The organism is Chryseobacterium sp. JK1, assembly GCF_050632815.1.
GTDB lineage: Bacteria > Bacteroidota > Bacteroidia > Flavobacteriales > Weeksellaceae > Chryseobacterium.
The window spans coordinates 173,015-230,685 of sequence record NZ_JBODRU010000002.1 but is presented as its reverse complement, the minus strand read 5'-3'; the positions used below and the strand labels follow the sequence as shown (position 1 = coordinate 230,685).

At 35.6% G+C, this 57,671-nt stretch carries 56 protein-coding genes and 2 tRNA genes (2 of these 58 running past the window's edge); 24 read left to right on the top strand and 34 right to left on the bottom strand.

Annotated features, from left to right (window positions below):
• From ACQ76T_RS14050 to ACQ76T_RS14035, 4 genes are all read right to left on the bottom strand, one after another.
• Positions 1 to 623, bottom strand: partial view of a ferric siderophore ABC transporter substrate-binding protein gene (locus tag ACQ76T_RS14050; protein ID WP_431343929.1) — the 5' portion only. The gene continues 262 nt to the left of window position 1, outside the view; only the first 623 of its 885 coding nucleotides appear in the window; the start codon lies at positions 621 to 623; its stop codon lies off the left edge, out of view.
• 36 nt (positions 624 to 659) lie between these two features.
• Positions 660 to 1,058, bottom strand: a complete 399-nt coding sequence (locus ACQ76T_RS14045; protein WP_431343928.1) for an ExbD/TolR family protein — start codon at positions 1,056 to 1,058, stop codon at positions 660 to 662.
• A gap of 9 nt (positions 1,059 to 1,067) precedes the next feature.
• A complete protein-coding gene (locus tag ACQ76T_RS14040; protein ID WP_431343927.1) occupies positions 1,068 to 1,772 on the bottom strand; it encodes a MotA/TolQ/ExbB proton channel family protein in 705 nt (234 codons plus the stop codon).
• 174 nt (positions 1,773 to 1,946) lie between these two features.
• Positions 1,947 to 2,408 (bottom strand): hypothetical protein, encoded by a 462-nt coding sequence (locus ACQ76T_RS14035; RefSeq protein ID WP_431343926.1) that lies wholly within the window; start codon positions 2,406 to 2,408, stop codon positions 1,947 to 1,949.
• 169 nt (positions 2,409 to 2,577) lie between these two features.
• On the opposite strand from ACQ76T_RS14035, the gene ACQ76T_RS14030 reads away from it, so the two are divergent.
• Genes ACQ76T_RS14030 through ACQ76T_RS14010 form a run of 5 tightly spaced genes read left to right on the top strand, consistent with a single transcriptional unit; the run spans position 2,578 to position 6,306 of the window.
• The gene (locus tag ACQ76T_RS14030) at positions 2,578 to 4,374 is read left to right on the top strand and encodes a DUF885 domain-containing protein (protein ID WP_431343925.1); all 1,797 of its coding nucleotides are present in this window, start codon (positions 2,578 to 2,580) and stop codon (positions 4,372 to 4,374) included.
• A 6-nt stretch (positions 4,375 to 4,380) separates the two neighbouring features.
• Complete coding sequence (locus tag ACQ76T_RS14025; protein WP_431343924.1) at positions 4,381 to 4,944, top strand: hypothetical protein; 564 nt, start codon at positions 4,381 to 4,383, stop codon at positions 4,942 to 4,944.
• Between the two features lies 1 nt (position 4,945).
• Entirely contained in the window at positions 4,946 to 5,392 is a 447-nt protein-coding gene (locus ACQ76T_RS14020) for a DinB family protein (protein ID WP_431343923.1), read from the top strand.
• A gap of 9 nt (positions 5,393 to 5,401) precedes the next feature.
• A complete protein-coding gene (locus ACQ76T_RS14015; protein ID WP_431343922.1) occupies positions 5,402 to 5,824 on the top strand; it encodes a hypothetical protein in 423 nt (140 codons plus the stop codon).
• A gap of 38 nt (positions 5,825 to 5,862) precedes the next feature.
• A complete protein-coding gene (locus tag ACQ76T_RS14010; RefSeq protein ID WP_431343921.1) occupies positions 5,863 to 6,306 on the top strand; it encodes a DUF6438 domain-containing protein in 444 nt (147 codons plus the stop codon).
• A 70-nt stretch (positions 6,307 to 6,376) separates the two neighbouring features.
• Here ACQ76T_RS14010 and ACQ76T_RS14005 read toward each other — a convergent pair whose 3' ends face one another.
• Entirely contained in the window at positions 6,377 to 6,997 is a 621-nt protein-coding gene (locus ACQ76T_RS14005; RefSeq protein WP_431343920.1) for an endonuclease III domain-containing protein, read from the bottom strand.
• A gap of 33 nt (positions 6,998 to 7,030) precedes the next feature.
• Here ACQ76T_RS14005 and bcp point away from each other — a divergent pair, with 33 nt between their 5' ends.
• On the top strand, positions 7,031 to 7,480 hold the full coding sequence (gene bcp / locus ACQ76T_RS14000; protein WP_431343919.1) for a thioredoxin-dependent thiol peroxidase: 450 nt from the start codon (positions 7,031 to 7,033) through the stop codon (positions 7,478 to 7,480).
• 88 nt (positions 7,481 to 7,568) lie between these two features.
• Here bcp and ACQ76T_RS13995 read toward each other — a convergent pair whose 3' ends face one another.
• From ACQ76T_RS13995 to ACQ76T_RS13975, 5 genes are read right to left on the bottom strand one after another with little or no spacing between them, the layout of a single operon-like run.
• A complete protein-coding gene (locus tag ACQ76T_RS13995; RefSeq protein WP_431343918.1) occupies positions 7,569 to 8,102 on the bottom strand; it encodes a GNAT family N-acetyltransferase in 534 nt (177 codons plus the stop codon).
• The gene (locus ACQ76T_RS13990) at positions 8,071 to 8,733 is read right to left on the bottom strand and encodes a hypothetical protein (RefSeq protein ID WP_431343917.1); all 663 of its coding nucleotides are present in this window, start codon (positions 8,731 to 8,733) and stop codon (positions 8,071 to 8,073) included. Before ACQ76T_RS13990 ends, ACQ76T_RS13995 begins: the two co-directional genes overlap by 32 nt.
• Positions 8,734 to 8,768: 35 nt before the next feature.
• Entirely contained in the window at positions 8,769 to 9,851 is a 1,083-nt protein-coding gene (locus tag ACQ76T_RS13985; RefSeq protein ID WP_431343916.1) for a mannose-1-phosphate guanylyltransferase, read from the bottom strand.
• A 2-nt stretch (positions 9,852 to 9,853) separates the two neighbouring features.
• Positions 9,854 to 10,444, bottom strand: coding sequence for a SprT-like domain-containing protein (locus tag ACQ76T_RS13980; protein WP_431343915.1), 591 nt, complete (start codon positions 10,442 to 10,444; stop codon positions 9,854 to 9,856).
• Between the two features lies 1 nt (position 10,445).
• Positions 10,446 to 11,786, bottom strand: a complete 1,341-nt coding sequence (locus ACQ76T_RS13975; protein ID WP_431343914.1) for a TolC family protein — start codon at positions 11,784 to 11,786, stop codon at positions 10,446 to 10,448.
• Positions 11,787 to 11,969: 183 nt separating this feature from the next.
• Here ACQ76T_RS13975 and ACQ76T_RS13970 point away from each other — a divergent pair, with 183 nt between their 5' ends.
• The 3 genes from ACQ76T_RS13970 to ACQ76T_RS13960 all read left to right on the top strand — a co-directional run bounded on the left by ACQ76T_RS13970 (position 11,970) and on the right by ACQ76T_RS13960 (position 13,448).
• A complete protein-coding gene (locus ACQ76T_RS13970) occupies positions 11,970 to 13,214 on the top strand; it encodes a bifunctional folylpolyglutamate synthase/dihydrofolate synthase (protein ID WP_431343913.1) in 1,245 nt (414 codons plus the stop codon).
• Positions 13,215 to 13,263: 49 nt separating this feature from the next.
• A tRNA-Val gene (locus tag ACQ76T_RS13965) sits at positions 13,264 to 13,338 on the top strand.
• Between the two features lie 35 nt (positions 13,339 to 13,373).
• Positions 13,374 to 13,448 (top strand) — tRNA-Val (locus ACQ76T_RS13960).
• Between the two features lie 288 nt (positions 13,449 to 13,736).
• On the opposite strand, the gene ACQ76T_RS13955 is transcribed toward ACQ76T_RS13960, so the two are convergent.
• From ACQ76T_RS13955 to ACQ76T_RS13935, 5 genes are read right to left on the bottom strand one after another with little or no spacing between them, the layout of a single operon-like run.
• The gene (locus tag ACQ76T_RS13955; protein ID WP_431343912.1) at positions 13,737 to 14,636 is read right to left on the bottom strand and encodes a glycosyltransferase family 2 protein; all 900 of its coding nucleotides are present in this window, start codon (positions 14,634 to 14,636) and stop codon (positions 13,737 to 13,739) included.
• 4 nt (positions 14,637 to 14,640) lie between these two features.
• The gene (locus tag ACQ76T_RS13950; RefSeq protein ID WP_431343911.1) at positions 14,641 to 15,606 is read right to left on the bottom strand and encodes a glycosyltransferase family 9 protein; all 966 of its coding nucleotides are present in this window, start codon (positions 15,604 to 15,606) and stop codon (positions 14,641 to 14,643) included.
• 2 nt (positions 15,607 to 15,608) lie between these two features.
• Positions 15,609 to 16,028: a SufE family protein gene (locus ACQ76T_RS13945; protein WP_431343910.1), complete on the bottom strand. Its 420-nt coding sequence runs from the start codon at positions 16,026 to 16,028 to the stop codon at positions 15,609 to 15,611.
• A gap of 45 nt (positions 16,029 to 16,073) precedes the next feature.
• Positions 16,074 to 17,171 carry a glycosyltransferase gene (locus ACQ76T_RS13940; RefSeq protein WP_431343909.1) on the bottom strand — a complete coding sequence of 366 codons (1,098 nt, stop codon included), beginning with the start codon at positions 17,169 to 17,171 and terminating at the stop codon, positions 16,074 to 16,076.
• Positions 17,168 to 17,395 (bottom strand): uroporphyrinogen decarboxylase, encoded by a 228-nt coding sequence (locus tag ACQ76T_RS13935; RefSeq protein ID WP_431343908.1) that lies wholly within the window; start codon positions 17,393 to 17,395, stop codon positions 17,168 to 17,170. The genes ACQ76T_RS13940 and ACQ76T_RS13935 overlap by 4 nt, the downstream gene beginning before the upstream one ends.
• A 151-nt stretch (positions 17,396 to 17,546) precedes the next feature.
• Between ACQ76T_RS13935 and ACQ76T_RS13930 the strand changes: the two genes are divergently transcribed.
• Positions 17,547 to 20,084 carry an ATP-dependent Clp protease ATP-binding subunit gene (locus ACQ76T_RS13930; protein ID WP_431343907.1) on the top strand — a complete coding sequence of 846 codons (2,538 nt, stop codon included), beginning with the start codon at positions 17,547 to 17,549 and terminating at the stop codon, positions 20,082 to 20,084.
• A gap of 138 nt (positions 20,085 to 20,222) precedes the next feature.
• On the opposite strand, the gene ACQ76T_RS13925 is transcribed toward ACQ76T_RS13930, so the two are convergent.
• Positions 20,223 to 20,756 (bottom strand): hypothetical protein, encoded by a 534-nt coding sequence (locus ACQ76T_RS13925; RefSeq protein WP_431343906.1) that lies wholly within the window; start codon positions 20,754 to 20,756, stop codon positions 20,223 to 20,225.
• Positions 20,757 to 20,935: 179 nt separating this feature from the next.
• On the opposite strand from ACQ76T_RS13925, the gene mnmA reads away from it, so the two are divergent.
• Both mnmA and ACQ76T_RS13915 read left to right on the top strand, forming a co-directional pair.
• Positions 20,936 to 22,123 (top strand): tRNA 2-thiouridine(34) synthase MnmA, encoded by a 1,188-nt coding sequence (gene mnmA, locus ACQ76T_RS13920; protein WP_431343905.1) that lies wholly within the window; start codon positions 20,936 to 20,938, stop codon positions 22,121 to 22,123.
• Positions 22,124 to 22,266: 143 nt separating this feature from the next.
• The gene (locus ACQ76T_RS13915) at positions 22,267 to 22,476 is read left to right on the top strand and encodes a hypothetical protein (protein WP_431343904.1); all 210 of its coding nucleotides are present in this window, start codon (positions 22,267 to 22,269) and stop codon (positions 22,474 to 22,476) included.
• 61 nt (positions 22,477 to 22,537) lie between these two features.
• Here ACQ76T_RS13915 and ACQ76T_RS13910 read toward each other — a convergent pair whose 3' ends face one another.
• Both ACQ76T_RS13910 and ACQ76T_RS13905 read right to left on the bottom strand, forming a co-directional pair.
• On the bottom strand, positions 22,538 to 22,891 hold the full coding sequence (locus ACQ76T_RS13910) for a hypothetical protein (protein WP_431343903.1): 354 nt from the start codon (positions 22,889 to 22,891) through the stop codon (positions 22,538 to 22,540).
• 13 nt (positions 22,892 to 22,904) lie between these two features.
• Positions 22,905 to 23,624 carry a glycine-rich domain-containing protein gene (locus tag ACQ76T_RS13905; RefSeq protein WP_431343902.1) on the bottom strand — a complete coding sequence of 240 codons (720 nt, stop codon included), beginning with the start codon at positions 23,622 to 23,624 and terminating at the stop codon, positions 22,905 to 22,907.
• 115 nt (positions 23,625 to 23,739) lie between these two features.
• On the opposite strand from ACQ76T_RS13905, the gene ACQ76T_RS13900 reads away from it, so the two are divergent.
• Both ACQ76T_RS13900 and ACQ76T_RS13895 read left to right on the top strand, forming a co-directional pair.
• A complete protein-coding gene (locus ACQ76T_RS13900) occupies positions 23,740 to 24,636 on the top strand; it encodes a hypothetical protein (protein ID WP_431343901.1) in 897 nt (298 codons plus the stop codon).
• Between the two features lie 197 nt (positions 24,637 to 24,833).
• Positions 24,834 to 26,060 carry a DUF6051 family protein gene (locus tag ACQ76T_RS13895; protein ID WP_431343900.1) on the top strand — a complete coding sequence of 409 codons (1,227 nt, stop codon included), beginning with the start codon at positions 24,834 to 24,836 and terminating at the stop codon, positions 26,058 to 26,060.
• A 187-nt stretch (positions 26,061 to 26,247) separates the two neighbouring features.
• On the opposite strand, the gene ACQ76T_RS13890 is transcribed toward ACQ76T_RS13895, so the two are convergent.
• From ACQ76T_RS13890 to ACQ76T_RS13850, 9 genes are all read right to left on the bottom strand, one after another.
• The gene (locus ACQ76T_RS13890; RefSeq protein WP_431343899.1) at positions 26,248 to 26,991 is read right to left on the bottom strand and encodes a LytR/AlgR family response regulator transcription factor; all 744 of its coding nucleotides are present in this window, start codon (positions 26,989 to 26,991) and stop codon (positions 26,248 to 26,250) included.
• A 60-nt stretch (positions 26,992 to 27,051) separates the two neighbouring features.
• Positions 27,052 to 27,327, bottom strand: coding sequence for a 2TM domain-containing protein (locus ACQ76T_RS13885; RefSeq protein ID WP_431343898.1), 276 nt, complete (start codon positions 27,325 to 27,327; stop codon positions 27,052 to 27,054).
• Between the two features lie 42 nt (positions 27,328 to 27,369).
• Complete coding sequence (locus ACQ76T_RS13880; RefSeq protein ID WP_431343897.1) at positions 27,370 to 27,666, bottom strand: 2TM domain-containing protein; 297 nt, start codon at positions 27,664 to 27,666, stop codon at positions 27,370 to 27,372.
• Positions 27,667 to 27,902: 236 nt separating this feature from the next.
• On the bottom strand, positions 27,903 to 28,472 hold the full coding sequence (locus tag ACQ76T_RS13875; protein WP_431343896.1) for a methyltransferase family protein: 570 nt from the start codon (positions 28,470 to 28,472) through the stop codon (positions 27,903 to 27,905).
• A gap of 36 nt (positions 28,473 to 28,508) precedes the next feature.
• On the bottom strand, positions 28,509 to 28,814 hold the full coding sequence (locus ACQ76T_RS13870) for a 2TM domain-containing protein (protein WP_431343895.1): 306 nt from the start codon (positions 28,812 to 28,814) through the stop codon (positions 28,509 to 28,511).
• Positions 28,801 to 30,132, bottom strand: coding sequence for a 2TM domain-containing protein (locus tag ACQ76T_RS13865; RefSeq protein WP_431343894.1), 1,332 nt, complete (start codon positions 30,130 to 30,132; stop codon positions 28,801 to 28,803). Before ACQ76T_RS13865 ends, ACQ76T_RS13870 begins: the two co-directional genes overlap by 14 nt.
• Before the next feature lie 125 nt (positions 30,133 to 30,257).
• Positions 30,258 to 30,917 carry a hypothetical protein gene (locus ACQ76T_RS13860; RefSeq protein WP_431343893.1) on the bottom strand — a complete coding sequence of 220 codons (660 nt, stop codon included), beginning with the start codon at positions 30,915 to 30,917 and terminating at the stop codon, positions 30,258 to 30,260.
• Positions 30,918 to 30,966: 49 nt separating this feature from the next.
• The gene (locus tag ACQ76T_RS13855; RefSeq protein WP_431343892.1) at positions 30,967 to 33,213 is read right to left on the bottom strand and encodes a TonB-dependent receptor; all 2,247 of its coding nucleotides are present in this window, start codon (positions 33,211 to 33,213) and stop codon (positions 30,967 to 30,969) included.
• 93 nt (positions 33,214 to 33,306) lie between these two features.
• Entirely contained in the window at positions 33,307 to 34,209 is a 903-nt protein-coding gene (locus ACQ76T_RS13850; protein WP_431343891.1) for an AraC family transcriptional regulator, read from the bottom strand.
• Between the two features lie 232 nt (positions 34,210 to 34,441).
• On the opposite strand from ACQ76T_RS13850, the gene ACQ76T_RS13845 reads away from it, so the two are divergent.
• Positions 34,442 to 34,945 (top strand): superoxide dismutase family protein, encoded by a 504-nt coding sequence (locus ACQ76T_RS13845; RefSeq protein ID WP_431343890.1) that lies wholly within the window; start codon positions 34,442 to 34,444, stop codon positions 34,943 to 34,945.
• 55 nt (positions 34,946 to 35,000) lie between these two features.
• On the opposite strand, the gene ACQ76T_RS13840 is transcribed toward ACQ76T_RS13845, so the two are convergent.
• Complete coding sequence (locus ACQ76T_RS13840) at positions 35,001 to 37,130, bottom strand: carboxy terminal-processing peptidase (protein WP_431343889.1); 2,130 nt, start codon at positions 37,128 to 37,130, stop codon at positions 35,001 to 35,003.
• A gap of 333 nt (positions 37,131 to 37,463) precedes the next feature.
• Here ACQ76T_RS13840 and ACQ76T_RS13835 point away from each other — a divergent pair, with 333 nt between their 5' ends.
• From ACQ76T_RS13835 to ACQ76T_RS13825, 3 genes are all read left to right on the top strand, one after another.
• Positions 37,464 to 37,634 (top strand): lmo0937 family membrane protein, encoded by a 171-nt coding sequence (locus ACQ76T_RS13835; RefSeq protein WP_236856708.1) that lies wholly within the window; start codon positions 37,464 to 37,466, stop codon positions 37,632 to 37,634.
• Positions 37,635 to 37,898: 264 nt separating this feature from the next.
• The gene (gene surE / locus ACQ76T_RS13830; protein WP_422695412.1) at positions 37,899 to 38,669 is read left to right on the top strand and encodes a 5'/3'-nucleotidase SurE; all 771 of its coding nucleotides are present in this window, start codon (positions 37,899 to 37,901) and stop codon (positions 38,667 to 38,669) included.
• A 312-nt stretch (positions 38,670 to 38,981) separates the two neighbouring features.
• Positions 38,982 to 40,022 carry a GMP reductase gene (locus ACQ76T_RS13825; RefSeq protein ID WP_431343888.1) on the top strand — a complete coding sequence of 347 codons (1,041 nt, stop codon included), beginning with the start codon at positions 38,982 to 38,984 and terminating at the stop codon, positions 40,020 to 40,022.
• 145 nt (positions 40,023 to 40,167) lie between these two features.
• Here the strand turns inward: ACQ76T_RS13825 and ACQ76T_RS13820 are convergent, their stop codons facing one another.
• The 5 genes from ACQ76T_RS13820 to ACQ76T_RS13800 form a co-directional block, all read right to left on the bottom strand.
• Positions 40,168 to 41,484 (bottom strand): DUF6056 family protein, encoded by a 1,317-nt coding sequence (locus ACQ76T_RS13820; RefSeq protein ID WP_431343887.1) that lies wholly within the window; start codon positions 41,482 to 41,484, stop codon positions 40,168 to 40,170.
• Between the two features lie 4 nt (positions 41,485 to 41,488).
• A complete protein-coding gene (fabG, locus tag ACQ76T_RS13815; protein ID WP_431343886.1) occupies positions 41,489 to 42,232 on the bottom strand; it encodes a 3-oxoacyl-[acyl-carrier-protein] reductase in 744 nt (247 codons plus the stop codon).
• A gap of 172 nt (positions 42,233 to 42,404) precedes the next feature.
• Entirely contained in the window at positions 42,405 to 43,916 is a 1,512-nt protein-coding gene (locus tag ACQ76T_RS13810) for a WG repeat-containing protein (protein WP_431343885.1), read from the bottom strand.
• Between the two features lie 6 nt (positions 43,917 to 43,922).
• The gene (rsmI, locus tag ACQ76T_RS13805; RefSeq protein ID WP_431343884.1) at positions 43,923 to 44,597 is read right to left on the bottom strand and encodes a 16S rRNA (cytidine(1402)-2'-O)-methyltransferase; all 675 of its coding nucleotides are present in this window, start codon (positions 44,595 to 44,597) and stop codon (positions 43,923 to 43,925) included.
• A gap of 2 nt (positions 44,598 to 44,599) precedes the next feature.
• Positions 44,600 to 46,018, bottom strand: a complete 1,419-nt coding sequence (locus ACQ76T_RS13800) for a hypothetical protein (RefSeq protein WP_431343883.1) — start codon at positions 46,016 to 46,018, stop codon at positions 44,600 to 44,602.
• Between the two features lie 106 nt (positions 46,019 to 46,124).
• Between ACQ76T_RS13800 and ACQ76T_RS13795 the strand changes: the two genes are divergently transcribed.
• The 6 genes from ACQ76T_RS13795 to ACQ76T_RS13770 all read left to right on the top strand — a co-directional run bounded on the left by ACQ76T_RS13795 (position 46,125) and on the right by ACQ76T_RS13770 (position 54,880).
• On the top strand, positions 46,125 to 46,712 hold the full coding sequence (locus ACQ76T_RS13795) for a thymidine kinase (protein WP_103288737.1): 588 nt from the start codon (positions 46,125 to 46,127) through the stop codon (positions 46,710 to 46,712).
• Between the two features lie 186 nt (positions 46,713 to 46,898).
• Positions 46,899 to 49,346 carry a bifunctional UDP-N-acetylmuramoyl-tripeptide:D-alanyl-D-alanine ligase/alanine racemase gene (locus ACQ76T_RS13790; protein WP_431343882.1) on the top strand — a complete coding sequence of 816 codons (2,448 nt, stop codon included), beginning with the start codon at positions 46,899 to 46,901 and terminating at the stop codon, positions 49,344 to 49,346.
• Between the two features lie 2 nt (positions 49,347 to 49,348).
• Positions 49,349 to 51,508 (top strand): patatin-like phospholipase family protein, encoded by a 2,160-nt coding sequence (locus tag ACQ76T_RS13785; protein ID WP_431343881.1) that lies wholly within the window; start codon positions 49,349 to 49,351, stop codon positions 51,506 to 51,508.
• 4 nt (positions 51,509 to 51,512) lie between these two features.
• Positions 51,513 to 51,932, top strand: coding sequence for an rRNA maturation RNase YbeY (gene ybeY / locus ACQ76T_RS13780; protein ID WP_422695404.1), 420 nt, complete (start codon positions 51,513 to 51,515; stop codon positions 51,930 to 51,932).
• A 147-nt stretch (positions 51,933 to 52,079) separates the two neighbouring features.
• Complete coding sequence (mnmG, locus tag ACQ76T_RS13775; RefSeq protein WP_431343880.1) at positions 52,080 to 53,942, top strand: tRNA uridine-5-carboxymethylaminomethyl(34) synthesis enzyme MnmG; 1,863 nt, start codon at positions 52,080 to 52,082, stop codon at positions 53,940 to 53,942.
• 116 nt (positions 53,943 to 54,058) lie between these two features.
• Positions 54,059 to 54,880 carry a class I SAM-dependent methyltransferase gene (locus tag ACQ76T_RS13770; RefSeq protein ID WP_431343879.1) on the top strand — a complete coding sequence of 274 codons (822 nt, stop codon included), beginning with the start codon at positions 54,059 to 54,061 and terminating at the stop codon, positions 54,878 to 54,880.
• A 1,619-nt stretch (positions 54,881 to 56,499) separates the two neighbouring features.
• Here the strand turns inward: ACQ76T_RS13770 and ACQ76T_RS13765 are convergent.
• A protein-coding gene (locus ACQ76T_RS13765) for a phosphoglycerate kinase (protein WP_431343878.1) crosses the window boundary here: on the bottom strand, positions 56,500 to 57,671 show its 3' portion. Its footprint extends 19 nt past the window's final position; only the last 1,172 of its 1,191 coding nucleotides appear in the window; its start codon lies beyond the right edge, outside the window — the gene reads right to left on this strand; its stop codon occupies positions 56,500 to 56,502.

Sequence of the window (57,671 nt, the reverse complement as noted above, 5' to 3'; positions counted from 1 at the left end):
ACTTTGCTGTCTCCATTTCCATCACCGCCTAAAGGATCTCCAGCATTTCCAATGCCCTCTCCAGTTCCCTGACTTCCTGCTTTGGTTCCTCTTCCTTTGATCAGGTTTCCTATGGCTGCGTTTCCTTTTCCGTCACCATTTCCTGTTTTAGAATTGGCTGTGGCAGCTCCTGATTTTTTAGTGTTTTTTGAAGCACTAGTGCTCGTTGCTTCCTTTTTTTCAGCTTTTTTTGCTTCCTCTTTTTTAGGAACCGTAGTTTTGGAATTGTTCCCTGTAATCACTTTTTCCTTCACTTCAGCTTTCTTAGGTTCAGGAGCAGGTTCTGGCTTTACTACTGTTTTTGTTTCAGGAACAGGAGTCTCCGCAGGCTCCGGGGTAACGTCCTCAGTGGCAGCGGCCAAACTTCCCGGCTGTTCAGCAGGTTCTTCAATTCCGTTTCCGTTTCTGTTATCTCCGAAGTTGACAAGCATTGTTGTTACTACTTCAGGCTCCTTATCCAGTTCGGGCTTCAATTTATATAGAAAAACAAAAAGCAAAACGGCGGCCCAGATCAGAATAGAAAGCAGAGCACTTTTTATTCTGTCTTTATTTTCTTCGTTTTTATTTGCTGTATAGCTTCTCATCTTAAAAAAGTAATTCTCTCCGGGAATCCGGAGATGTTATTTATCTTTAACGGTTGCAATAGCAATGTTAAATTTATGTTTTTCAGCAATTTCCATGACAAAAACAACATCTTTATGTAGTGTATTTTCATCTGCTCGGATGGTGAAAGACTTATTTGCCTGCCCCGTAAGTTTATTGACAATCACTTGTTCCAGTTCTCCTTTGTTTACAGGGTTGTCATCCACAAAAAAAGAACCGTCGGGTTTAATGCTTACTGTTACAGGATTTGGAATATTATCATCCGCAGCACCGGCTTTCGGTAAATTTACATCTATAGCACTCTGGTTGGCTGCCGACGAGGTGATCATAAAGAAAATCAGCATCAACAGGATAACGTCTGTCATCGCTGCTAAACTGAATTCCGGATTCGCTTTATTTCTTCTCTGAATTTTCATAAGAAAAAATTATAAAGGTTTGTTGATAAGGTCTAAAAATTCTCCGGACATATTCTGAGCCTTCAATACAAACTTATCGATCCTTGTTAAAAGGATATTGTAGCAGAAGTTCGCAGGAATAGCCACCGCCAAACCTACCGCCGTCTGTCCCAACGCTGTATAAATACCTTCTGAAAGCGTTTTAGGAGAAAAAGAGCCTGTTGCATGAGATAAGTTGAAGAAAGCAATAATCATCCCGATTACCGTTCCCAAAAGTCCCAACATAGGCGCAATACTGGGTACAACAGCCAAAAGGTTAAGATTTTTTTCCATATTGGCTACTTCTACCTGAGCCTGAGATTCCATAGCGCTTACAATATCAGAAACAGGTCGTCCCAATCTTGAAATTCCTTTTTCAAGAATCCTTCCTTCAGGAGAGTTCTGCGTTTTACAGTAATCTGTAGCCGCTTCTATCTTTCCTGCTTTAATAAAGTCTTCAATATTGTTCATAAAATTGGAATCTGTTTTTGAAGACAGTCTTTTGATAAAGAAAAATCTTTCGAAGAACAGATATAAAGAAAATATTCCTAACAACAATACAGTTACCATCACTATTTTAGCGAAAGCTCCTCCGTGGAACATAATCTTCCAAAATGAAAATTCTAAATCGTCTGTAGCAATTGCGGGTGTAGCGATTTGCGCAAATAAAATCTGGGAAAGTTCCGTTAACAGCATTAAATATGAATTTTATTAAAGTTTCAACGACAAATGTAGTGGAATATTATGAATTGATATCTTAAAAATTGCTTAAAAACCACTTAAATTTTGTTAGCAATTATACAAATAGCAAATTTCTTTCCAAAAGAAATTTTGAAAAGAAATTCACTATAAAAAAGTTGAGAGACTTTGTTAATCTTCGTCTACCTCAATATCATCCTGGCTGAATTCACATTTTAATCTAAATGGAATCGGCGTGTCTGATCCGGTATAGAAATCGTCAATGGTTCCTTTCCAGATTACCTGAAGCTCTCCTTCTTCATTTTTTTCAAAGAGAAGCTCGTTATCATACAGATAAGCCTCTTCATCATCGAAAAGATCTACTTCTGTATAGGTATCTTCATCAGAATCACTGATTGTAATAGTTTTGCCTTCTATTTCCGCAGATTCGATAGGGAAATCGAAAATTTCTAGTGAAAGCTGCGGAAAGTTGTACTGTAATGAATCATCATCTACGTGATCCAAACTGTCATCCGTTATAATTTCAACCTCTAAAAAATGTTGCTGGTTGCTGTAGACTGCTTTACAATAAGTATTTCTGATATTGTATTTTAGCGTTTCGTCCGGATGGTAAATTTTTAAAATCCCTTTCATTTTTTCTTAAAAAAGAACTGTAATAATATGATTGTTAAACCGTTTAGACAAAGATAAAAAATTGATTCAAAGTTAAAAGGATTTTGAAAATTATTTTTTTAAAATCAATTAAGACAATGGATAGGAATCTCCCAATATTACTTACTTTTGTTCTATAAAGATTCTGAAAATGAAAAAAATTTTATCAAAAGCTATTTTAGGAATAGGATTGATGATCGGTCTTGCTTCTTGTAAAAAAACGGATTCTCCGCTTACCAAAGTGACTCCCAGCAATCTGGATTCAATTGCGGCTAATTATTACGAGCAGTATCTTAAACTATACCCTTTAGATGCTACAGCACAGGGAGATACAAGATACAACGACCAACTTCCTATTAATATTGATAAAGATTTTATCTCAGGAGAAGTGGCCTTCTACAACTCTGTGCAGAAACAATTGGAACGAGTAGATTATAAAACTCTGTCTGATGAGGATAAAGTGGTGTATGACGTTCTGGATTACACTTTAAAAGATAAAATTGAAGCCTACGCCTATCATCCGGAATATATTCCTTTCACTCAATTTGGAGGCCTTCCTCTTACCTTTCCTCTTTATGGAAGTGCGCAGGGAAACCAGCCTTTCAAAACAGAAAAAGATTATAATGACTGGCTGAAAAGAATGGAAAAATTCCCGGAATGGATGGATGCTGCAACGGATAATTTCCGAGAAGGAATCAATAACAAAATTGTTCTTCCTAAAAAACTGGTAGTAAAAATGATTCCTCAAATGAAAGCTGAGGAGATTATCACCCCAGAAATGGAAAAGAATATCTTCTATGGCCCGATTAAAAATTTCCCGAAAAGTTTCACACAGGCTCAGAAGGATAAGTTTTCTGCTCTTTACAAGGACGCTATTACTAAGAAAATCATTCCTGCCTATACCAAAATGGGTGTGTTTTTAGAAAAAGAATATCTTCCAAAAGCAAGAGACACGGATGGGTATAACAGCCTTCCCAACGGAAATGAAATTTATGGATATTACGTAAAAAGTTGGACCACCACTAAAAAATCACCTGAAGAGATCAACAAAATAGGGCTTCAGCAAGTGGCAATGCTTCGCGCAGAAATGGAAAAGGTAAAACAGCAGGTAGGTTTCACCGGAACACTGGAGGAATTTATCACTTTTGTAAAAACTGATCCTAAAGCCATGCCTTATAAAACGTCTAAAGATGTTTTGAATGGCTTCAATAGTATTCTGACGAAAATTACTCCAAAGCTGAAAACGATGTTCAATGTAACCCCAAAAACAAAGTTTGAGATCAGACAGACGGAAAAGTTCAGAGAAGCCAGTGCGAGTGCAGAATATATGCCGGGAACTCCTGATGGAAAAAGACCGGGTATTTTTTATGTTCCGCTTCCGGACCCTACCAAGTTCAATGTTACTTCAGGAATGGAGTCATTATTCCTTCATGAAGCGATCCCAGGACACCATTATCAGGTTTCTCTTCAACAGGAAAATACAAAACTTCCTAAATTCATGAGATTTGGATGGTTTGGAGCTTATGGTGAAGGATGGGCACATTACTGTGAAACATTAGGCCCTGAGTTTGGCTTATATACAGATCCTTATCAGAAGATGGGGTATTTAAGCGATCAGATGCTGAGAGCGGTAAGATTGGTTGTAGATACAGGCATTCATACAGGAAAAATGTCGAGAGAAGAAGCTATTAAATATTTCCTAAGCAACATTTCCTATGACGAAGCATCTGCCACTGCAGAAGTAGAAAGATATATGGCGATGCCGGGACAAGCCTTAGGATACAAAATAGGTTCCTTAAGAATCCGAGAATTAAGAGAAAAATACCAAAAAGAGCTTGGAACAAAATTTAGTCTGGCAAGTTTCCATGACGAAGTCTTAAGCCAGGGATGTCTTCCTTTGGATGTTCTGAACAGAAAGATGGAGCTTTGGGCAAAAAAACAAAAATAGTTTCTTATGAGACTATTTTTGCTTTTCATGACTATTATACTGGCCTCCACAAGCTGCCAAAAACAACAGAAGTATGAAAAGTTTATCATAGACCAGAGCTTACCCACGAACGACACCATACAGCTTCTTTCAAAACTTCCTGAACTAAAGTTATTTAACAGCGAAGTGATGGAAAGTAGTACAAGAACAGCTTATATCGTCCAACACGCATTTTATTATGACGGTCCTCGTAAAGGTTCGTTTCTGTTTAATGATTATAAGTGCAAGGCTCAATCTCAGAATGACACTTTAAATATCCTACTGAACAATGATAACGGATATTTTGGAAATGGAGTTCTGGTAAAGGTATTCAACAGCCAATTTTATATAAAGGATATTGATCCTAGTACCTTAAAAAGAGAAAAAAAATTCATAAAATCAAAAGTTTTGGAACAGAAACTGGTTTTAAACACTAATAAATTCAATAAAAATGATAGTATTTATGGCTTCATAGATTATAAATGCAAGATTGACAGTTTAGTTTATAAACACTTTAGAGGATATTTTAAAACAACGATACAAAAAAATTGATATGATCACAGAAAGCCTTAGATCTCTTTTCAACAGAGATTTAAACCAATTAAAAAAAGAGATAGAAGCTTATCAAAATGAAAAAAACCTTTGGATAATAGATCAAAACATTGCCAATTCTGCGGGTAATCTTTGCCTTCATTTAGTTGGAAATATCAATCATTTTATAGGAGCACAACTGGGAAATACGGGATATGAAAGACACCGTGACCTGGAATTTTCACTCAAAAACATTCCGAAAGCAGAACTTATTGAAAAAGTTGAAGCCACTGCTGCCATGATAGATGAAGTACTTCCTCAATTGTCCGAGGAAGATCTTAAAAAAGAATATCCATTGGTTGTTTTTGAAAGTACAATGACTACAGATTACTTCCTGATCCACCTTATAGCCCATCTGGATTATCATTTAGGGCAGATTAATTATCATAGAAGGTTACTTGATATTTAAATTAAAATAATGTTCTCAAAAATACCTCTCATTTTATTATTGATGTGGGCAACCACTCTTTATTCACAAAACCAGAAAAAAAATAATAGGATTGATTCTCTGCAGACTACGGAAGAAATCCAAAAGTTTATTGATGAAAAAGAATTGGATTATACCATCACAATCAATGAAAAAATCCAATATGATTCGTATTGCAGTGCCATTGCCGACAGTTTGAATATAAAACCTTGGGGAAAAGGTGATTTTGACAACAATGGATTAACTGATCTCCTGATTACCGGAAATAGTAAAGAAGGAGTAAAAACGATTTGTATTTTGGATCAGGGAGATCATTTTGAAAAAGTGAATATAAGTCTGGGAAACCTCTATGAAGCGTGTGCTTTTGCCACTGCCCGAGATAATAAAGTCGTGTATCACAAGATTAAATTCTAGACAGATCCGGTCAGCTAAGCAACTTATTAACCGAAAATTTGATTTATAAGTTTGATAGTTTTATAGAAGAAAATGTACTTCCTAAAAGACATCATATTTTAGAACTTGAATTTAATGCCTCTCCATGCTATGGACGCTGCCCCTCATTTTCATTGAAAATCGTATCCAACCGTGATGTGGAATGGATTGCCAAAAATGACAATAGGGTCAACTTTCAGGAATATACGGGAGCATACGAATCTAAAGTCCCCCCGGAACAATATAAAGAGCTCATAAACCTGATCAATTATATTGATTTCGAAAACCTAGATGACGACTATGAAGTAAGTTATACCGATTCTGCGACAGGAACATTAAAAATAGTTTATGACAATCTGAAAGTAAAAACCATTAGTGATTATGGAATGATGGGAAGCAGAGGTCTTCGAAAGCTTTACAATATTCTTTTCAACTTAAGAGGCAAGCTTGAATGGAAAAAATAATTTCTAATAATACCATGTCAAGGTTTAAAACTTTGACATGGTAAATTTTCTCTTATTCTCAGCGAATAATTTACTTCTCAAACATCATTTTCGTAATAAAATCTTTCTCTCCTTTTCCTCTTGCCGGAGAATATTCTCTTCCATAGAAAATAATCTGAAGGTGCAGCTTATTCCAAACTTCTTCAGGGAATAGTTTCTTTGCATCGCGCTCGGTTTCCACTACATTTTTTCCTGAAGTAAGCTTCCACAGTGTCATTAGGCGGTGAATATGGGTATCTACAGGAAATGCAGGAAATCCAAATCCCTGGCTCATTACTACAGAAGCCGTTTTATGCCCTACTCCGGGCAAAGCTTCCAGTTCTTCGTAAGTTTGAGGGACAATACCATCGTGTCTTTCCAACAGCAATTCTGCCATTCTCTTCAAATTCTTAGCTTTTGTATTGGAAAGTCCTATTTCTTTAATCAGTTCTTTGATTTGATATTCTTCCAACCTGGCCATTCTTTGAGGAGTTCCAGCTACCGCGAAAAGCTCGGGCGTAACCTGGTTTACTTTTTTATCTGTGGTTTGTGCAGAAAGTGCCACGGCAACCATCAATGTATACGGATCGGTATGATCCAGCGGAATAGGTGTTGTAGGATATAATTTATCCAATTCTATCTGAACGAGCTCAGCTCTTTGCTTTTTTGTCATGTAACCCTTAAATTTGAACAAAATTAAATCATTATGCTGAAAGTTGGAGACAAATTACCTGAATTTGAAGGTATAAATCAAGATGGAGGAACTATAACCTCATCGCAGTTGATCGGAAAAAAGCTTGTTGTTTTCTTCTACCCGCAAGCCAGTACACCAACATGTACCGTAGAAGCCTGCAACCTAAGCGATAATTATTCTAAGTTAGAAGAAGCCGGATTTCAGTTATTGGGAATAAGCGGGGATTCTATAAAAAAGCAAAAGAATTTTCACAGCAAGTTTGCTTTTCCTTATGATCTTATTGCTGACGAGAGCCGCGATATCATAGAAAAATTTGGAGTTTGGCAGGAGAAAAAAACGTTTGGCAAAACGTATATGGGAATTGTAAGAACAACCTTTATTTTTGATGAAAATGGAATTTGCACGAGAGTTATTGAAAAAGTAACTTCAAAAACAGCCGCAGAACAGATTCTGGAAGGATAATTTTTTTAGAACACAAAAATCACAAATGCTTCCACAAATAACATGATTTAAAATCAAAAGGGTATTTGTGAAAGCATTTTTATCTATTTTACTCGGTTTCGTAATAATTCAACTCCTCGGTTTCACCGGGAAGAGTCACATAATTTTTGAATTTCAGTCCCAATTTTTCAATCAGTTTTTGGGAAGACCAATTATCTTTTGAAATAATAGCAGAAATTTTTGATAAGCCAAAATCATCCATCCCTATAGATTTTACCTTCTGAGCCGCTTCAAAAGCATATCCTTTGCCTTCAAACTCTTCCAATAAAGAATATCCGATATCTACAACATCAAGTCCTTCCCTTTGGAAGATTCCAACAGCTCCTATTTTTTCGTTTCCCTCTTTTGTAATTAAAAGATAGTTACCAAATCCCAGCCTTTCAATTTGGGGGGCAAATCTGTTGAGGATATAGTTTTCCGCATCTTCAGGGGTATTTACATTACGGTTACCGATATGTTGAATAAATTTGGGTCTGTTATACAGTTCGAAAACAAAATCTCTGTCTTCGCGAGACATGGGACGAAGTATCAATCGTTCTGTCTCATAGGTATTATCTGCGCTTGGGTGTTTTTTTGAGCTCATCTTTTTTCGGTTCTTCCTTTTTTTCGATTTTTAAAAGTCTCGGATTATTAGCACATTTCTTATTATAAAGCTCAATATAGGTACCATTGTCTTTTACATGACTTACAGCGCCGGTAGCTTTATTTACAGTCACAGTATAATGTGTTTTCTGATAAGGACATTCCCTTGATGTTACTTTACCAAGATCAAGGTAATAATTTGATTTATCTTCATGATAATTTCCTGCAAGATCTTTGAATTCCTCATCCACCATATAACCATCTGCAGAGAGTACTACAGCGACTTCCTGCGCATTATTAATCTTTCCGACAAATTTCTTCAGACCTTCTACATCAAGCACATAGTTTATCTTTCCTCCTTCTGAATAAGCGATATAGTAAAAACTGTCTTCACTGGGAAATAAGTTGAAACCTGAAAACTGAGGGATATAATTTACTTTTCCCGAAGTCTTTATTTCCTGTCCTTTTCCGTAGTTATTATAGACCAATACCCACGAATCAACCTTACTGTCAGGATCAATCTGCTGCAAAATACCTGAAATACTGGTGAATTTCTTTTTCTCCTGAGCATATCCAAGGGTTGCAAAAAATAAAGCGGTAAGCAGGGTAAGTCGGGTGGCCGTTTTAATCATAATTTTAAAAATCAGCAGAAAATATACCAAAATTTTTACATAAACTTCTCTCCTTTCTTGAAACTTTTCAGATCAAGAACATAATCTTTGATCAGTTGATCATTGTCGCGGGGGCAAATAAGAAGTGCTTTATCCGTATCTACAACAATATAATTTTCAAGCCCGTCGATGATAACTGCTTTATTACTGTTTTTCAGGCGGATAATATTGCCTTTTGAGTTGTATGCCAACAGATGTTTCAATTTTACGGCATTGCCATCTTCATCTTTTTCGGTGTTTTCATAGACGGAAGTCCATGTTCCAAGATCGCTCCATCCAAGATCGGAAGGAATTACATATACATTTTTGGCTTTTTCTAAAATTCCGTTATCGATAGAAATTTTCTGAACTTTAGGATAAATGGTTTCAATACAGCTGTTTTCTTTCTCTGAATTGTATTCGCAAGCCATAAAGTGTTGCATCATTTCAGGAAGATACATATCAAAAGCATGGTGAATGCTTTTCACATTCCATACAAATATACCGGCATTCCAAAGGAAATCTCCACTTTCTAAAAAGCTTTGTGCAATTTCAAGAATAGGTTTTTCGGTAAATGTTTTTACTTTAAAATATTCTGATCCCTTTTTTTCTACAAACTGAATATAGCCATAGCCCGTATCAGGTCTTGTAGGAGTAATCCCAAGGGTTACCAGATAGTCATGCTTAGAAGCGACATCAAAGGCCAGTTCTACTTTCTCCAAAAACACGTCTTCTTTAAGAATAAGATGGTCGGCCGGCAGCACGATCATCGTAGCATCCGGATTTATTTCAGCAATTTTGTTAGCCATGTAAAGGTTACAAGCTGCCGTATTTTTCATAAGAGGCTCTCCCACAATATTTTCTTCAGGAATTTCCGGAAGCTGCTGATGGGAAAGAGTAACATATTCCTTATTCGTAATGACGAATATATGCTCTTTAGGAATTACCTTGCTGATTCTGTCATAAGTTTGCTGAATCATGGTGCGCCCGGTTCCTAAAATATCCTGAAACTGTTTTGGAAATTTCTGCGTACTCATTGGCCAGAATCGGCTCCCGATTCCTCCTGCCATTATTACACAGTATCTATCTGATTTTGACATTCTTAGCTGCATTTTTCTACCCTAGCCAATGGTTTGAAAGAATACTTCCTTCCAGTAGCCAGGTTCTGACAAAGATAGTTTTTTTTAACCAGACCTTCGAATAAATACTTTTCGTTGCGATATATAAAAAATTCACCCTTTTGAAGTTCTTCTATAAACTGCAGTCTATCGTCTTGTTTCTCAGTATGAAAATATCTTACCAGATCGGGGCTCGCCATAAAATTGGCCTTTGGTGATTTTGAAAATCTGATGATAATAGGTTTCAGATCTTCGTCATACACTTCAAGGCTTTCAAGAAGCATATTTCTAAAGGTTTCTTTCCACTCATTACCATGGGGGGAAATTCTGCGTCCATATTTTTCAAAGGCAATCAGATGAGCCAGTTCGTGGGTAAGAACAAAGAAAAAGAGCTGAGGAGTGAGTGTAGAATTAACGGTAATTTCGTGAGAATTATCCGGAAGTTTTCTGTAATCTCCCAGTTTGGAATTTCTGTTTCGTGTAACTTTTATATGGATATAGTAATCTGAAAACCATATCCTTAAGTATTTAAGTGTATTTTGAGGTAAATATTTTTCTAAAGATTGAATAGACATTTTATAAACTTAATGGAATTCCTGCATAGAAATTCAATAGTTTAAGACTGAATAGATAATTATATTTCGCCTGCGCTACTGATCCCTGTGCATTTGCATAATTATTTCTTGCTACATTCACATCATAAATTGTAGTTCTCCCTGCTGCATAACTTTTGTCTGCAAAATCAAGAGCCAGCTTTGAGCTTTTTTCAGCTTCTACGGCTGCCAGATAATTTTCATAATTAGCATCAGCATCAAACTGAGCTTTCTGTACATTCTGTCTTACCGTCTGCTTTTGCTGTTCCAAGGTGTTTTTAGCAAGACTTTCGTTTATTCTGGACTGTTCTACCTGCAATTTAGTGATTCCTTTATTAAAAATAGGAATATTTACAGAAAGACTCGCCTGCTGTCCGAAGTTATCTTTATACTGTTGGAAAAAACCTTTTTCTTTAATATAAATAAGTTCATTTCCAATATTATCCGTATTTAAAAGGTTGTTATAGAATGTCCCAACACCAGCACTTGCCGTAACAGTAGGCCAAAAAGCCGTTTTGGAAACCTCTGTTTGAGCTTCTGCGGAATTGATTCTACTTTGTGCGGCTTTTATCTGTGGTTGAGACTGATACGCGATTGTTAAAACCTCATCTACAGATTTAAGTTCTGGAGACAACTGATCGGAAACATACACATCTTCCACATCAAAATCTTTATACTCCGATAGTTGTAAAAGCTGAACCAAAGCGAATAAGCTACGTCCTACATTTACCTCAGCTGTTTTCAGATTCTGCTTTTCTCTAGCCAAAGCTGCTTCTGCTTCTGCCAAAACAGTTTGAGCTGTTGTTCCCACATTTGTAGTTATTTTAGCTCTGTCAAACTGCTTTTGAGCATTGCTTACCGCACTTTCAGAGATTTTTACAATTTCTTTATTCAGCAAAGTCGTGAGATATTGCTGTGCAATCTGTAAAGAGATATCATTTTTGATGGTTTCCACATCATAAAGGCTTGCTTCCAGATCATACTGGCTTTTTCTCACTGTTTTTTCCAGTCTGCCATTATTATACACCAAGATATCTGCCCCAAGGCTTGCATTATTACTGAATCGGTCATTTCTTAAACTTCCCGTACCGAAAGACGTCTGTCCAAAGCTGACCGTATTTCCCAGGCTTCCTGAAACGGTAGGTAAATACCCTTTTTTGGCAACTTTAAGGCTGGCATCCTGTGATTGTTTGTTATATTGATTTTGGATAACCTGAAGATTATGCTCCACTGCATAGCTTACACATTCTCTTAAGGACCACTTCTTCTGAGCACTTACACCCAGATATCCCAATCCAAAAACGATAATCCAAACTTTTTTCATATGTATATGTTTATTTGATTTTTAATGGTCATATGGAATCACTTCATCTTCGTCTATATTTGTCCTTACAAATCAGAGCGATTTCATATTAAGATTTTTCCATATTAGACGAATTAAATATAAAAAAGTTACAGATTGAAAAATTATATTTTATTTTAAAAAAACTTTTGTGAATTTTGTACTATGACAAACGAACAATATCAGGAAGCTATCGACTGGCTTTTCGTGCAGATGCCCAACTATCAGATTGATGGGCAAAAGGCTTATAAACCTGGATTAGATAATATAACCAAGCTATGTGCTTTCTTTGGAAATCCACAGGATAAGATCAAATGTATTCATATTGGCGGTACCAACGGAAAAGGTTCTTCAAGCAATATGCTGGCCTCAGTTCTTCAGGAAGAGGGCTATAAAGTAGGATTATACAATTCCCCACATCTTATTGATTTTACAGAACGTATTAAAGTAAACGGCAAAAACTGCAATAAGGAGTTTGTATATGACTTTATTCAAAAGCTGAAAAGTATTCCGGAAGAGATCCATCCTTCGTTTTTTGAATTTACGACCATTATGGCTTTTGAATACTTTTATCAGCAGCAGGTAGATTTTGCCATTATTGAAGTCGGATTGGGCGGAAGATTGGATTCCACCAATATTATCAACCCGTTAATTTCTGCAATTACCAATGTTCAGCTGGATCATCAGAATATATTAGGAGACACGATTGAAGAGATTGCAACAGAAAAAGCAGGGATCATAAAAAATAATATTCCTATTATTTCCGGAGACGATAATGAGGCTGTAAAAAATATTATCCGAGCAAAAGCAGCTAAAGAAAATGCGCCTTTTATAGACGCTACTCTACTCCAAAGTGATCTTGAGTCTGATCTTAAAGGGAATTATCAGAAGAAAAACATCCGTGTTGTATTGGCTATCATTGAAGAGATGAAAAAATTACAGATATCCGTTTCCAACCAAAGTCTGGAAAAAGGGTTATTGAATGTTCATCAGAATACAGGATTCATTGGCCGTTGGTTTGAATTTTCAAAAGAGCCCCTTACCATTTGTGATACGGGACATAACCAAGCAGGTTTGGAGTATGTTTTTTCACAATTAAATTCTATTGATCGTCACAAGCACATCATTTTGGGATTTGTTAATGACAAAAAAATAGATGAAGTGATGAGTTTACTTCCTGATAATTCTGAGTTCTATTTTGCAAAACCATCCATCAACAGGGGAAGACACCCGGAAGATTATGAAAATCTACTTCAGGAGGCGAAAATTTTTTATAAAATTTTTAATTCTGTACAGGAAGCGTATCTGGCTGCAAAAGAACGATGTACAAACAAAGAAATGATTTTTATTGGCGGAAGCAACTTTGTAGTGGGAGATTTTTTAGAAAAAAATTTGGAGTGTAAAGAATAAGTTGTATATTTGCACCACTCTAAACGAGGAAACAATAACAAAGTCTAGAGGGTTCTTAGCTCAGTTGGTTCAGAGCATCTGGTTTACACCCAGAGGGTCGGGGGTTCGAATCCCTCAGGACCCACTAAAAAGGATACTGAAGCCTTTAAAAAAATTTCAGGGCTCTTAGCTCAGTTGGTTCAGAGCATCTGGTTTACACCCAGAGGGTCGGGGGTTCGAATCCCTCAGGGCCCACAAAATCTCTCTTTTTTAAGGGAGATTTTTTTTATGTATTAAAACTACTATAAATTAATCGGATCAGGTTCAAAAATTGGGGGAAAAATATTGTATTTACGGAATTTGATTTAACGCAAAGTTTTTAGCCTCTTATCTCATATTTTCAAAGGAGCAAAGGATTGAATCATTGAATTTGATTTTTTCCAAGCAAATAAACATCCACTAAGCTCCTTCAGCGAAAAAGCCGCACTTCTTTACTTCTTAAAATTTAAGATTTTTATGACTACAACTTATAAATCTATTTCATCATTTCATCTTCCTAATGAGAAGCCCAAGCTTATAAAGATCAAGATAGCGAAGGCTGCAATTTCCTTTTAAAAGTTTTTTTCTGATAGAATGTTCTACTATCATAAAAAGAAGTCCTAAAAACAGATTAAAAGGAGCTACACTCACTTTGTGATAAACTCTCACAAGCTTTACCTCCGAGAGTTTTGAATACAAGGTTTTATCCTTCAGCATTTCTGCCAGACTTTCTACCGACTCTTCTACTTTTTCAAGATAAACACTGTTTGCTTCAAGATCATTATTAAGGATTGGGTCATCAATATGATGAATTTTCACTCCTGCAGACTTTAAATCCATAGCGAAAAGAAGGTCTTCATAACCATACTTTTGAAACTGAGGATTAAAAATAATCTTTTCTAGTATTTCTCTTTTTATAATAAAATTGTTGGTCTGAAAGCTCAAGTAAGGTTTTTCCCGCCTCAATGATGTAGAAAGATTTTCTCTTTCAACCGCAAATTTCCATCTTAATAGATGATTTTCATCCGGGGCAGATGCTAGAACTTTTCTACCACCATATATAATTTGAGTCTCCGGATTTTCCTGTATGAAGCTGAGATACTTCTGTAAGAAATCCTGATTTACGATTTTTCCGTCACAATCCAGGAATAAGAGATATTCTCCTGTAGAATACTGTAGAAAAAGATTACGGATCTGAGACCTTCCAATATTTTTTTCAAGAAACACAAATTTCTTTACCGTATCTTCAAGTTCTTTATTAATCTTTTTGAAAGTGCTATTTGAAGCATCATCAATCAAAATAATTTCAGCCTCTACTCTACTGGTTTCGACTTCTTTTTGTAAAGTAAAAACCAATTCTCTAACATCAAAATTATAAACAGGAATACAGATTGAGATTTTCATGCGGTTAAATTCTGGATACTACATCTTGGATATTGAATTCCTCCAGACACGCCCAATCTCCTCTATAACATTCTTTATCTCCAAATACGGAACAAGGTCTACACGTAAGATCTTTTACCTGAACTACATCCTCCTCGCTTTGCCCAAATCCTAAAAATCCGGCATAAGGATGGGTTGCTCCCCAAATAGAAACACACCTTGTTCCCATAAGGCTTGCTAAATGCATGTTGGCAGAATCCATAGAGACCATTACTTCCAGTTCTGCAATTTTACTGAGTTCTTCAGAAAGACTTAATTTTCCGGAAAGGCTTTTGGTATTGGGAATCTGCTGCTCCCATTTTTCAAGGGTTTCGGTTTCTTTTTTACCTCCTCCAAAGAAGTATACAGTATGTTTTTGAGCAAGAATTTTAGCCAGTTCAAAGGATTTCTCCAAAGGAAGCATCTTTCCTGTATGTTGGGCAAAAGGGGCAAAGCCAATTCCTGACTTATGATCTGAAATAGGTCTCAGCTTTTGGGAAAGTTCTATGGTAAATCCCATTTTTCTGAAAACGTCGGCATAGCGCTCTACGGTCTTCTTTAACTGAAATTTATCAAGGTTCCATACATCGGTAAGGTGCTCCTTTTCCTCTTTTCCTTTGTCTATTTTAAAAACTTTAAGGCCTTTTCTTCTATATATTTTGTCCAGAATCTTCGTACGGATCACATCGTGAAGGTTGGCAATACAGTCCGGATTAAATTCGCGGATCAATTCATTGCTCAGTCTTCTCAGTCCAAAAAAACCTTTATAATCATCCAGATCTATTCCTTTAAAGATAACATTAGGTACTCCTGCAAAAAGAGCTTCGAAATTTTTTCTGGAAACCATAACAATTTCCACATCAGGATTCTGTTCCAGAAATTCTCTGAAAACAGGTACCGTCATGGCAACATCTCCAAATGCGGAAAAACGATATGCTAAAATTCTGGTCACGATTATGATTTCAGTTGATAAGCAACTGCGTAAAATTTGATCTGCTTGGTCATTGCCATCAACCCATTGGCTCGGGATGGCGAAAGAAACTCCTGTAATCCGATCTCTGCAATAAAGTCAAAATCAGAATCCAGAATCTCCTGAGTGGAATGTCCACTATAAATACTTACTAAAAGAGATACGATACCCTTTGGTAAAATTCCGTCAGAATCTGCATTGAAGAAAAGTTTTCCATCTTTGAATTCGGCATCAATCCAAACTTTACTCTGGCAGCCTTTAATAAGGTTATCCTCTGTTTTTCTGTCATCCGGTAAGCCTTTCAGTTCTTTTCCAAGATCAATGATGTACTCATACTTTTGCTCCCAGTCTTCAAGAAATGCAAATTCGTCGATTATTTCATGCTGTTTTTCTTTAATGGTCATTTTTAATCAAATTTCTTTATGCAAAGATAACCAATTTTGTAAAAATTATTTGCAAGATGCTTTTTCAAAAAGTTTCAGGATGTTTGCCTCTTCATTCTCCCAACAGAAAACCTCTGCAGCTTTATCCAGTTCGGAGCGGTAATACTGTCTCCCTCTTTCGAGAATGCTCTCGATTGCTTTTTCAATGGTTTCCGGCTGGTGATCAGTAACCATCTCTCCCACATTAAACTGATTTTTTATCCTTTTCATTTCAGGAAAATTGATCATGATAAGTGGCACTCTGGATTGAATATAATCACAAACTTTATTAGGTAAGGAATAGTAATAGCTTACCCCGTTATTTTCTTCAAGACTGAATCCTACATCCGCAGTTCTGGTAACTTCCCGAAGATTCTCAGGCTTAAGCTTCCCCAGGAAAAATACTTTGTCCTGAAGCTTTTCACGGGCTACCAGTTCTTCATATTCTTTTTTCTTTGGACCATCACCTGCAATTTTTAGAACAGCATTCTTTATATGATGCATTGCTATGATCATCTTTTCAATTCCTCTGGACTGGTTGATCGCACCCTGATAGAGAATTATTTTAGGATTGTTCTCCGGCATTTCCGGCACAGAAAGAATCTTCCTTGGAATATTTCTTACCACAACAGCTTTTACCTTGTATTTTTCATAGAACCATTCTGCATAACTTTCGCTTTCCGTCATCATCAACTCTACTTTAGGAACCAGACTTCCTTCTATCCATCTCCAGAATTTTTGTGAAAGTCGGTTTTGGATGGCGGGCATTTCAGTAAAAATTTCATGACTGTCGAAGACCAGCGGAATGTTCAATTTTTTGGAAATGAGATAATTTGGCAGAAGCGCGTCAATGTCGTTGGCCAAAAGAATGGTCTCTTTGTCAGCCTTTTTCTTCAGCTCATGGTAAAGTTTCCAGTTGAATTCAAAATAAGCAGTTTTTAAACTTTTAGAGCGTAAACGAATTCTTGAAAAGGGATATGGACGTTCCATTTTTTCACTTCCACCCCAGTCATTTCCTATTAAATTAATAGGATAACCGTTATCAAAAAGGGTTTTGCATACTTTTTCTATTCTTTGGTCGGTATACAGATTACTAAAAGCAGAAACTAGTATTTTTTTCTTCATGAATCTTTCTTGTCTGTTATTAAATAGTAGATCTGGATGAAACAAATAAGCCCGTTTGGGATGATAACAGGCCAAAGCCATCCATTGAAGATACCATAAATGACAAAACAAATACAGCCAATCATATTGACAACTCTGATTTTTCTTACATCTTTCAGTATGAAACTCAATACGATAAAAACGGAAGCTGAGTAACCGATATAAGTGGTAAGTGCAGAATTCATGAGAAAATTTTAAGAATAACAAACTTAGTCATTTTCAATAAGATAATAAAATTTTTTCTGCCATAAAGTCATTAATTGATTTTTGGTAAAATATTTGTAATTTAGATAATGAATAAAAGGTAATGTTGCCTTTGTTCTAATGAGATATATTATGGATTATAAGTTTTCACAAGGTTTGAGCCAGGTGTTCAAACAAAGCAAAAGCGAAGCTAAGAGGCTGAAAAGTGAATTTCTTAATACAGAACATCTACTTTTAGGTATTATAAAAACGGAAAACTCTGCTAAAGAAATCCTTCAGAACCTTAATGCGGATTTAACACAAATCAGAAGAAAAATTGAAACTTTAAATACATCAAGTCTAAATCCAATTTCTGAGGAGGTTACCAATATTTCTTTCACTAAGATGGCAGATCATGCCATTAAACGTGCAGAGTTAGAATGTCGTCAATATAAAAGCAATGAGATTAATACCGTTCACCTGCTTTTAGGCATTCTTTATAAATATGAGGACCCTACTTCAAATATTCTGGGAGCTTACGACATCGACTATGAAGGAGTTTCAAGAGAATACCAGACTATGCTTAAAAATTCCGGGCAGTCACCACAAATGAGTGCTTATGATGATGATGATGAAAGAGAAGAATTTGAGCAAATGAGAAAGCCTACAGGAAATCTAGGTTCTGCAAAAAGTAAAACGCCAACATTGGATAACTTTGGTAGAGACCTTACTTCTTTGGCTAGAGATGGAAAATTGGACCCAGTGATCGGGCGTGAAAAAGAAATTGAGAGAGTTTCTCAGATCTTATCACGTAGAAAGAAAAACAACCCGCTTCTTATCGGGGAGCCTGGAGTTGGTAAATCTGCGATTGCCGAAGGACTTGCATTAAGAATTCAACAGAAAAAAGTGTCAAGAGTTCTTTACGGAAAAAGAGTGATCACGTTGGATCTGGCAAGTTTAGTTGCCGGAACAAAATACCGTGGTCAGTTCGAAGAAAGAATGAAGGCCATCATGACTGAACTGGAAAAAAACAGAGATGTCATCCTATTCATAGATGAGTTGCATACCATTGTTGGAGCGGGAAGTTCTACAGGAAGTTTAGATGCTTCCAATATGTTCAAACCGGCTTTGGCAAGAGGAGAAATCCAATGCATAGGGGCTACTACTCTGGATGAGTACCGTCAGTATATAGAAAAGGACGGAGCTTTAGAAAGAAGATTCCAGAAGGTAATGGTAGAACCTACTTCTATAGATGAAACCATTCAGATTCTTAACCAGATCAAAGATAAGTATGAAGAACACCACAATGTAGTTTATACTCCTGAAGCCATTGCAGCGTGTGTCAATTTGACATCGAGATATATTACGGACCGTTTCTTACCAGACAAAGCAATTGATGCGATGGATGAAGCCGGTTCTAGAGTGTATATTAAAAACATGAAAGTTCCAACAGAGATCATTGATTTTGAAAAGAAAATCGAAGATATCAAAGAACTGAAACAAAAAGCAGTTAAAGCTCAGGATTACCTTGAAGCAAGAAAGCTTAAAGATGAAGAAGAACGTCTTCAGATGGAACTGAACTCTGCTCAGGACAAATGGGATAAAGATGTAAAAGAGAAAAAAGAAACCGTAACGGAAGAAAATGTTGCGGAAGTAGTTTCTATGATGAGCGGTGTTCCGGTAACGAAAGTTGGCAAGAACGAGCTTGATAAACTTGCCCAGATGGATGAAAAACTGAACGGAAAAGTAATCGGTCAGGAAGATGCTGTGAAAAAAGTCGTGAAAGCGATTCAAAGAAACAGAGCAGGTCTTAAAGACCCTAACCGACCGATCGGTACATTTATCTTCCTTGGAACGACCGGGGTTGGTAAGACTGAGTTGGCAAAAGTAATGGCAAGAGAATTATTCGAATCCGATGAATCTCTGATCAGAATTGATATGAGTGAATACATGGAGAAATTCGCTGTTTCAAGATTAGTAGGTGCGCCTCCGGGATATGTAGGATATGAAGAAGGTGGTCAGCTGACTGAAGCAGTAAGAAGAAAACCTTACGCGGTAGTTCTTTTGGATGAGATTGAAAAAGCTCACCCTGATGTATTTAATATTCTACTACAGATTTTGGACGAAGGACATGTTACAGACAGTTTAGGAAGAAAGATCGATTTTAGAAATACCATCATCATTCTTACTTCCAACATCGGAACCAGAGATCTTAAAGATTTCGGAGATGGTGTAGGATTTGGAACTTCTGCTAAGAAAACCACTTCAGACTCAAGAGCGAGAAGCACTATTGAAAATGCCCTTAAAAAAGCATTTGCTCCAGAATTCTTAAACAGAATTGATGATATTGTGATCTTCAACTCTCTTGTACAGGATGACATCAAGAAAATCATTGATATTGAACTGAATAAGCTTTATGGCAGACTTGAAAAATTAGGATATAAAGTTGAATTGACTGAAGAAGCAAAAGACTTTATTTCTGAAAAAGGATGGGATAAAGATTTCGGAGCAAGACCATTGAAACGAGCAATCCAGAAATATATTGAAGACTTACTGGCAGAAATGCTTGTGAATAAACAATTATCAGAAGGAGAAACCGTTGTTCTTGACCTTAATGATGCCAAAGACGGATTAATCGGAAAAACGCAGAAAGCTAAAAAATCAGCGGCTGAGAAATCGTCTCAATCTTAAATAAATAATTTAACACTATAGAAAATCCCCGGAAAGTTTTCCGGGGATTTTTGTTTTTATAGGTTTAGGCTAAAGCCAATGGAATTTTAATATTCTAGCAAACGGGCTAAAGCCCGTTCCTATTGATAAAATCATAAATTAAAGTCCAACCACGAAACCAATATTCGGGATTAAACCACTGGTAAATACACTTGAATTCTGCTTCCAAAGTACATTGTACATCAAGCCCAGCTGCATGAAAGAGTTATTTCCGATTCTCTGCATATATCCTCCACCAAGATACAAGGCGTTTTCTTCCGTATTGTATTTATAGTCGTAATATTTATCTGTATAATTGATAAAAAAATGCTGATAATTGGCTCCCACATAAAATGATCGGGCAATATAGTAATTCACAAAGGGTCCTACTCCAAACATAGTAGATTTATAATAGTTGGACGTCTGCCATGATACACTTCCTATAACTCCTGCTTCAAGATCATCCGTAAGTCTGTAACCTACCCTTGGTGAAGCCTGAAGATTAAATGAACTGTTACTCCCAAACCCCAAACCAATTCCTCCTCCGAAGGTCCATCTGTTCATAGCTGGTGCAGCAGCCGAAGTTCCTACCGAAACCTGGGAAAACACGGATCCTGAAGAAATAAGCATTAAAGAAATAATAATTTTTTTCATAGATATATATTTTATTGTGATGATATTGTAGATGTTCACCAAACACTGCTGATGGTGAATATGACGGCTATCGTTTTTATCAATGTTTAAAATTATGGTTTTTTTACGACTTTATTAATTGTATTTTTGCCGCATCAAACTAAGAACTCCCGTTAAGAGTTTCGTAAAATTGAAATACAATGAAAATAGTAGTAGGCCTCTCCGGAGGTGTAGACTCCAGTGTTACAGCATATTTGCTACAACAGCAAGGTCATGAAGTAGTGGCTTTGTTTATGAGAAACTGGAATGATGCTTCGGTAACGTTGGAAGACGAATGTCCATGGATCGAAGACAGTAATGACGCATTAATGGTAGCCCAAAAGCTGGGAATTCCTTTTCAGGTGATCGACATGAGCGAGCTTTACAAAGAAAGAATCGTTGATTATATGTTCGACGAATACCAAAAAGGAAGAACGCCAAATCCTGATGTTCTTTGCAACAGAGAAGTAAAATTTGACGTTTTTATGAAAACAGCTATGTCTTTGGGCGCTGATAAAGTGGCAACAGGGCATTATGCAAGAGTAGATTCTACTTTTGATGAGAATGGAAAAGAAATTTTCCATCTTTTAGCAGGAAAAGACAACAATAAAGATCAGTCTTATTTTCTGTGCCAGTTGAGCCAGGATCAGTTATCAAAAGCGTTATTTCCTATTGGAGAACTTACAAAGCCTCAGGTGAGAGAAATTGCAAAGGAAATCGGCCTGGTAACGGCTGATAAAAAAGACTCTCAGGGATTATGCTTTATTGGAAAAGTAAGCCTCCCTCAGTTTTTACAGCAGCAACTTAAACCAAATGAAGGTGAAATCGTAGAAATTTTCAAAGATTCTCCTTTATTTTCCGTAGAAAAATCTGAATTTTCATCAAAACAAGAAGAACTTGAGTTTTTATCAAGAAAAATCAATTATAAAAAAGCTGACGGAAAAGTAATCGGAAAACACCAGGGAGCTCAGTTTTTCACAATCGGACAAAGTAAAGGACTTGGAATAGGTGGACATAAAGAAAGCTGTTTTATCGTATCCAGAGATATGGAAAACAATATCCTTTTCGTAGGAGAAGGAAATCATTTCCCGGGACTCTTCAAAAAGGCTTTAAAAATTGACAATTCGGAATTGCACTGGGTGCGTGAAGATCTCAGACTTCAGAATGGAGAATCTATGGAAGTAATGGCACGATTCAGATACAGACAGCCATTGCAGAAAGCCACTCTTTATCAGTTTGAAGATGCTTTTTACATTGAATTTGAAGAACCACAGTCTGCTATTGCAGAAGGTCAGTTTGCATCATGGTATCTGGATGAAGAACTTATCGGAAGCGGGGTAATCTCGTAAGATGACGCGTTGTAAGTTTCTGAAAAGGATATTGTAAAGATATTAAGCTCGTTTTTTAAGGAAGAATAAGTTTTTTAAAATTTTTCTGTAACGTTTTTGATGTTATCATACTTACTGAGTAAATAACAATAAAAAATACTACTATGAAAACATCTACAAAAAACCAATATGCTTACGCAAACAATATTCTGATTGCATTTGTATCCGCAATTTTCGGCTATAATTTTTATCAGGCAATTGTACATCCTGAAAAATCAAACATTGCGATCAGCCTTATTTTGGTAGTTCTTACTTCCGTTATGGTTCGCAAATACGGTTATCAACCTGTAAAAGAAAAAAAGAAAGACATCTAATGTCAATTACTCATAATAAAGCCCGGAACATTTTGTTTCGGGTTTGTTTTTTTACTGCTATTTATTTCTTCATCTCTTTATTGACATGACTCAACATAAAAAACACTATGACAATAATTTCTATTATTAAAACTATAGCTAAAAATCCTATAGGTTTTCCTAACATAACCCCTCTGACGAGCTTGACTATTCCCAATAAGAAAATAAGACCTGTGAAATAATGAGTGATTCCCGAAACGCTTTTTTTCAAAGAATTTAAAACAAAAACTGAGGTATAAAATCCGAGAATCAGGATAAGATAAAACTTGAGAAAGTCTGAACCTTTAAGAATAACCGGATTAAAGGTCTGAAATACTTCCACAAGTAATATAAAGCTTATTACAACCGGAACTGAGTGAATGATTATCTTTTTCATAGTTTCTATTTTTTTAACCACCACAGCCTCCGCATCCGCCACATCCACCGCCACATCCGCTACCACAACTGCTTCCTCCGCTGCAGCTGCTTCCTCCACAACTCGATCCATCGTCTTTTTTATTCGGTCCCTCATTACCTTGTAAAACAGATACTAACAGCCCAAAACCTAAGATTCCCACAATGGATAAGAATATCGCAGTAAAAGAGCTTATTATCTCTCCAAGACATGATGACAGCATTAGAAGTGCTGCAAACAGAGAAACCAATCGGAGTCTCTTCCACAGGTTCTTACTACTCTTTGGCTTTTCGTAAGTTGACCAAATCTCCTGAGGAGCTTCTTTCTTAAAAATTTCATGATAGTGTTTCAACGTTTCTGAAAACCAAACCTTATGTTTGATATTTTCAGTATTTCCTCCTTTTGAAGGATGGTGATGAAGATTCCGCTTTAAAATCTTCGGGCAGAATTCTTCCCAATAATTCTGAGTATAGATCAGGTGCATATGCCAGACTTTATCTACAGTTTCACTGGGAGACGCCCCGTAAGGAAGAATACAGCAGAGGTACACAAATTTTTTATACTCCTCTATTGCTTTTTGAGCGAAATCAAGGCTCCATTTCTCTTCCTTTGCCAGCTTTTTCGAGAAAGGAAAATCAGCATCAGAAGCGTCTAGGGAAAATCCCTGGATTCTTTTCCAAAGAGATTCATCTTGTAATATCAGCTTTGTTTTCATTAGTTTGTTATTTTATTTTTCTACTCAAATATCTCTTCATTATACAATATAAAAGTCTTTCATTCATCTTTTTTGGATGGATAAAAATCTTAAATTAGTCTTATAAAATAATACAATGAAAAAAGAAGATATCCTTCACCTTGAAAAGCTAATGAATTTCCTAAGCAGGCAGTTTTTAAAGAAAAACCATTGGGAAGATGTTACGAAAACCGAATGGTCATACATCTGTGCAGAACTTAATGATCTGATTTCTAACGACCATGCAGAGAAGGAGATCAAAAAAGAGCCCGATCTTCTGGGAACCAATTATTTGTATGAGCATTTGATTATCAATAAATTAAAGAAATTTAATCAGAATGAAAATGCTATTCTCAGCAGGCCTAATCTGGCAAAATTAAGTCTGATCGTCAGAGTATTGGGATATTCCAGCTACATTGATTTTATTAATTCGAATACGGAATCTTTCAATTTTAATGATTTGAAAATTGAAATGGATAATGTTACCATGAACACCACTCTTTTAGACCGTTTAGTGGGCTGTTGGTATTCTTATAACAGAAATCTACCCGATAATCCTTTGCAGGCAAAAGAAGACCGTATATGGCGCTCTGCGATGGAAATTTATAAGTCTGAAACCACGGGTGAATATTTTATTGAAAGAAGCGGCGGCGATCATCACAAGTATTTTGGGAAGGTAACCGCCTATTCAGATTATGTATTTATCATCATGAACAGCAATACTTTTATCCGGCAGAGACATTTTATTTCGAGAATAAAAGACATTAAGGAAAAGCTTAAAAATCCGGATTATAAAATCCTTGAGCTTCATTTCATCAGCACCTGCATCAGTTTCAATCAGGAGCCGATTGCATTGTTTGAAATCTTTCAGAAAGCAGACCGGAAAACGTTCATTTCAGACTCCATAAGCTTTCCTGTTGACAGTGATGAAATTCCTCAGTCCATATTAAAACAACTTGAAGACACTGAATCTAATCGAATTGATTACAAATAGTTATAAAATAGTGAAATACGCATATAACACAACCAAACTCGACAAAGTTCAGTCGAAAAAGAATGAATCACAAAAGAATGTTTCCATCGATTTTTTCTCTTATGCTTAGAATACATTTAAAGAGTATAAATCAGCATATTACCGCAATAATTATATAATTTAATTGTTCATAAAGTATAACACTCAACCGTCATGCTATGGAATATTATGAATTATATGAAGTTTTGAAAGATCATTTTGATTCCAGAGAAGGCGTTGTGGAAATTGAGGAGCTGAATCTCACCATAGAATCTTTCCCTTTTGAGTCTAAAGTATGTAATCTTCTTTACGGTTCTGAAAATCTGGATTGTTTACAACATCAGCAGCCTCTTCAGATCAATGAAAAAGGCTATCTCTTTTACAATCATCCTTCTGTAGATACCAAAGACTTTGATATTGAATGCAATAAAAAGTTTGAATACCATATCCTCAAAAGAGCAGATATAGAAGAGGCCAAAGGATGCATTATCTTTTTTCATGGACTGAACGAAAAGAAGTGGGACAAATATCTTCCCTGGGCTTATGAACTGGCTCAGAGAACGCATAAGGCCGTTATTCTGTTTCCAATTGCCTTTCATATGGACCGTGCAGATCCTGTTTGGAGTGACCGCCATCACATGATGGAAGTGGTTCATTCTCGAAAGAAAAGACATCCTGAAAACACCAATTATTCTTATGTAAATGCGGCTATCAGCTCCCGTCTGGAAGCTCACCCACAGAGAATTTTCTGGTCAGGGCTGCAGACTTATTCCGACATTATTGAAGTGGTAAAAGATATTAAAAACGGAAAGCTTACCAATATTTCTAAGGAGGCAGATCTGGATTTATTTGGATATTCTATAGGATCATTTCTTTCGATGCTCATCAAAATGGCAGATCCTCATCAGTATTTCACTCACTCAAAGGTTCTATGCTTTTGTGGCGGAATGACTATTGACAGAATGTTCCCTATTTCCAAATATATCATGGATACCCAGGCTACGGTTACAATGCAGTCTGTTTTTACGGAATTGCTGAGTTCTGACTTTGCCATCGATCCACGCCTAAAGCATTATCAGAATGATGATCAGCATCCTCATGAAAGCTGGTTCAAGAAAATGCTCCGTTATAATTATTTTCAGAAAGAAAGAGAAGACAGAATGCGGGAAATACAGTCTCATATTAAGGCATATGTTCTGGAAAAAGATACTGTAGCCCCACCAATAGAAGCTTTAAATACCCTAACGGGCGGTTATCGGGATATTGATGTGGAGATAGAAATAAAGGACTTTCCTTATGAATATTCTCATATGGTTCCGTTTCCTTTGACCCATAAACATAAAAGGGAAGTTACAGAATCGTTTCATCAGTTTGTACAGTCTGCCAGTGATTTCTATACTCAATAAATACTTTTTCTTTTCAGGAGTAAAAAAGAGCAAGAATTAGTTTAAAAATGAAAAATATGAGGTCCATGGTTATGTTTTTAGTTGAAAAGTTGACAATTTTAAACAGAAAATAAAGCAACCAGGAAAACCAAAGGCATCCATTTTCACCTCGTTTTTACCGTAAAGTATTTCCTATACCGGCTATTGATTAGCTCACCAGCCAGTCTTTAAAATCTTTAACACGGTCTCTACTTACTGTAATTTCTTCCTGTGGCTGATACTCAAGATCAACCTTGTAGTAAGGGGATGTATGAATATTTTTGATATAATCTGAACTGATAATAAACTGTCTGTTGACCCTGAAAAACTTTTTGTCGTCCAATACATCTTCCAGCTCATCCAGCGTAAAATCTGAAGGATAAGTACGGTCTTCGGTCTGAAGATAAACAATTTTGTTTTCACTGAAAAAACAGCTGATCTCCTGCGTCTGTACAATTTTAAGATTATACCCTATTTTCACCAAAACCCTGGAAAGGGTTGATTTTTCTTTTTTTATGAGCTGCTTGATGTCCTGAGAATTCACCGTATCATTTGCAGGAATAAATGATTTGAACTTTTCTACCGCTCCGGCAAGATCTTCATCAAGAATAGGTTTTAAAAGATAATCGATACTGTTCAGTTTAAAGGCTTTCAGAGTATACTGATCAAATGCTGTCGTATAAATGATAAAGCCTTTTGTGGGCACTTTCTCAAAGATGTCGAAAGAAAGACCATCCCCTAAAACAATATCTGAAAAGATGAGCTGTGGGTGTTCGTTTTCCGAAAACCAGGCAACCCCTTCTTCTACAGATTCTATTTTGGCAACTATTTCAATTTCAGGAAATTCACTTAACATTCTTTCCAGTTTCCTTGAAGCAGGTTTTTCGTCTTCGATAATGACAGTTTTGATCATTGAGTTTTAGTTTTGGTTTTCAGATTTTAGAAAATAAAGGTAAATAAAAGCACTCAGATTTTAGTAATCTATAGGCTTTTTCTCTTTTTTCATTTCTCTTTCAATCATATCATTTTCCCATTCTGAATCAAAAATAAAAAGTTTAATTGCTTTCACAGTGATGATCAATCCCCAAATTGCCAGAATGGTGTAGGCATCGAATAATCTGATATGAAAGATTCTTTCTCCAAAAATATTGTCAGGAAGGATAATAGCAGCGAATATTACGAATAGAAAAACGCTTCTATAAAATCTTTTAAGTTTATTTGTTCTTGAGTATGCAGTATGATAATCCATGATAGTATGAGTTTTTAAATTATTGTTAAAAAGTAGTAAGAATTACAGTGTTTTTGTTTTTCTGTTTTCCTGATCCATTAATTCTCTAATCTTTTTCTCTTCCCAGCTTTTTCCTAGCCCAAATACATTTAAAGCATGAAATCCGATACCTATTCCCCAGCCCAGCATTGGCCATAAAAACCATAAATATCCAGGAGAAGTCATAAAATTAAGAACCGCGAGAAAAGGAATAACAAGACAATAAGAAGTAAGGTTTCCGTAAAATTCTTTCAATTCTTTTACTCTTCTTGATGCTTTTCTGTAAGCCATCGTCTCTTTGTTTTGTGATAAAATTTCCATAATGTTTTGTTTTAGAGGTTAACTGTTGTTTTTGTTGAGTCAAAGATAGGATGGAAAAGAACCTCCAATCAATTTTATATTACCGAATGGTAGAATATGCAGTCCGAATGGTAAAAACCTCTGATTAATGGAAACATGGAGTAAGAAGAATTATAAAGGTGCAGATTGTTTTTAGGAGTACAATAAAAGAATTTTAATGATGAGTACATTCAACTGAATCTATTATAAATATCTGTTTAATAAATAAATGGAATCAGCTTTTTGGTATTTTTCCTATACTCAAGATATTCATCTCCAAACTGTTCCACAAATGCCTTTTCTTCTACTTTAATTCTGTAAGCAAAAGCCAGAAATGGAGGTAAAAAAGCCAGGATAAGAGACCACCAGTTATTGAGATACAAGCCAAGCCCTAATGACGTCAGCAGAGAAAATGCATAAGAAGGATGTCTCATATATTTGTAAAAGCCTTCTCTTTTTATGGTATGATCTTCTTTTATAGTGACATCTACCGTAAAAAATTTCCCTAACGATCTGATAATAATATATCTGACCACAATTCCCAGTATAATAAACAACTCTCCCAGATACATAATCCAGTTTTCTTCCACTATTGGAAAATGGGTTTCATAAGAACAGACCACTGCTGTTCCTATAGAAAAAGGAATGGCAAGCCACAGAATGTTAAGCGTAGATTTGTCTTTATCTTTTTTATCATCTTTGCTGGATTTCAGCTTATTCTTATAAAAAAACTCACTGATAAACCAGGCAGCCATAGAAATGGCAAACAATGTATGTAAAGTATTCATCGGTAATATTTTAGTGTGATATTTATATAAAATACATTAATACTTTTTTTGTTGATCCATCAAATCCTTTATCTTCTTCTCTTCCCATTTTTTAATGGGTCGCGTTCTGGGTAAAAAGACAGATGCTGCGTGAGCCAGGATACCCATCCCCCAAAATGTAGCGGTAAAGAAGTTTTTAAACTGAAAATAACTTTCACCGGGTTCCAGGTTCGTATAATTGTAATAGACAATGATAAGATTTACACCCAAATAAATGAAGACATGGATGTAGAAACCTCTCAACTGTTCAACTTGTTTTTTAGCGATCTGATATTGAATATCATTTTCGTCAATGTTTTTCATTGTGTTTGTTGTTTTGTTGGTCCATAATTTCCCTGATCTTCTTTTCCTGCCAGGATTCTCCTATTCCAAATATTTTGAAAGCCCGGAAAGCCAAACCTACCCCCCAACCTAATGCCGGATACCAAAACCAATGATACCCTCTTGAGGTATAAAGGTTGATAAAAATTAAAAAAGGAATAATAATGCAATAAGAAATCAGGTTGGAATAGAAACCTTTAATTTCCTTTACCCTCTTTCTTGCTCTTTTATAGGCCTCAGCTTCATCCTCAGGCTGTGTACTGGAAACTTGGGGTTTAGCGGATAGCATTGGAAGTTTTACTTTAAAATAATCCTCAGATTTTTCAATGAAAACATTTCTTTTAGTCAATAAAGAATAACGCTGAACAATATTGGCAAGGCCTATTCCTGAGCTTTCCTTGATCTGTTCTCTTACCTGCAGATTATTCTCAATACAAAGGGTATCTCCATCTGAAAAAATTCTTATCGCTAAAGGTTTTGATGATGTAGCAAAATTATGCTTAATACAGTTTTCCAAAAGAAGCTGCAAAGACAGCGGAACTACATATCTCCGATAATCTTCTTTATGTACCTCGAAAGTAAAATCTACACTATCTTCGAATCTGGTTTTCAGAAGATCGCAATATGTTTTGGCAAACTCCATCTCATCTTCTACGGTTACCAGCTCTTTATCTTTTTGTTCAAGTACATAACGGTAAATCTTTGACATTGAAGCGGTAAACTTTTGTGCCTGTCGCGGGTTTTCATCAATCAGTGAGCTTAAAACATTCAGTGAATTGAAAAGGAAATGAGGATCTAACTGGTTTTTTAAACTTTCAAACTGTGCATTGGCAGACTTGGCAATAAGCTTCTGCTCCACCACTTCTTTTCTGGAATTCTTTTTAAGTTCTTCCATAAAGCCTTTTGCATGAAGAAAAGTCGTTATAAGAAGAGCTATATTAATCATAAACCAATTGGTAAGCCCGTATTTGCTGGAAAAAAATTCATCAATAGTTGCCGTCTTCTGAATCACTACATAATTCATAAAATTGCAAAAATACACGAGGATAAAGTTGCCGATAATAATAGAAACGATACTCAGAATTGCTCTCGTTCTGGTAGCTTCAGACCATGGAAATTTTTTATTGAGGTATTCATTAATAAATCCGTTTCCAAATCCCAATACAAAGGAATACATTGTTGAAAGCAACAAAGTCATCATAAAAGTATAAAGATCTTTTCGCTCATTAAAAAACAAAAAGAAGAACAATGTTGTTCCTAATGATGTCCAGAGAAGTATTATAGTGTATTTACGCTTCATGATCTGTTTTCTTAGCTCAAAATTAGTTTTTATTAAAGGTATCAAAAAGTATTTCTTACCGAAAGGCTAATTTTCATGGCCGAATTGTATTAAAAAAACCCTCACAACGTGAAGGTTCTTTTCTATTATGGTTTCTTTTCTACCGGAAGACTGATAAAATATTCTGCTTCTGCTTTCCCCCAGTTGGGATCAATCGCGGTTTTAGGCTTATAGGCATTGAATTTCGCCAATGCAGCCTTAAACTGTTCTACCCCCTTGGTTTTGCTGCCACCAAACTGTTCAGGAGTAAAATAAGTATCTTCTGCTTTAATAAGGGCTACTCTCGGATTGGCAGGATCCAGCTTATCGGCAACATTAAGTTCTTCTGCTGCTCTGGCCCCATCCGTCATAAAGCGCTGTTGTGGGTTCACCATCATTCTTAGTGAATACGCCATTTTTCTCAGCAAATGAACTTCTGCATTATCTGCTCCTGCAAGATTCTGAGCCATTCCCAGATATTTTTCTGCCTGTGCCGCCACTCCGTCAAGATCCTGAGTATTTCCGTTTCTCATCATAATTCTTCCTTTCTGAATCTGAGAAAAAGCTGCATAATACTGTGGTAGCCACTGACTGCTTTCTTTACTTCCTATTCTCTGAAAATCGTTAGCCAATGTCTGAAAATCTTCAGGCGTTTTACAGGTTTCTATCTTCGCTATTTTCTCAGTCATAATTTTTTCGTAATCTGCCTGTGCAAAAGCTGTTAAACTCATAAAAGCTAAAGCAAAGCTTAAAAGGTATTTTTTCATGATATCAAATTTTAAAAGTTAGTTGTTTTGTTGGTTCTAAATTATGTTTTTATAAATTATTATTGATAGCATCATCCGTTTTATCTACTCCAAAACTGATAAAAGCTCCGATGAAAACAAAAGTATTAACCGGCGGAACAATAGCAGAGCTTCTTGATCCGTTTGCAGAGAAATTATATCCATATACATTCTTGGATCCTAAAATATTGCTGATACTCAATACCAATACCGGGAAAACCTTAGAATCTTTCTTACCTAGATTTGGAAGATAATTAATACTGAAGTTCAAAGCGTTATAATCTTTTAATCTTCCTTCGTTACGGGTAAAATTAACCGCTTTTCCGTTTTCAAAAGTGGAAGCGATATCATAATAAGGACGTCCTTTAGCATAAGTGTATGATAAATTTACGCCTAGTTTCCATTCCGGAATAAATCTTTTGGCAACAGCAGACAGTGTATGTTCTGCAGCAAAACTTGGCTGCATGCTCACGGGATAGTTAAGAAAATCTCTTTTAGAATCCAGGAACGAATAGCTGATCCAGTAATCAATATTTTCAAAGGTTTTCTTGTTGTCTCGCCAGAAGAACTCCACTCCTTTTGCGTAGCCATAGCCATTATTATTCAAAGCTGTCTGAATCTGTTGATTTTGCTCTTTTTCCGGCGTAATCGTGAATGTTTTAATCAGTTGGTCATACTTTTTATAAAACGCTTCAAAACGCAAGGTTCTTCCTTCTGAAGCTCTTTGAACCTGAAAAATATAGTGTTGTGATTTCTGAAAGTCCAGATTAGCAGGTCCGTTGATGTATTTGCTTTCAGGATTCTGATAAAAAATACCATAGGCAAGAGAGGTTGTCCAATCTTTGGCAAGTCGGTATGCCAATGCAAAACGAGGGGCAATATTATTCTTATCTAAAAATGTGGAATGTTCTGCCCGTACTCCAATTTTCGCAGACAGGGCGTTACTGAAACCAAGATCTGTTTCTACAAAAGCGGATGAAATTAAATCTTTATAATGTTTCTGTACGGCTTCAAAATTTAGATTTTCGTCTGTATTATTCAGTTCAAGACCTCCTCTTACCGCACTTATTTTATTAATTTTTCTTTCAAGAACCGCTTTAAAGTTCAAATAATTTCCGTCTGTAAGCAGTCTGGTTGTGTTGGATTCTACATCCTGGGTTTCAGTAGAAAAGTTAAGATCTGATTTGTTATATGAATAAGAGCCACCCACATTCAGAAGATACTTTCCAAATTTTTGTCTGAAAGAAAGATTATGATACATACTTTTTCCATTCAATCTTATCAGGCTGAAATCATATCCGGGTTCTAAACTTTCCGATTTCACTCCCATCTTATTAGAGTTGTACATTCCATAATATTTGAAAAACCCACCGGATTTGGTTTTGAATCTGAAATTAAAATCACCGTTGAGGCCTTGTGGAGCATCAATAAAGTTGGTATTAAAATTGAGAACTTTCTGCATCAGGCTAAGAAGTGAATATCCGGCTGTTGCCCCAAAAGAATAGTTTTTATTATTTCCCAGCTTTTGAAACCCTGCATTCACAAAAATAGGAGAAACCCCAACATTATAGGAAGTTTCATCAGGAAGATCAACACTTTCAAGCATTAATGCCCCCGAAAGAGCCTGTCCATACAGTGCAGAATATCCTCCACTTGAAAAAATATTTCCTTTAAAAAGTGAAGTATTGAACTGATCTCTTCCTGCAATTCCGGGAACAGAATTAGAGAAATAATTGTTGATAAGACTTCCATCCATGAAAATTTTGGATTCTGTTCCTGTTCCCCCACGGATGAATAGCCCTTCTGTTCCGCCTACTTTCTGTACTCCAGGAAGATAAGTTAATGCTGAAGAAATCTGTCCATCTGCTCCTGCAGTAGTATAAATGTCTATCGGCGTCAGTAAAGTCGTTGCTCTTTTCCTGTCACTCGCTTCAATAGAACCCGCAGAAACAACCACGGCATCAATTTCACTGATCTGTTCTTTAAGATCTGCACTTACTGTTACATTCTGATTATCAATAGTGATATCTTTTCTAACGTCTTCATATTTGGGATGGGTAAATGTGATGATTTGAGCTCCTTTTTCGGAGGTTTCGAAGGAGAAATTACCCTGAGCATCTGTTGTTGCTCCATCGTAAGTATCTTTTAGTGTGACATTTACTTCACCAATTCCCTTATTTTTAAAAGATACTTTTCCCGATATTTTCACCTGAGAATATCCCATAATGGAAATGAGAAGGAGAATAAGAAACAGTATGTTTTGTCTTTGTGCTTTCATCTTTATTGTTTTGTGCATCAAAAATAGGATGATATATACCCTTCAGTAAAAAAAATAGTACTGAAGGGTATTCTTTTGTTTCCGAATGGTAAATTAACCAATCGGAATGCAGAAATCTACAAACATTTTTCCTTCCGGATGTTCTTTGAAATTGGAGTGATAGATCTCAAAAGGGAAACTTTTTCTCATTGAATAATGGTTTTCATTCATCCATAAAAATAAACTCACCCAGCATTGTTCAAAGTCATGGAGGGTTACTTCTCCGCTTCCTACAATATATTTTCCAGCATCAATGGTTTCTGGAAATATCTCTCCTTTCTGGCTTTCCAGTTTTTCATCCAACAGCATACACGCATGAATTCTTACTTTATCAGGAGTCGTTACTTTGAAGCTGTCGTGGTATACCGAAATCATTTTTACATTCTCCCTCGGAAACAGATGATTCTTTTTTGCCCAGCTTATCAAAACATTGTAAGAAGGTTCTACCTTCTCAATTCCAAGGCTCATGACGGCTGCCAGATTCATTTCCGGCATTTCTTTTACTTCGATTTTTAAATTCATTTTAGTCCAATTTAACAGGTTTTCTATGACGCAAATGTATGTGCTGAAAACGGCATCGGGTTGTCCGTTCTTGCTTTGTATTTGTAAAATCCTGTGAAATTTTTCGGGAGCATTTCTACGGAATTCAGAAGGTGGCATTCCGTAATGTTTTTTAAATGTTTTGCTAAAAACCGAGTGGTTTGAAAATCCAAGCTCTAAATAAATATCTTTAATCTCCATCTCTTTACGAACAGCAAGATAGAGTGCACTTTTTTCTATTTTTTTTCTGGAAATATAGTTCTGAAGTGTTTCTCCGGTAACCAGCTTAAAAATTCTGTGAAAATGAAATGGTGAATAGGCACTGATCTCTGCAATTCTTTCAAGAGAAAGATCTGCATCAAGGTGGGTGTCGATATATTGAATTGTTTTTACGATTCTTTTTTTATATTCTTCCATTTCAAACGTGCCGATATGCAAAGATATGAGTCTTGCGAAGGTTTTTGTTGTCTTTTATTGCGATAAAAATATTGGCAGTAAATGCGGTATCAGAATTGAACTTTTACAGAATAAAGAAGGAAAATATTCTATGGCTGCTTTTCACTAAGTTTCGAAAAAAAGATTGGAATCATAAAGCGCTTTGGAAAATCTTTTTTAATTTTATCGTATAATCACTATAAATCATTTAAAAATGAAAGTAAAAGCATTAGCATTATTGGCAGGGTTTGCCATCTTAGCAACTTCATGCGGAACCACAAAAATGTATTCTGTAAATGCCAAAAGCGGTACACAAACAGGCGGAACTGCAAAATTTACCCAAAAAGGGAATGAAGTGATCATGAAACTTGATATTACCAATCTGACTCCCGGAATTCATGCTGTACACATTCATGAAAAAGGAGACTGCTCTGCAGCAGACGGTACTTCTACCGGAGGACACTGGAACCCATCCAAGAACGATCACGGTAAATGGGGTGCAGAACATTTCCATATGGGAGATATCGGAAATTTGGTAGCTGATCAGAGCGGTACAGCGACGTTAACCTTCAAGACAGACAAATGGTGTCTTGGCTGTACAGATGAGTCTAAAAACATTATCGGAAAAGGTCTTATTGTACACGCTGCAGCTGACGATTTCCACACTCAGCCAACCGGAAATGCCGGAGGAAGAGTAGGATGTGTGGAAATTAAATAATCTTACGATTACGCCATAAAAAAACCGCTAATTTTCATTAGCGGTTTTTTTATTGTTAGGATTTTGCTCCCATATCTGTTACAATATTCATTGCTTCCTGCAGGTAAAGATCTTTTTTCAGATTCTTGATCCACATTTCAGATTTTTTCTTGAAAGCTTCGTCTTTTTTCTCTCTTTCAATTTCACTTGGATACATGGTAAACTGAAGTCCATTCTCAAATTTCGTCAACGCTTTGAACTTTTCGATCTGAGATTTTCTGTGCTTCATTACCTCGTTGAACTTGTCGATATTCAGAGTAATTGTTTCTTCTTTATCCAATTTTTCTCTCCATTGAGCAGATTCTAATAACAGCTGATAGTTACTGTTTTTAGCCATTCTGTCTGCACTTGCCTTTTCAAGAGCCTGAGTATTGAAATAATTCAGTTTCTGGAATTTTGTAGGCGGAATCTTATCCCAAGCCAAAGCATAGTCATCATATCTCTCTCCTACTTCAGCATATGTAAAGAAGTCTTTCATCTGAATATCAGAAACAATTCCTTTTCTCTGGGTAGATTCTCCGGTAATTCTGTAGAACTTCTGGATAGTCAGTTTTAAAGATCCAAAATCATCTTCAGTATTCAGGAATCTGTTTAGGTCTACGAACGTCTGTACAGTACCTTTTCCGAAAGACTGCGGCGATCCCACGATCATTGCTCTTCCGTAATCCTGCATTACTCCTGCTAAGATTTCAGAAGCTGAAGCAGAAAGCTCATTCTGCATGATAACTAGAGGACCAGTCCAGATTGGAGCTTCATATTTGTTCTTTAAGGTCTGTATTTTCCCGTTTCCGTCTTTTACCTGAACGTAAGGTCCTGCATCCATGAAAAGTCCCATGATATCTCCCACTTCAGTTAATGAACCTCCTCCATTATTTCTAAGGTCAAGAATAATTCCTTCAATATTCTGAGCTTTAAGTTTAATGATTTCATTTTTAATATCATCAGAAGCATTTCTTCCTTTGGCATTCTCAAAATCTGCATTAAAGCTTGGAAGGTTGATAAACCCGTATTTTTTACCGTTTGGAGTATTTACAACGATACTTCTGGCAAAAGTATCTTCAATAGCAACTTCTTCACGGATCATAGTAACATCCTTGATGCTTCCGTCTTTTTTCTGAACAGTCAGCGTAACCGGTGTTCCTTTCTCTCCTCTGATCAACCTTACGGCTTCATCAGAAAGCATTCCTACTACATTTACGGCATCATCTTTCGGTTTGGATTTTACTTTTAAGATTTTGTCTCCTTCTGAAAGCTGTTTAGACTTCCATGCCGGTGCTCCAATGGTAAGAGCTCCCAGGTAAAGGTTTCCTTTTTTCTCCTGGATGATGGCTCCGATACCAATTACTTTACCTGTAAACTGAGTATCAAAATCTTCTTTATCTTTTGGAGAATAATAGTTGGTATGCGGATCAAATACTTCTGTATAAGCATTCATATAAACCGTAAACCAATCCATTTTCTTTCTCTTTTTGAATCGGGTGAATGTATCTTTTACAAGATCTTTTACTTCATCTGTTGCTTTTTTGATCTTCTCGTCCTGAGTAAGAACTTTAAACTTGATAGTATCTTTCAGTTTGTATTTCTGAACAGAGTCTTTCTTCTCTTTCTGAGCCTCTTCTTTACTGTTCATAGATTCTATTTCCTGAAGGATATTGTATTTGATGAATTTTTTCCACTCATTATACTGTTCCTGCTTGTTGGCAGGTACCTTTTTAAGCTTTGGCTCAAGAGTCAGTGTTTCATCTTCTTTAAGATTGATAGGCTTACTGAAAATATCCTGTGTAATCTTATCGATTTCATCCACTCTTTGATATAATCTGTCGATTGTAAGCTTATAAAAAGTAAGATCCCCCTGGCTGATATAGTCGTCAAGCTTTGTTTCATGCTTGCTGAATTCATCCATATCAGATTGCACGAAATATCTTTTTGCCGGATCTACCAATTCGAAATAATGCTTATAAACATCCTTCGAATAGGCATCATTGATGGCTTTTGGGCTATAATGCAGATAAGAAAGTGTATTTTTTACGCTCACCATAATCGTCTGCATCTTTTCATCATCGTTCTTTGGCGAGTTGAAACAAAACATTAGACTGGTTAATGGAATCAGGAGTAAAAATTTATTCAGTTTGAAATTTTTCCACATAAACTGTCTTTATTTATTAATTTTTTAAAAAATAGGTATTGTAATGAGTAGCAATATTTAGCGTACTGTTACAAATGATCAAATTTAATACCTTATTTACAAATATCGTATAGTTTTATCTTTTTTTATTGATAGGGATTTCGAAATTGTGTAACGTCTTTTATCTATTTTGTACTATCAGGAGTTTTTCATAAAAACAGGGCAGAAGAGAATTACTTATTACAGATATTTTTCATAAAAAATTCAACAAATAGATACCACAAAATTCAATTTCTTATTATAAAGGCATAAAATATGCAGATACCTAATTGTATAACTTTAAAATGTAAAGTCATGAGAAGTTTATTATGGTTAGTTGCAGTGATCTGTATCGTAGTTTGGCTTTTGGGAATGTTAGGAATTGTACCCGGCATCAGTACGGGTTATCTTATTCATGTTTTGCTTGTGATTGCTATTGTTGTAATTCTTTACAATATTATTACTGGCAGAAAACCCCTGGATTAAGCCATCATTTTTGTTCAACCCCTTTATTACATTATTATCAGGCTTACAGGATGCCTCTTTCAATAAGTTTCTGTTATTGTAAGAAGCATCTGTAAGGTTCTGGTATTCCCTCTTTTCAATCTTTCAGTAAATCAGTTAATTAATACCTCTGATATTTTATTGCATTCTATTTTTGACTACATTTGATGGGTTGAAAGGTCCTTTGTTCAAATCTGATAATGAACAGAGGATACGCTATTTGTATTAAAAAATTAAAGATAATATATGGAAAGACCACTTATTCTGGTTACTAATGATGACGGAATTACAGCCCCTGGAATCAGAAATCTTATCAGTTTTATGAACGAAATCGGAGAAGTAGTGGTGGTAGCACCCAACTCTCCCCAAAGTGGAAAGGGCCACGCCATTACCATCAATTCTACCTTAAGCTATGAAGAAGTTACTATGGATGGACCGCAGACAGATTTTTCATGCAGCGGAACTCCTGTAGACTGTGTAAAAATGGCACTTGATAAAATCCTTACAAGAAGACCGGATATTGTGGTTTCAGGGATTAATCATGGGGCTAACTCTTCAATTAATGTAATCTACTCCGGAACCATGTCTGCTGCTGTAGAAGCAGGTGTGGAAGGAATTCCTGCTATTGGATTCTCTTTGCTAGATTTTAGCTGGGAGGCAGATTTTACTCAAGCGAAAGAATTTATTCAGAGTATTGTAAGAAAAACGTTGGAAAATCCAATGCCAAAAGGTGTTGTACTGAACGTTAATATTCCAAAACTTCCTGCTGAAGAAATAAAAGGAGTAAAGGTATGTAAACAGGCCAACGCAAAATGGGAAGAAAGCTTCGATGAAAGAATCAATCCACACGGAAAAAAATACTACTGGCTAACGGGGTACTTCAACAATATGGATGAATCTGAAGATGCTGATGAAACAGCGTTGGCAAACGGTTATATCTCTATTGTTCCTGTAAAGTTTGACCTTACAGCTTATGAGTATATGAAAACTCTTGAAGAAGTAATGAACTTCAACTAATATAAAGGAGTAAGAAAACTTACTCTTTATCATTATTTATTTCCTTTGTCTGTCACATCTCAGCTTACAAAAGCATGAGAAAGTTATTTATAACAGGATGACCGGACAAAGGAAATAATTGTTTCAGATTCTATATCAATCTAGATCCTCTTACTTTTAAAATCAATATCAGCAGAACCTTTATTTTTGAATAAAAATATCTCTGCTGTCCATTATCTATTACTATTTTCCATACATCAATGGAAAAACTCTTGTTTACAAGCCATCCTTCCAAGATTATTCACTACCTTTATTCTGACAAATAATTACAAAATGCGTATAGAATATGATATAAAACTTGGGTTTAAAGATGTAATGTTCCGCCCGAAACGTTCTACTCTTAAATCCCGTTCGGAGGTTGATCTCGAGAGAGAATTTACTTTCAGACATACTCAAAAAAAATGGAGCGGGGTTCCCGTTATAGCAGCCAATATGGACACCGTAGGTACTTTTGAAATGGCGGTGGAATTAGCCAAAGAAAAGATTATTACAGCCATTCATAAACATTATACTCCCGATGAGTGGGATCAGTTCCTGCGAAGCCAGCCAGAAAGCATTCATCAGTATATCGCTTTAAGTACAGGAACCGGAAAAGCTGATGAGGAAAAGATAAAACATATCCTTGAAAAGCATCCAAAAATTGAGTTTCTCTGCATCGATGTGGCCAATGGTTATTCTGAGCATTTTGTTGATTTTGTGAAAAGAGCAAGAGCCAATTTTCCTGATAAAATTATTATTGCAGGCAATGTGGTAACCGGAGAAATGGTGGAAGAGCTTCTCTTGGTGGGAGCAGATATCATTAAAGTGGGTATAGGTCCAGGTTCTGTTTGTACGACAAGGGTAAAAACTGGAGTTGGCTATCCTCAACTTTCTGCTATCATTGAGTGTTCTGATGCCGCTCATGGATTAGGAGGCCATATTATTGCTGACGGAGGTTGTAAAGTTCCCGGAGATGTTGCTAAAGCATTTGGTGGAGGTGCGGATTTCGTTATGTTGGGAGGCATGTTTGCCGGTCATGATGAAAGCGGAGGAGAAATAATTGAAGAAAATGGCAAAAAATTCCGTCTTTTTTATGGAATGAGTTCCAAAACTGCCATGGATAAGCATTCCGGGGGAGTTGCAGAATATCGTGCTTCAGAAGGAAAAACGGTGAAAGCAGCTTATAAAGGTCCGGTTTCGGAAACTGTAAAGGATATCTTAGGAGGAGTACGTTCTACATGTACCTATGTAGGTGCTTCAAAATTAAAAGAACTTTCAAAAAGAACAACTTTTATAAGAGTTCAGGAACAGGAAAACCAGGTTTTTAAGGACTAAAACGGTTTGAAGCCGAGAAGATGGAAGCAGTAAGTTATGAAAACCATTAACAATGGCTGTTTTTCTCTTTTCTAAGTGGATTTGGAGATATATTGAACTCAAGTTACAATAATACAAAAGCATTTCGAGGTTTTCGAAATGCTTTTTAGTTCGTTCTGATATATTTTTTATTGAAAAATTTCTGAAGCTGGTCATTTACATAGGTTTCATCTTCACTTTCAGAAGCCATTTCGGCAAAATATAAAATCCGTGGAACCTCTTTGATCTTTTCTACCACAACAGAATCTTTAGGAGAGTTTTCAATCGTACTTACTCTTTTACGTACCTCCCGTTTATATTCTTTCAGATTTGTAGTAGAGAGCTCCATAGCTATATTGGCCGCATTAAAATCAATATCAAAACAGGAATATTTCTCCGGAAAAATCTTAAGTTCAGGAAGTAAAACGATGAAAAGTGAAGCCCACCAAAATTGTTTAATTTTTCCTATTTTAAATACGAATAACAACGCAAAAGTGATGAAAAAATAAAATATTATATTTTCAAACTGCCTTGCAATTAAATTGAGAATGTAGCCTGTAAAAAGTAATGGAAGTAATGAAACACCCCAATATAGCACAGCTTTTTTAAATGTAATTTTCTGAACAATATTTTTAAGTTCTTTTTCGAAAACCTTGATGAATAAAGGAAGTACTAAAAGGGTTTTAAAACATACATAGGCTGTATTGGCCCCAAAAACGGCAATTCTTTTCAGCCATTTGTCCAATCCTCCTTCAACCTCTCCCATTCTGTTAAAATTCCCCGGGGCCAGGAAACTTACAAGTAAAAATACAGTCCCTGTAAGAAGAAAAAATAAATGTTTCTGATCTCTTTTCTCGTAATAAAATGCCAGCAACAGACCTTCAAGGATTAACGCCAATATTTCATTGGAACCCATCAGAATGATCACCAGAAATACAGACAAGTGAAGCCATATCTTTTCCCCGGTATCTTCGTTCTTTTTGAAGAAATAAAGCAACAGCCCGGACAAAATTACAGGCAGAAAGTAAATATTAGAGCCGGTAATCCAGAAATAATGCTCTGGAATACTTACCAAAAGCATCGTATAAAAGAAAAAGAGCATAAAGCCCTTTTTTAAAGATTCCCTAAATGAATAGCTGAAATAAGCTTTAAAATTAAGGGAAGCAACCCCGATAAAGGAAAACATTAAGAAAGGCAGATATACTTTTGGGAGGATTCCGTTTTCATCATAAGCAATAGGATTGAGCATATTTATGGTATATCCGAAATACCTTCCACCCCACTGCAAATAGGTATTGGTAAAGTTTCCCAAAAAACCTAATTCCTGCGTACCATAGGCACACATATAATCATCGGTCTGGTATACATTAAACATGTTAATATAAACCAGACCGATACATAATATAACTGAAAAGAATAATACTATATTCTGTACTTGTTTCATTTTTTTAAGTTAACATTCCTCCATCAACGTTTAACGTCTGTCCGGTAATGTAAGCTGACATTTCGCTTCCTAAGAATACACAAGCATTGGCAATATCTTCAGGCTGCCCTCCTCTTTTGAGTGGAATTTCTTCTCTCCATCCCTGAACTGTTTTTTCATCCAGAACAGCAGTCATTTCCGTTTCAATGAATCCTGGAGCAACAGCGTTACATCTGATGTTTCTTGAACCCAATTCCAGTGCAACGGATTTCGTAAACCCAATGACACCAGCCTTAGATGCTGCATAGTTCGCCTGTCCTGCATTTCCTTTTACTCCAACTACTGAAGTCATATTGATAATAGATCCGGCTCTTGCCTTCATCATTGGCTTGATCACCGCTTTTGTAAGGTTGAAAACTGAATCTAAATTTACTTTGATTACTTTATCCCAATCATCTTTAGACATTCTCAACAATAGGTTGTCTTTTGTAATTCCTGCGTTGTTTACCAAAATATCAATCTGCCCAAACTCTGCCATTACTTCTTCCACCAATTTCTGCGCCGCATCATAGTCGGATGCGTCAGACTGATATCCTTTGATTTGGGTTACAGAACTTAAAGCTGCTTCTAATTCTTTAGCTTTGTCTACAGAGCCGGCGTAGGTAAATGCTACTTTTGCTCCCTGTTGAGCAAACATTTCAGCGATCCCCTTTCCGATTCCTCTTGTAGCTCCGGTAATTAGTGCTACTTTTCCTTCTAATATTCTCATATCTATTGACAATTATTTTCTTTATAACTCATTCAGCTAGTGACAGCTGACTCATTCAATTTTTAAAATTCCTTTCTGGAATTAAACGGTTTGCAAAGATATTATAAATTGTTATTCAACGCATTGAAATGAATTAAAATCATTTATTTTTTATGAATTTTATAGCTTTTTATTAAAGTTCTCCACCTTCATTTCTAAATTTGGTGAAATAAATAAGGTCTGTTCTCTTATCTTTAGTAACTTTTAAAACTTCTTTCATCCACAGAAATTTATCATAAATAATGTCCGTTAAAGGTTCATTTTGGAAATTTAAAACACCGTATTTACCCTCTTTTTTCACAACAAATTCATTTTCAAAGTCTTCAAATGCTATGATATCTTCATATACAAAGGGAACAATTTCCGTTCCTTTTCCGTCTACAACTCCATAAAAATTGTTTGCATTTCTACATACAAGCGGCTTTGAATATTCGTTAAGAAAATTAAAATATTCAATATTCTGACGTTTCAAAAAGCTTATTCCTTTGATTTCCAAAGAAGTTCGGTTGGTTACAGAAAATATAAAATATTGGTATTTCTTGCGGATAATCAGGTTTTCAGGATAAAAGCCAACCACCTGATCTCCATCGTTCAAAATGTTCTTCAGATCCTTATCAAGCAGCTTTTCTTCTTCCTCACTTTTAAGGTAAATAAAATCTTTTCCGGAAATGGTAAAGTTTCGGACAAAATCATATTCCTGAGGAATAACCATATTTCCCTGAAGATCTACAATTCCGGTCTTCTTCGACTTTTCATTATAAACACTGAAAAAATGATTAAATAAAGGGCTTAAATACTTGAAATTTTCAGGATACAGCTGATGGTCCTTTTTGCAAAAAACAGTTATTTTATTGTTTTTACTGAGATAAATATATTCTTTCTTGCCAAAGTATTCGGGGGTGATTTCTTTATAGATTTCTTCAGCAATACTATTTTCCTGTGCGTCAATAAGACCAAATTTTCCTGTCGCAGGATTTCTGGTAATCAGATAAGGATAAGCGTAAATGTCTGAAACCTGTTTTGAAAATGTGTGAAGAGTATTTCCGTTCTGATCAATGATCTCACTCTGATTATTTTCGTTGATAATAAGAGCTTTTCCATCTACAAAACTGTAATCATCTTTAAACTCCCGATCGCTGAGCTGTTTTCCATTAAAGTCATAGAGAAACCATTTTTTATCTATTAAAACAAAAAATCTATTCTTCCCCGAAAACCGAATTTTATCTGAAAAAGGAATAATTTCTTTCCCATTAAAGTCATAAACCGCTTCTTTGCCTTGTTTTGAAGAAATAATTCTTTCTTTACTCCACCAGGGTGTATTAAAGTCCTGATCATCCAAAGGAATTAATGGGTTTCCTTTTTCATCAATAACCATTGATTTTCTACTTCCGCCCTCTTCCGAATACAGGATAAATCTCTTTTTAAAAACATGCAAAATGCTGCCTTTATAAGGAGATTCAAAAGTAAGAACACCCAGAGAATCTACAATTCCCTGTTTTTTGGAAACAGGATCAAGGGCAATACCATATCCTTCGGAATAAGAACTCACCTCTTTCCCTGTCTTCTTAGAAAGGATCACCTTCATATATTGGTTCGTCTGTGCCGTACAGACTACAGAACACAATACAAAAATTAATTTTTTCAAGGAAAATTAAATAGAATTGTTGACTATAAGAACGATCTCACCTTTTAAGGTTTTCGTTTTGGAAAACTCTATCAATTCAGTAATGGTACCGCGTTTGGTTTCTTCAAATTTTTTGGAAATTTCACGGCTTAAGCTGGCTTTGGTTTCTTCTCCAAAGAATTCTTTGATCTGCTCTAAGGTTGTATTGATTTTATGTGGACTTTCGTAAAGAACAATCGTCTTTTTCTCTTCCGCAAGCTGCTTAAGTTTGGTTTGTCTTCCTTTTTTCTGAGGCAGAAATCCTGCGAATAAAAACTCGTTATTAGGAAGTCCTGAAACTACCAGGGCCGGGATGAGAGCTGTTGCTCCAGGAAGACAAATCATCTCAATATGATGATCTGCGCCTGCTTTTGCCAATAGGTATCCGGGATCTGAAATTCCTGGCGTTCCGGCATCGGTTATAATGGCAATATTCTGACCGTTTTTAAGGTCTGTAATCACCTTTTCTGTAGCCTGATGCTCATTGTGTAAATGATAGGATTTTAAAGGCTTTGAAATTTCAAAATGCTTTAAAAGTATTCCGGAAGTTCTGGTATCTTCACACAAAATATAATCAACTTCTTTCAGAACCTTCACTGCTCTGAAGGTCATATCTTCCAGGTTCCCAACAGGTGTGGGAACAAAATATAGGATTCCGCTCAAAATTATAAGAATTTATTTTCCACCAATATCCAAAGTCTCTGGGCATATTCATCCACTTTATTCCACTTTTTGTCGTAGTAAAGATCACTTAGGTATTCTTTAGCTTCCTCCAGTGTTTTAAAATGATTCAACTGGGCTACCGCATCATTCAGATCGCTCTGACTTCCTTCAAAAAGCATTTTTGTAAAGGCTAATCTGTCATTCAAATCCAGTTTGAATTCAGGTTTCAGCTTTTCAGCTTCCATGAAATTGGTCGCCATGTTAGATTTCTGAATGCTTCCTGGATCTTCCTTTACAGCCGGAGCCGGACTTTCTTCTTTCGGAACGGCAATTTCCAAATGATCATCATCAAAAAGGGACTGAACCGCCTTCATTCCTTTGATATTGGCTAATTTTATTTTTTTCTCCTGATGATATTCTTCCAAGTTTTCAAAACTTTCATCGGAAGGGTGTATATCTGTTTCTTCAGGAACAGGTTTGTCTATTTCAACAATTTTTCGTCTGTCATAGACTTCTGCAAGAATTGTTTCCTGCTTGATATCTTCGTCTGAATGGTCATTTTTAATATCATTCAGAATATTTTCTACGTTGGAGGTGTCTGTTGCTAATTCACCTTGTTCTATGGAAGCATTTGCAATAAACTGCGTCTCATTTTCTTCGATAAGAATTTCATCATCAAGTGTTTCCGTATCAAAAATACTTGGAATAATTTCTTTCGGTGAATTTTCTTTTATATCATTTACAGCGGCAAAATCTGTATGATCTTCTGCTTTCTGATATTCTATTTCATCATCCTTGTCTATTTCGTTCAGTTGATTATTGAATATAGCTTCTTCTTCCGTCACTTCTTCATCAAACATATCTTCTGCAATATCATCATCATCATCCGGGATAGAATCGGCAAGAATCTTTTCTTCATCTACAAAGCTTAGAGTAGGTTCTTCAGACACTGAATGTTCATTTTCTTCCGAGTCATTCAGCTGATCATTAAAAACTTCTTCATTTTCATCTACAGAAACGGTCTCCTGAGTAGTTTCAGCTGAATTTTCTTCTACAAAATTCACAATATTCTCATGAAATTCATTTTCAATAATCTCATTCAGCTGGTTATTGAAAGCCGCTTCTTCATCAAGACCATGGTTGAAATTTTCATTTTCATCAATTTCATTCAGCTCATTATTGAAGATTGCTTCTTCTTCTGTAACTTCATTTCCGGAATCGTGAAAATCTCCATCTCCAGAAGCAAAAGAGAGGTGTTGGTTATCTGAATACTGTACAGAATTTTCTGTGACAAAGTATTCGATATTTTTCTCCAGCAATTTCAAAAAAGAAATCCTGTTAGCAAGCTCATCCACAAGGTCTTGCTTGGAAAGTAACTCGTCTACGTTGTTTATTTTATCCAGATTATCAATGATATTCATGGACTCAAAAAAAATTTTTTCCTTTAAATCTTGGATATTCTGCATAATAAGATTCTTATTAAAATTGCTTACTTTTGATGTTAAAAATATACGGCTAATTTAACAAATGTTTTTAGAAAATACAATTAATCATTCCAAACAAAGCGGTTGGATGGAAGTGATTTGTGGCTCTATGTTTTCGGGTAAAACCGAGGAGTTAATCCGCAGATTGCGACGAGCAGAGATGGCAGGACAGAATGTAGAAATTTTTAAACCGAAACTGGATATCCGGTATTCTGAGGAGGATGTAGTTTCTCATAATCAGAATAAAATACGCAGTACAGCAGTAGAAAATCCGAACGAAATTCTTTTGCTGGCTTCCAATTGTGACGTAGTTGCCATAGATGAAGCTCAGTTTTTTGATGAAAGCATTGTGGATGTTGCCAATCAGCTCGCCAACAGCGGTATAAGAGTGGTCATTGCAGGATTGGATATGGACTTTTTGGGCCGTCCGTTCGGACCAATGCCCAATTTGATGGCTACTGCAGAATATGTTACAAAAGTGCATGCTATTTGTAAGAGAACAGGTAATCTTGCCAACTACTCTATGCGAACTTCCCAGGGTGATAATCTTGTAGAACTTGGTGAAACAGAAAGTTATGAAGCAGTAAGCCGCAGGGTTTTTATCGACGAAGTACTTCTAAAAAGAAAATAATTTGGCCAAAAAGGCAAAACAGTGAAAAACTGAGTAAAGCCAATCAGAGAAAAATTCATTTAAATAAAAAAACGCGGAAAAGTAATTTTGTAAAACTGTAAAGAAGATACATTATATAGTATATGTTTTTCTTTTACCACTTTTATCTTTTTGCATTTTCGCCACAAAAAAGCAGAAAGGGTACCAATGAACTACACAGTACAACATATTGCAGAGATCACCAATGCGCAGGTTATTGGAGACGGAAGTTTAATGATCAAAAATATAGCTTATGACAGTAGGATTATTTATTCTACCAAGAATACTGCATTTATTGCGATCAACACGCAGAAAAATTCTGGCGAAAAGTTCATTGAGTCTGCCATTGACAGAGGTATCAGCGTTATTATTTCGGAACATTACAATCCAAAGTTTAAAGATATAACATGGCTTATTGTTGAAAATGCTGTAGATTTTCTTCAGAAATTAGCAAAATATCATTTCGAAAACTCTCATTTACCATCTGTGGGAATTACCGGGAGCAATGGTAAAACAATCTTAAAGGAATGGCTTTACCAATGTCTATGGAATGAATTTCCTACGGTAAAAAGCCCAAAGAGTTTCAATTCTCAGATTGGACTTCCTCTTTCGCTTCTTCAGATCAACAGCACTCATAAGCTGGGAATTTTTGAAGTGGGAATTTCAAAACCTCAAGAAATGGAGAAACTGGAAAATATTTTCCATCCTCAAATTGGACTGCTTACCCATATGGGAAATGCCCATGCAGCCAACTTCTCTTCCGAGGAAGAACTTATTGACGAGAAAATTAAACTTTTCAAAGATTCGGAAGTCATCATATATAATGGTGACCATTCTTTGGTTGACGAGAAAATAAAAAAAATCTATTCGGATAAAAAATTAATTTCTTACGGTTTCAAAAAAGAAAACAATGTTTTTATCAAAAACAGTATTTCCAAAGATGAAAACATCATTGTTGAATATTTTGGTGAAGAAATCAGTTTTCCGGCCCAACAAAGAGACGAAGCGACATTAACCAACGCTATGGCGCTTATCACAGTACTAAAGGAACTTCATATCGAAAATAAAAAGATCGTCGAAAAAATCAACCTTTTAAAGGCCATCGAAATGAGGCTTGAATCTATCGAAGGAATTAAAGGGAATATTATCATCAACGATTCTTTCAATCTTGATCTTGATTCTTTAAAGACTGCTCTACAGTTTTTGAACGAATACAAGAAATCCGGAAAGTCTTTAGTGCTTACTGATATTGTTGGGGTAAATGCGAATTCAAAAGAATTGTATGAAGAAGTTTCCGATCTTGTGAATGAACAGCATTTCAACTCAGTATTTTTGATTGGTGATGAAATTTCAAAGTTTAGTGAATTATTCAAAGCTAAAACCTATACTTTCATTGATACTAAAGAACTTATTGAAAGCAAACATCTTTCGGAAATAGAAAATCAGATTATCCTTCTGAAAGGAGCCAGAAAATTTGAAATCGAAAAGTTAAAAGATATTCTGGAACTCAGAAAGCACGATACCGTTTTAGAGGTCAACCTTAACGCTATTCTTCATAACATCAATTATCACAAATCACTGCTGAAACCAGAAACCAAAATGATGGCCATGGTAAAAGCCAATGCCTACGGTCTTGGAAGTTATGAAGTTTCTGAATTCCTCCAACATCATCATATAGACTATCTTGGAGTAGCATATGCAGATGAAGGGGTTGAGCTTCGTAAAAAGGGAATTACAACTCCAATTATAGTAATGAATCCTGAGCAGCACAGTTATCAGACCATCATTGAATATAATCTTGAACCTGAAATTTACAGTTTCAGAGTTCTTGAACTATTCTACGAAGCTGTTCAGAAATCGGGATACGATAAAAAATATCCTATTCATATTAAGCTGGAAACAGGAATGCACCGACTTGGATTTAAAAATTTTGAATTGGATCAGCTTAGTGAAACTTTAAGTCAAAAAAATCTTAAGGTACAAAGTATATTCAGTCACTTATCATCATCAGATATGCCGGAAGAGAGAGCATTTACTTTAAAACAATTTGAAGTTTTTGAAAAAAATTCCAGCTATTTTATTGAAAAATTAGGCTACACTCCAATCCGTCATATCCTGAATTCGTCCGGAATTACCAATTATTCGGATCACCAGTATAATATGGTAAGAATTGGAATTGGAATGCTTGGAGAATCATCAGATAGTGAAATTCAGAAGCAATTACAGTCTGTTGTAAGCTTCAAAACTGTAATTTCGCAGATATCAATGGTGGAAGGCGGAGAATCTGTAGGTTACAGCAGAAGATACAAAGCAGATCATCTTACCCGAATTGCCACTGTGCCGGTAGGCTATGCGGATGGTATTCCCCGACTCATCGGAAATCAGGTAGGAAATCTGGGTGTCAACAAAATGCTGGCTCCAATTGTAGGAAACATCTGTATGGATATGATGATGATTAATATAGACAACATCCCTAATGTAAAAGAAGGTGATACAGTAACTGTATTTAATGCTTTACCCACTTTAAAAGAATTCGCAGGATACTGCAAAACGATAACCTATGAAGTATTAACATCCATTTCCCCTCGGGTGAAACGGATTTATATAAAAGATTAACTATGAGAAAACTCCTGATTCTTCTTTTCTTATTCCCATTACTAATGATCCATTCTCAGGTGAAAAAAGATCTGGTAATTCCGAAAAACCCCAAAATAGGACTGTCGCTTGCCGGTGGTGGTGCCAAAGGTTTTTCACATGTCGGAGTACTTAAAGTATTAGATTCATTAGGGGTAAAAGTAGATTATATCTCAGGAACCAGTATGGGCGCTATTGTAGGCGGGCTATACGCATCAGGCTATTCCGGAAAAGAAATAGAAAAAATTGTAATGGATACCGATTTCTATTCTCTTATTATGGATCCAAAATCCAGACAGGAAGCAACCTTTTTCAATAAATCTGTAGACAAATATCTTTTATCCATTCCGCTGAAAAACGGAAAAATTAACCTACCCTCTTCTATCAGTACAGGACAGAGAAACGTTTATCTTCTAAAGGAACTTTTCAAAAATGTTTCCAATATTGAGGATTTTTCTAAACTGCCGATTCCCTTTTTGTGTGTTGCTACCAACCTTGAAAGTGGAAATATGCAGATTTTTGAAAAAGGAGATCTTGTACAGTCTATTATGGCCAGCTCCGCATTTCCATCCTTAATGGACCCAGTAAAAATTGGTGACAGTATTTACATTGATGGAGCAATGACGGTAAATTATCCCTCAAAACCTTTAAAGGACAAGGGAATTGATATTGTTATCGGAGTGGATCTGAATCAGGATTTATCAAAAAGAGAAGATTTAAACAATATCATAGCGATCCTAAATCAGGTGATTGATTTCGGAATTAAAAAGGATACCCGAAAGCAATATAAATACACAGATATTAACATTAAACCGGATCTGAAAGGAATGTCTGCTACGAGCTATGATGATAAAAAGAAAATTCTGGACAGCGGCTATGTTGAAGGCCTAAAATACTCCCAAATCCTCGACCAGCTTCCCAAACGCCCTTTTGACCGTCTTAGACAACGTATAAACCCTATATATTCCAACGTATATAAGATAGACAGTATTTCTATTGAAGGAAGTAAGATCTACGGAAAAAACTATACCTTAGGAAAAATGGGACTGCGTCTACCCTCTTTACAGACGTATGGAAGTATTAATAAAATGGTAGATAGATTGGTAGCCACCAACAACTATCGTTTCATCAATTATGATATTGTTCAGGAAAACGATGCCAGTTATCTGAAGCTGTATGTTACCGAAGATGATGCCAGACATTTTGTAAAATTTGGTCTGCACTACGATGAAGTTTTCAAAACAGGGCTTCTCCTTAATTATTCTGCAAAACGACTTTTATTTAAAAACTCTAACCTTTCTCTAGATGTGGTTGTCGGAGACAGATTAAGATATTATCTAAATTATTTTATCGATAACGGCTACATCCCAGGCTTCGGTATTTATTCTTCAGGGATGAGTTTTGATATAAAAAATATAGATAATTATGTTGTAGACCGTTGGGAATGGTTAAGAAATGAAGCCTATATTCAATCCATATGGAAAGATAAATTTGCTATTGGCGGTGGTATAAGCCATGACTATTTTAAAGCGGAAAACAGCAATGGTGACAACAGGCGCTACAGCCGTTTTTTAAACCCTTATATTTTCATTAAAACCGACACACAGGATGATAAGGAGTTTGCTACTAAAGGCATCTATTTTGCCGCAGAAGGAAAGGTTATAGACTTATTAAAATCTGAAGTTGATAAAAGAATCATTCAGATTAAGGCTGATCTTAGACTTAATATTCCTCTTGGCAAACAATTCAGCTATCGTTTGAATTTATTCGGAGGAATAACACTGGGAGAAAATCTACCCGTCTATTATCAGTACAGATTAGGAGGGATTTTTGAACAGAATCTGATTAATTTCAAAAGCTTCGGAGGGTTTTATTTCGCGCAGCTTTACACAAATAATGTGATATTGGCATCCAACGATATTCAGTTTAGGTTTAATAAAAACTATTTTATCAGTGGAAATTTCAGCTTTGCTAACTTATCAAATGATATTAAATTTGAAGATGCAGTTAAAGTAAATTATAGTTCATTGGGAATTACGGCGGGTTACAAATCTCCTTTTGGGCAGATAAAAGTAAACTTTAGCCACTCCCTTAAAAACAATCAAAAAGGTATATTCAGTGTTATTTTAGGACACTGGTTTTAAAAAAATGATACAGTTCTTTTACGAAAATTTACCGGAGTCGGTAAGTACAGATTACAAAAAATGGCTGGAAGATCTTATTCTTTCAGAAGGAAAAAAATTAGGAGAAATCAATTACATTTTCTGTGATGATGAGTATCTGCTGAAGATCAATCAGGATTATTTACAGCATGATTATTATACAGATATTATCACTTTCGATTATGTAAAAGGCAAGACAATAAGCGCTGAGATTTTCGTATCTTTGCAGCGCATTTCTGACAATGCCTCTACCCTTTCCCGAGATTATGAAGAAGAATTAAGGAGGGTTTTAGCCCACGGAATTTTACACCTTGCAGGCTATAAAGACAAGACGGAAGAGGAAGAAAAGGAGATGCGAAGAATGGAAGATCTGTACCTAAACAAGTATAAAGATTTTAAGTTTTAAAATTGAACAATCACTTAAAGTCCGATATGTAAAGTGCTCTTTTATAGCAATAATATAAGTTTACTTACAGCGCATTCTTCAAAAATGTTTCACGTGAAACATTGGTTATAAAGATAAGGTTTAAAGCTTAAAACAAGCGAGATAAAAATGATTTCAGAAATATATGATGTGATCGTAGTAGGTGCCGGGCACGCAGGTTGTGAAGCAGCAGCAGCAGCAGCCAACCTGGGTTCAAAAACACTACTCGTTACAATGAATATGCAGACCATCGGACAGATGAGTTGCAACCCCGCAATGGGTGGAATCGCAAAAGGACAGATCGTAAGAGAGATTGATGCAATGGGTGGATATTCCGGAATTGTGGCAGACAAATCTGCTATCCAATTCAAGATGCTGAATCTTTCAAAAGGTCCTGCCATGTGGTCCCCAAGAACCCAAAATGACAGAATGCTTTTTGCTGAAGAATGGCGACTTGCATTAGAGAATACTCCCAATCTTGATTTCTTTCAGGATATGGTAAAACAACTGATTGTAGAAAACAATAAAGTAACAGGAGTAGTTACTTCTTTAGGAATTCAGATCAAAGCTAAATCTGTAGTTTTAACAAACGGAACTTTTCTTAACGGATTAATTCATGTTGGAGACAAACAACTCGGAGGAGGAAGAATGGGTGAACCAAGAGCATTCGGAATTACGGAACAATTGGTAAGCTTAGGATTCGAAGCCGGAAGAATGAAAACCGGTACCCCACCAAGAGTTGACGGAAGAAGTTTGGATTATTCCAAAATGGAGGAACAGAAAGGAGATGAAAATCCACAAAAATTCAGCTACCTGGATACTCCAAAATTAACAAAACAATTAAGCTGTCATATTGTATACACAAATGAAACAGTTCATGATATCTTAAGAGAAGGTTTTGACAGAAGCCCCATGTTCAATGGAACCATTCAAAGTTTAGGTCCAAGATACTGCCCAAGTATTGAAGATAAGATCAACCGTTTTGCAGAAAGAAACAGACATCAACTTTTCGTAGAACCTGAAGGTTGGAAAACTGTGGAGATCTATGTAAATGGATTTAGTTCTTCTCTTCCGGAAGACGTACAGATTAAAGCAATGAAACATATACCAGGATTTGAGAATGTAAAAGTTTTCCGTCCGGGGTATGCTATAGAATACGACTACTTCCCTCCTACCCAATTGAAACATACTTTAGAAACAAAATTGATTGACAATTTATATTTCGCGGGACAGATCAATGGAACCACAGGTTATGAAGAAGCAGCGGGCCAAGGATTAATTGCTGGAATCAATGCTCACAATAAAGTTCATGAGAAAGATGAATTTATACTGAACAGAGATGAAGCATATATCGGAGTACTGATTGATGATCTTATCACCAAAGGAACAGAAGAGCCCTACAGAATGTTTACTTCACGTGCGGAATACAGACTTCTATTAAGACAGGACAACGCAGATATCAGATTAACGGAGAAAGCTTTCCAACTTGGATTAGCAAAAGAAGACCGCTTAAGAAAAGTTGAAGCTAAAATATCTGAAAGTCAGTCACTTGAAGAGTTTCTTAGAGAAACTTCTTTAAAACCAGGAATTATTAACCCAATTCTTGATTCTATAGAAAGCAGCCCGGTAGATCAGGCTTATAGAGCCGCACAGATCCTTACCAGACCTAATATGACTTTAGAAAAACTGGATGAGATTGATTTCATTAAAGAAGCTTCCTCTCAATACAATGAAGAAGTAAGAGAACAGGCAGAAATCAACATCAAATATAGAGGCTATATTGAAAAGGAAAAAGAAAATGTTGCCAAACTCAACCGTTTAGAAAACATTAAGATCCCTGAAGACTTTGATTATACTAAGCTTTCCAGCCTTTCTGCAGAAGCAAAACAGAAGATGTCTAATGTACGCCCAAAGACTATAGCACAAGCAGGAAGAATAAGCGGGGTTTCACCTGCAGATATAAACGTTTTATTGGTTTACTTAGGACGTTAAAAAAAATGTTTCACGTGAAACATTAAAAACAATAAAATAAAATTAAGGTATTTAAGAGTCTTCAAACAGGATTCTGAATATCTTAATTTTTTTAAATATAAAAGATAACGATTCCAATGAAAATAAAAGATCATTTTCTTTCACAGGAAATATTCGAAATTAAAGAGACAGAAACAAAAGGTGTATTCAAAACCACTCCTATTCCATCCAACATTTCCAAATACTACGAAAGCGAAGATTATATTTCTCATCACCAGGATTCCGGAAGCCTCAAAGAAAAGCTTTACAAATTTCTCCAGTCTTTCAATCTTCAGTATAAAAAGAATATTCTGGTTGATAGAATTAAAAAGAAATCAAAAGTTCTGGACTACGGATGTGGCGCCGGAGAATTTGTAAAATATATAGAAAATGATTTTGAAACTTTCGGTTTCGAACCAGACGCAGATGCAAGAAAAGCTGCCGAAGGAAAAATAACAAAAGCAAAAATCCTGGACGATATCCATAAGATTAAAGACAGCAGCTTAGATGCAATTACCTTATGGCACGTTTTTGAGCATATAGAAAATCAAAATGAAATGCTCAGTATCTTTCATGAAAAATTAAAGGAAAAGGGACTTCTCGTTATAGCAGTTCCCAACCCCACTTCATACGATGCGAAACATTATAAAGAATATTGGGCTGCCTACGATGTACCTAGACACATCTATCACTTTTCTAAAAATGGAATGGAAAATTTAATTTCTAAAAATCCAGATTGGAAAATGAGAAAGATTAAACCTTTGGTCCTTGATTCATACTATATCTCGATGTTGAGCGAAAAATATAAAAAATCACCTCTATTTTGGCTAAAAGCGACCATCTACGGAACAATTTCAAACGTAAAAGCCCTTTTTTCAAACGAATTTTCAAGTTTGATATACATTATCGAAAAAAGATAGAAAATAGATTTTTAAGGCATTTCTGAAGGTCAATTTTAACCATTCTTTCATCAAAAAACTAAAAACTCAGGAAATATTCTCCTGAGTTTTTCTATTTAAAAACATTTAGTCAATCCAAATTTGATTACTTTAGATATTCGATCATTAAAAAATACAAAACCACTCCCCTACCCTTTCATTAAAGAATCATGGATAAAAATTTCTTAATGAGAAAAAGCAAGATTAAAGTTTTACTTGAAATATAGAAATTACAAATTGATAGCAAAGTCTCAAAAAAAAAAATATTCTCAATAAGTAAAAAGTAACAATAAAGTTTAGTTCTCTATACGTCCATCCAATTTCTCGCAAACCCGAAAAATTCTATCCAACTAATCAACAACAAATATTTCGGAGAAATAATTTTCAATGAAGAAAATACAGAACCTTCAATGTAAGCTCAGAAAAAGGAAATTGTAGAAATAATCAAGAAATCCCTTAAAAACGTCAATATCAAAAGTAAATTCTTTCATAAACAGGCTATTTAAAGCCTTATTATGATTTTACATACCGACGTTCGAAAAAATTAAGTTATTTGATTTTTACTACCATTCTTAAAGCCGTTTTTTAGCGATTTCGAAGAAAATTCGAACTTAGGCGAAATTTTAAAAATTTCCCTGCTCTCCCCTACTCTCTCTAAGATTTAAAATAGAAAAATGAAATTTTTAAAATATAATCCAACCGATATATGACATTTTAAAAATAAAATAATTCACTCTAGTTTCAAAAAATCAAAAAATTCCAACAATTGTATTTTTTTACTCCAACCTATCAATTTTCACAAAAAAAATATTTTCAAACTTCAAAAATTAGGTCTACCGCAAAATAAGTATTATAAGTGACTGATTATTAGAAAATAAACCCAAGTCATACTTCTATCAATAAAAAGAAATACCATATAAAAAGTTTTAAAATTTAATATAAAAGATAGCTAAAATTTTGAAAATAAACAACTTAAAACACTATCACTAATGTGTGAATAAAAATTTTAAGTTATCTTAAAATAAAAAGAGATTCAAAGTGAGTAAAAACTTCATGCATTTAAAATATCAGTTTCATATTCAAAAAATACAAACTACTACATAAATATAGAATTTCAGTAATTAAGAAAATCTAAAGCAATATCAGAAAAAATCTACAGAAGCAAAACTCCTCTCTTCATCAAAAAAATAGAAAAGCTAAAAGAAATCTAATAGATCCTTCAGAAATTTGAAGATCATATGCAATAAAAAACTGACTTATCTGAGTCATTATGAGGCTTGGAAAAAACAGAATTTAAGTATTGAATTATATGCAAAAATCAAAAAAAAATAAGCTGATTTGTGAAAATATATAAGCCCAATAATACCAAAAAAGAAGCGAGGTTTACAGATCAAATTAGAAATTTAAACTTAGAAAAAAGATCATTTTAAATGAATAAAAATATAAAGTTCATGAAATGAATAAGCTATTCAAACTATAACCTGAAGTTATATCTAAATTCTAATAAAACCATGATGGATACAGGTATTTTTAATACAATTATAAGAACAAAAAAACCTGCTAATAATATTAGCAGGTTTGGAAATTATTTAATTTTTATCTTAATTATTGATTGCTGCTACACCTGGCAGTTCAAGTCCTTCAAGACTTTCAAGCATTGCTCCACCTCCCGTAGAAACATAGCTTACCTGGTCAGCATATCCGAACTGCTTAACAAAAGCAACACTGTCACCACCTCCTACTAAAGAAAAAGCTCCTAATCTTGTTGCTTCAGCAATACTTTCTCCAAGAGCAACAGTTCCTCCTGAGAAGTTAGACATTTCAAAAACTCCAATCGGTCCGTTCCAAAGAATCGTTCTGGAATTTAAAAGAACATCATTAAACTGGTCTCTGGATTTATGTCCCGCATCTAATCCCATCCATCCTTCAGGAATAGCATAGATATCTGCCTCTTTTCTTTCAACATCATTACTGAAGCTTTCAGCAATAATAACATCAGAAGGAAGATATACTTTTACTTTATGTTCTTTTGCTTTTCCAAGGATCTCAAGAGCTAAAGGAAGTTTGTCTTCTTCTACTAATGAAGTACCGATCTTACCACCAAGCGCCTTAATAAAAGTAAATGCCATTCCTCCACCAATGATCAAATTATCTACAGCAGGAAGAATATTCTCTATAATGGTAATTTTAGTTGAAACTTTAGATCCTCCCAGTATAGCTGTAACTGGTCTTTCTCCACTCTTCAATACTTTATCGATAGCCTGAAGTTCTTTAGCCATCAATAAACCGAAATATTTAGTTGATGGGAAATATTTTGCAATGACAGCGGTTGAGGCATGCGCTCTGTGTGCGGTTCCAAATGCGTCGTTCACATAAGCATCCCCTAATTTAGAAAGCTGCTCAGCAAAACCTTCATCTCCTTTTTCCTCTTCATTATGAAAACGTACATTCTCCAACAATAAGATCTCTCCCGGTTTCAACTCAGAAGCAGCTTTTTCAGCCTTTTCACCAATACATTCATCTACAAACTTCACTTCTTTCCCCAAAACGTTAGAAACCTCTCCTAAGATATGTTTAAGAGAAAACTCGTCCTTAGCTTCTCCCTTTGGTCTTCCAAGGTGAGTCATTAGAATTACAGAACCACCATCATTAAGGATTTTTTCCACTGTAGGTTTCACCGCAACTATTCTGGTATTATCTGCCACATTCAGTTGATCATCCTGTGGAACATTGAAATCCACCCTTACCAGAGCCTTCTTGTCTTTAAAATTGA

Coding starts and splice junctions, on each gene's coding strand:
- ACQ76T_RS13925 (WP_431343906.1), bottom strand. CDS start 20,756: ATGAAAAAAATTATTATTTCTTTAATGCTTATTTCTTCAGGATCCGTG.
- ACQ76T_RS13885 (WP_431343898.1), bottom strand. CDS start 27,327: ATGGATTATCATACTGCATACTCAAGAACAAATAAACTTAAAAGATTT.
- mnmA (WP_431343905.1), top strand. CDS start 20,936: ATGAAAATAGTAGTAGGCCTCTCCGGAGGTGTAGACTCCAGTGTTACA.
- mnmG (WP_431343880.1), top strand. CDS start 52,080: ATGATTTCAGAAATATATGATGTGATCGTAGTAGGTGCCGGGCACGCA.
- ACQ76T_RS13890 (WP_431343899.1), bottom strand. CDS start 26,991: ATGATCAAAACTGTCATTATCGAAGACGAAAAACCTGCTTCAAGGAAA.
- ACQ76T_RS13790 (WP_431343882.1), top strand. CDS start 46,899: ATGAACTACACAGTACAACATATTGCAGAGATCACCAATGCGCAGGTT.
- ACQ76T_RS13840 (WP_431343889.1), bottom strand. CDS start 37,130: ATGTGGAAAAATTTCAAACTGAATAAATTTTTACTCCTGATTCCATTA.
- bcp (WP_431343919.1), top strand. CDS start 7,031: ATGCTGAAAGTTGGAGACAAATTACCTGAATTTGAAGGTATAAATCAA.
- ACQ76T_RS13835 (WP_236856708.1), top strand. CDS start 37,464: ATGAGAAGTTTATTATGGTTAGTTGCAGTGATCTGTATCGTAGTTTGG.
- ACQ76T_RS13800 (WP_431343883.1), bottom strand. CDS start 46,018: ATGAATATCATTGATAATCTGGATAAAATAAACAACGTAGACGAGTTA.
- ACQ76T_RS13945 (WP_431343910.1), bottom strand. CDS start 16,028: ATGACCATTAAAGAAAAACAGCATGAAATAATCGACGAATTTGCATTT.
- fabG (WP_431343886.1), bottom strand. CDS start 42,232: ATGAGAATATTAGAAGGAAAAGTAGCACTAATTACCGGAGCTACAAGA.
- ACQ76T_RS13850 (WP_431343891.1), bottom strand. CDS start 34,209: ATGGAAGAATATAAAAAAAGAATCGTAAAAACAATTCAATATATCGAC.
- ACQ76T_RS13990 (WP_431343917.1), bottom strand. CDS start 8,733: ATGATTAAAACGGCCACCCGACTTACCCTGCTTACCGCTTTATTTTTT.
- ACQ76T_RS13880 (WP_431343897.1), bottom strand. CDS start 27,666: ATGGAAATTTTATCACAAAACAAAGAGACGATGGCTTACAGAAAAGCA.
- ACQ76T_RS14025 (WP_431343924.1), top strand. CDS start 4,381: ATGAGACTATTTTTGCTTTTCATGACTATTATACTGGCCTCCACAAGC.
- ACQ76T_RS13955 (WP_431343912.1), bottom strand. CDS start 14,636: ATGAAAATCTCAATCTGTATTCCTGTTTATAATTTTGATGTTAGAGAA.
- surE (WP_422695412.1), top strand. CDS start 37,899: ATGGAAAGACCACTTATTCTGGTTACTAATGATGACGGAATTACAGCC.
- ACQ76T_RS13825 (WP_431343888.1), top strand. CDS start 38,982: ATGCGTATAGAATATGATATAAAACTTGGGTTTAAAGATGTAATGTTC.
- ACQ76T_RS13940 (WP_431343909.1), bottom strand. CDS start 17,171: ATGAAGAAAAAAATACTAGTTTCTGCTTTTAGTAATCTGTATACCGAC.
- ACQ76T_RS13860 (WP_431343893.1), bottom strand. CDS start 30,917: ATGAAAAAATACCTTTTAAGCTTTGCTTTAGCTTTTATGAGTTTAACA.
- ACQ76T_RS13915 (WP_431343904.1), top strand. CDS start 22,267: ATGAAAACATCTACAAAAAACCAATATGCTTACGCAAACAATATTCTG.
- ACQ76T_RS13895 (WP_431343900.1), top strand. CDS start 24,834: ATGGAATATTATGAATTATATGAAGTTTTGAAAGATCATTTTGATTCC.
- ACQ76T_RS13975 (WP_431343914.1), bottom strand. CDS start 11,786: ATGAAAAAAGTTTGGATTATCGTTTTTGGATTGGGATATCTGGGTGTA.
- ACQ76T_RS14020 (WP_431343923.1), top strand. CDS start 4,946: ATGATCACAGAAAGCCTTAGATCTCTTTTCAACAGAGATTTAAACCAA.
- ACQ76T_RS13770 (WP_431343879.1), top strand. CDS start 54,059: ATGAAAATAAAAGATCATTTTCTTTCACAGGAAATATTCGAAATTAAA.
- ACQ76T_RS14045 (WP_431343928.1), bottom strand. CDS start 1,058: ATGAAAATTCAGAGAAGAAATAAAGCGAATCCGGAATTCAGTTTAGCA.
- ACQ76T_RS13845 (WP_431343890.1), top strand. CDS start 34,442: ATGAAAGTAAAAGCATTAGCATTATTGGCAGGGTTTGCCATCTTAGCA.
- ACQ76T_RS13930 (WP_431343907.1), top strand. CDS start 17,547: ATGGATTATAAGTTTTCACAAGGTTTGAGCCAGGTGTTCAAACAAAGC.
- ACQ76T_RS13875 (WP_431343896.1), bottom strand. CDS start 28,472: ATGAATACTTTACATACATTGTTTGCCATTTCTATGGCTGCCTGGTTT.
- ACQ76T_RS13985 (WP_431343916.1), bottom strand. CDS start 9,851: ATGTCAAAATCAGATAGATACTGTGTAATAATGGCAGGAGGAATCGGG.
- ACQ76T_RS14040 (WP_431343927.1), bottom strand. CDS start 1,772: ATGCTGTTAACGGAACTTTCCCAGATTTTATTTGCGCAAATCGCTACA.
- ACQ76T_RS13795 (WP_103288737.1), top strand. CDS start 46,125: ATGTTTTTAGAAAATACAATTAATCATTCCAAACAAAGCGGTTGGATG.
- ACQ76T_RS13910 (WP_431343903.1), bottom strand. CDS start 22,891: ATGAAAAAGATAATCATTCACTCAGTTCCGGTTGTAATAAGCTTTATA.
- ACQ76T_RS13980 (WP_431343915.1), bottom strand. CDS start 10,444: ATGTCTATTCAATCTTTAGAAAAATATTTACCTCAAAATACACTTAAA.
- ACQ76T_RS13900 (WP_431343901.1), top strand. CDS start 23,740: ATGAAAAAAGAAGATATCCTTCACCTTGAAAAGCTAATGAATTTCCTA.
- ACQ76T_RS13935 (WP_431343908.1), bottom strand. CDS start 17,395: ATGAATTCTGCACTTACCACTTATATCGGTTACTCAGCTTCCGTTTTT.
- ACQ76T_RS14030 (WP_431343925.1), top strand. CDS start 2,578: ATGAAAAAAATTTTATCAAAAGCTATTTTAGGAATAGGATTGATGATC.
- ACQ76T_RS13970 (WP_431343913.1), top strand. CDS start 11,970: ATGACAAACGAACAATATCAGGAAGCTATCGACTGGCTTTTCGTGCAG.
- ybeY (WP_422695404.1), top strand. CDS start 51,513: ATGATACAGTTCTTTTACGAAAATTTACCGGAGTCGGTAAGTACAGAT.
- ACQ76T_RS13820 (WP_431343887.1), bottom strand. CDS start 41,484: ATGAAACAAGTACAGAATATAGTATTATTCTTTTCAGTTATATTATGT.
- ACQ76T_RS13865 (WP_431343894.1), bottom strand. CDS start 30,132: ATGAAGCGTAAATACACTATAATACTTCTCTGGACATCATTAGGAACA.
- ACQ76T_RS13855 (WP_431343892.1), bottom strand. CDS start 33,213: ATGAAAGCACAAAGACAAAACATACTGTTTCTTATTCTCCTTCTCATT.
- ACQ76T_RS14015 (WP_431343922.1), top strand. CDS start 5,402: ATGTTCTCAAAAATACCTCTCATTTTATTATTGATGTGGGCAACCACT.
- ACQ76T_RS13870 (WP_431343895.1), bottom strand. CDS start 28,814: ATGAAAAACATTGACGAAAATGATATTCAATATCAGATCGCTAAAAAA.
- ACQ76T_RS13995 (WP_431343918.1), bottom strand. CDS start 8,102: ATGAGCTCAAAAAAACACCCAAGCGCAGATAATACCTATGAGACAGAA.
- ACQ76T_RS14005 (WP_431343920.1), bottom strand. CDS start 6,997: ATGACAAAAAAGCAAAGAGCTGAGCTCGTTCAGATAGAATTGGATAAA.
- ACQ76T_RS14035 (WP_431343926.1), bottom strand. CDS start 2,408: ATGAAAGGGATTTTAAAAATTTACCATCCGGACGAAACGCTAAAATAC.
- ACQ76T_RS13905 (WP_431343902.1), bottom strand. CDS start 23,624: ATGAAAACAAAGCTGATATTACAAGATGAATCTCTTTGGAAAAGAATC.
- ACQ76T_RS13785 (WP_431343881.1), top strand. CDS start 49,349: ATGAGAAAACTCCTGATTCTTCTTTTCTTATTCCCATTACTAATGATC.